Consider the following 57,671-nt stretch of genomic DNA (forward strand, 5'->3'; position numbering starts at 1 on the left):
AATTATTCATAACACCATAATTATTAATAACTTCCCTTAACTGTAGGCAGTGATTTATGCCCTGCGGGTACGCCGTAGCGTGGAAACGATAAAAGGGCTATCGCTGCCCCCCCTAATCATCATGAATATCCGACAAAACCCGCAAACACTTGGGAAGCCAGCAAAAATCTGTAAAATACCCGCTTTTTATTGGCAAACTGTAATCATCATGCACACAACCCAGTTCCCCCTCAACACCGTCAAAGAAACTCCTGCCGATGCCGAAATTATCAGCCACCAACTGATGATACGCGCCGGGCTCATCCGCAAACTCGCCGCCGGGCTGTATACCTGGCTGCCGCTGGGCCTGCGGGTGCTGCACAAGGTCGAAAAAATCACCCGCGAGGAAATGGAAAAAGCCGGGGCGTTGGAAGTGCTGATGCCGACTTTGCAACCGGCTGAATTGTGGCAGGAAACCGGACGCTGGGAACAATACGGCCCGGAATTGGCGCGTTTGAAAGACCGCCATGACCGTGATTTTTGTTTAGGCCCCACGCATGAGGAAATCATCACCGATTTGGCGCGTAACGAATTGAAAAGTTACAAACAATTGCCGATCACCTATTACCAGATCCAAACCAAAATCCGCGACGAAATCCGCCCCCGTTTCGGCGTAATGCGCTCGCGCGAATTCATCATGAAAGACGCCTATTCCTTCCATTTGGACCAGGCTTCCTTGCAAGAAACTTACGAGGTCATGTACCGCGCTTACACCAATATCTTCAACCAGTTTGGCCTGAAATTCCGCGCGGTGATCGCCGATTCCGGCTCGATAGGCGGGGCGGTGTCGCACGAGTTCCATGTCTTGGCGGATTCCGGCGAAGACGGGATTGCGTTCTCAACGATAAGTGAGTATGCAGCGAATGTCGAAAAAGCCGAAGCCCTTGCACCCACAGGCACACGCCCTGCCCCAACTTCGGAAATGGTGTTGGTTGATACGCCTGAGCAGCACAGCATTGACGAAGTCTGTGCGTTTTTGTCGATTCCGGCGACCCAATGCCTGAAGACCTTGATCGTCAAAGGCGAAGCAGAAAACACTTTGGTCGCCCTGCTACTGCGCGGCGACCATGAATTGAACACCATCAAAGCCGAAAAACTCGCGGGCGTATTTTCACCGTTGACATTCGCCAGCGAAGCAGAAATCATCGCCGCGTGTGGTTGCAAACCTGGCTCTATCGGCCCCATCGGCTTGGCTATGCCCATTATTGCCGACCGTAGCGTACCCTTGATGGCGGATTTTGTCTGCGGCGCGAACCAAGACGGCAAACATATTCAAGGTGTCAATTGGGAACGTGACCTGCCCGTACCCGAAACCGCCGATTTGCGCACCGTGGTGGAAGGCGACCTTAGCCCCGACGGCAAAGGCCACCTCACCTTGGCGCGTGGTATCGAAGTCGGGCACATCTTCCAGCTCGGCACCAAATACAGCGGTGCCATGAAAGCGGGCATCATCAACGAAGGCGGCAAACACCAAATCATGCTGATGGGCTGTTACGGCATCGGCATTTCCCGTGTCGTCGCGGCGGCAATCGAGCAAAACCATGACGGGCGCGGCATCATCTGGCCGAAAAATCTCGCCCCGTTCCAAGTCGCCATCTTGCCGATGAACATGCACAAATCCGAACGCCTGCGGGCTTTGGTGGAAACCTTGTATCAGGATTTGCAAACCGCAGGCCTGGAAGTGTTGCTGGACGACCGCAAAGTCCGCGCCGGCTTCATGTTCTCGGACATGGAATTGATCGGCATCCCGCATTGCATCGTCGTGGGTGACAGAAGCCTGGATGACGGGATTGTGGAATACAAAAGCCGGACTTCAAAAGAGAATGAAGAGTTTGCTTTGGTAGATGTGCTTGAGTTTATTAAGAGCAAATTAGCCTGAGTTGTTGACGGTTATACTTTAACCGGCCAGGTTTCGGTTTTTGGAGCGTGGTCATCTTGACCGCAACCAGCGGGCAGGATGCCCGCGCTCCTTGCAAGGTATTGGCTTGTCCTTTCCAAAATAAGATGTGCTGAACGCAAGTAAAGCACATCGGCGGACAATCCTTACCAGTCCGAAACAACTCGTATAAGGCAAACCGTCTATTATCCCATCAACAGCGCCTTAATTTCCGGCACACACGAACCGCAATTCGTGCCGGCCTTCAAGCACTTACCCACGTCCTGCGGAGTTTTCAAACTTTGCGTTTTTATCGCATCGCAAATCGCCTTCTCACCGATGTTAAAACACGCGCAAACGATGGCGCCGACATCGGCGACACCCGGCGGCGGCTTGCCCGTCAACAGCGCGAGCCGCTCTTGGCGGGTTAATTCCTCTTGTGCAAACAAGCCGGTCAGCCAGTTGCGTTCGGGCAGATTGGCGTGGGCGGCAATAAAGACTATGCTGTCCACGCGCTTATCAATAAATCGGGCGGCGCGGTACAACCCCAGGTTTGGGTCTTGATATTCCTGCCACTGCGCGTTTTCATCGTCGTCTAATTGGCTTTGCGCCCAATCTTGCCAATTCGTCGGCACAACTTTGCCGGCCAATTCGTAGCGGTAAAACTGCTCGCCTTTGATTTTTACCCAATAATCGCTGTTTAGACCTTTCAGGTTTGATAAACCTGAAAGGTCTGCTATTCCCAATTCCCGCCGCGACAACACAAAACCATACCAAGCGGCGGCATAAGGTTTGATGCGGACTGGCGTGTGTTTGCATTCCGGCTGTTTGGACACCGGATCAACAACGGGATTGACCAACGCACCTACACGCCCGTCGCTGGCGAGTTGCTGCGTCCAGTGCATGGGTACAAACACATTGCCGCGCTGGATGCTGTCGGTAATTTGCACACGCACCGTCATGCCGCCCCAGCGAGTTTCCAGGCTAGCCAAGCTGTTGTGCATGAGCTGGAAAACGTCCGCATCATCGGGATGCACTTCGACAAACGGTTCGGGTTTGTGTTGGTTGAGTTTGGGCGCAAGCCCGGTGCGGGTCATCGTGTGCCATTGGTCGCGCAACCGGCCCGTGTTTAAAATTAACGGATAATCGGCATCGGGCGGATTGACAGGCGGCCTCGGTACGATGGCGATAAACTGCGCTTTGCCGGACGGCGTGAAATAACGGGCATCCTCAAACAGCCTCGCCGTGCCATTGGGATGCTGTGCATTGACAGGCCATTGCACGGGTTGCAGCGCGTCATAAGCTTCGATGGAAATGTCGGCGAACGCGGAAATGTCAAAATCGCGGCTGCCATTGTTCTCAAAACCGGACAAGGCGGCATGTTCGCGGAAAATCTCCGCCGGATGTTGGAACGCGAACGCCTCTTTAAAGCCCATGCGCCGGGCGACTTGGCAGATGATCCACCAATCGGGCTGGGCGTTGCCCGCGCCCCCCAGGGATGGGGGAAGTGCGGCGGCGGGTAGGGAACCCGCGCCGCCGACCCCCACGGACGGGGGAAGTGCGGCGGCGGGTAGGGAACCCGCGCCGCCGACCCCCACGGACGGGGGAAGTGCGGCGGCGGGTAGGGAACCCGCGCCACCGCCCCCCAGGGACGGGGGAAGTGCGGCGGCGGGTAGGGAACCCGCGCCACCGCCGTTGAACAAACTGCGTTGGCGGGAAATGCGCCGTTCGGAATTGGTCACCGTACCGTTTTTCTCGCTCCAGCCTTGCGCGGGTAGCAGGACGTGCGCGAAGGCAGCGGTGTCGGTGTCGGCGATGCAATCGGAAACGACGACAAACGGGCAGCGTTGCAGCGCGGTTTTCACTTTATCGGCGTCCGGCAAGCTGACCACCGGATTTGTCCCCATAATCCACACGGCTTTGACTTTGCCGTTGTAGATGGCATCGAACAAGGCCACGGCGGGTAGGCCGCCTTGCTGCGGGATATTGTCGGTCTGCCAAAACCGTGCGACTCGGTCAATGTCGCCCGGCGTGGCAAAATCCATGTGTGCGGCGAGCTGGTGCGCCAAACCGCCGACTTCGCGTCCGCCCATCGCGTTGGGTTGTCCGGTCAACGAGAACGGCCCCATGCCGGGTTTGCCTATGCGTCCGGTGGCGAGATGGCAGTTGATGATGCTGTTGACTTTGTCGGTGCCGCTGGTGGATTGGTTGACGCCTTGGCTGTACAGGCTCAGGACTTTTTCGGTGGCGGTGAACCAGTCGTAAAATTGTTGCACGGCTTCGGGGGTGAGTTGGCAAGTTGCCGCGACATGTTCGAGAGTCGCGCCGCTAGAGGCGGCTAGGGCGAGTTCAAATCCTTCGGTGTGGTTGTCGATGAAGTCGGAGTCAATGTAGGTTGGGTTGAGTGTGCGAACCCCGACAATAATACGTCCTCTGTTGGGGTTAGCACACTCACCCCAAGCTACCAAATAATTCAACAAACCATTAAACAAGGTCGTATCGCTACCCGCCGCCAACGGCAAATGCAAATCGGCAATATCACAAGTGGCGGTGCGGCGAGGGTCGATGACGACGATTTTCAGATTCGGATTGGCCTCCTTCGCGGCGCGGATGCGCTGGAAACTGACGGGGTGGCACCACGCGGTGTTCGAGCCGATCAGCACGATCAGATCCGCCAATTCCAGGTCTTCGTAACAGCACGGCACGGCATCCGCACCAAACGCCCGTTTATGGCCCGCCACCGACGACGACATGCACAAGCGGCTGTTGGTGTCGATATTAGCATTGCCGATAAAGCCTTTCATCAGCTTATTGGCGACGTAGTAATCCTCGGTCAACAACTGCCCCGAACCGTAAATGGCGACGCTGTCCTTGCCGTGTTTTGCCATCGTGTCCAGCAAAGTGTTGGCGACTAAATCCAGCGCGTCTTCCCAGCTAGTCGCTTGACCGTGGATGTGCGGTTCCAGCAAACGGCCTTGTAACTCAACCGTCTCGCCCAACGCCGAACCCTTGGAGCATAACCTGCCAAAATTGGCGGGATGGGTTTTGTCGCCTTTGATCTGGACTTGGCGGTTTCCAGCACCGACCGTGGCGGTGATGCCGCAGCCTACGCCGCAGTAGGGGCAGGTGGTTTGGATGGTTTGGGTCATGAAGATAAAGAAAGTGTCATAACAATTGGATGCTGGCATGTTTGCCGAGGCGTTTGTCGAAAGTGTGTAAAGGCGCGTTAGCGTCCAAGCTCTCAGCCAAAATCAGGCAATCGGCAAATCCCGCTTGGCTTTGTTTAAACAAATCTAGTGCAGTTTTAAAAATGGCTTGGCGTTGCAAAATAAAAGCGGGATTAAGTAGCAAATGCTCCAACACTCCCAATAAAGCTGCTTTGTCTATTTTGTAGGTTTTTGTCAGCACCCAAATTGTTTCTACTTGCACGATTTGCGGGACGTACACACTTTCGGCATTTTCGACCAACTCGCGGGCAATTTTAGTTTGTTCAGTTTGTCCGGTATCCTCGACAATGACGCGGACTAACACGTTGGTGTCAATCGTTATCACGCGTTGCTCCGGCGACGATGCCTTGCTCAATGTCTTCCAAGGTGGCAGTAAGCGTTGTTTTCACCAAACCAAATGCCGAAGCGGCAGTTAGCTGTGCAACATTATGTGACTTCGCCAAATCTTCCCCGGTCAAACCTTCAGTAAGATTTGTCAATAAAGTGTTAAGGCGGGTTTGATCGGGTGGTGTAACGGATTCATCCAGCAACACCAAAACCCGTAAATTCACGCCATCGGGGATAGAATTTGGAAGATGGATGATGTGGTTTTGGGCAGTGGCTTCAAATTCAATGGCTTGCATGGTTCTTCCTGTTGTTGATCAGTATTGTAGATACCGTCTTAAAACCCAAGAGTCAAGGCTGTTCATACGCCGATCCTAAATTAAAACCCCGCCAACAAAAAATCCACCGCACCGACAATCTCATTTCGATAGCTCGCAAGATTGGAAATGGTTTTACCTAATTCCTTTCTCGGTATGCTGGCAAGCTGTGGCGTTAGCAGCAAATAATTTTCCCCGTCAATTTCCACCTTAGGTGTCAGCCGCGTCATGCCGCGTGTCGGTGTTCCGGCTGGACATAGCGGAATAACCACAGTGCTTGCCAGATCGCCCAGCAAATCGCTTTGCACATCCAATAGGTAAGGAACCAAGCCCTTGGTTTTGGGGTTGCGGTTTTCGTACAAGTCGAATTGCGGCATCAGAAACTCCGCAAATCATCGGCGAAGGTGCCATGTTCCTCAACGTAACGGTTGTATTCAGTTATTGCGGCTTGGTTTTCGGCAAGCCACGCGGCACTTTGTTTTTGCCGGACCAGCTCGACCAGTTTCTGCTCCAGTGCGGCGGATAGGTTAATGTCCAGTTCTTTGGCTTGTTTCAACAAATCGCTGTTGACGGTGACGTTGGTTGGTTTTTTGGTGGCGGATACGTTATATAAAGCTTGCATGGCATAACTCCTGTGCATTGTTTGTGTTGGTTATTATGCGCATTATTATATCTGGTTTTGCCCAAAAATCATCCCTTCCCGCATCCAGGTAATATCCTCACCTTTTTCCAATAATTCCTGATACCAAGACCCATCCGCCGTATCGCCATACAACACTGCCCCGACCAACTTGCCCGCCTTAATCACCAGCTTTTTATAAATCCCCAGGGCCGCGTCGGTGAAATGGATGGTTTCGGTTTGTGCGTCGCCCCAAAAATCTCCTACCGAGAACAAATTAATGCCCGTCACTTTCAATTTGGTGGACGTGGGCAGGGTGATGTATTGCGCCACACCGTGTGCGCTCAAATGATTGGCGCAGACTTTCGCCTGTTCAAACAAGGGCGCGACCAAGCCAAACGTGTCGCCGCGATGCTGGATACATTCGCCGACCGCGTAGATGCTGGGGTCGAAACTTTGTAGCGTGTCGTTGACGACGATGCCGCGCTCGCAATACAGGCCAGATGCTTGCGCCAACGCGATATTGGGACGCACACCGACTGCGGTGACGAATAGGTCACAAGGCAGTCGGCCACCATCGGCAAAGGCCACGGCGCGGACATGCCCGTTATCATCCTCCAATAATGCCTGGGTCTTCGCCGCCATTTTGAATTTGATGCCGCGTTGTTCCAAGGCCACCTGCAAGAGTTTGGCGGCGGGCCTGTCAAGTTGGCGGTTTAGCAATATCTCGTTGTTGTGGATCACGGTCACGTCCATGCCGCGTTGCACTAGGCCGTTGGCGGCTTCCAAACCCAACAGGCCACCGCCCAGCACCACGGCATGGTTATGGCTTTGGCTGTAGGCGAGCATGGTTTCCACGTCAACCATATCGCGGAAACTGACCACGCCATCTAAATTGTTGCCGGGGATGTCCGGTCTGACCGCGTTGGAACCGGTGGCGATCAACAGGCGGTCATAGCTTGCCACCGTGCCGTCTTGGGCGTGGACTTGTTTCTTGGCGCGGTCTAGGCGCACCACGGTTTTGTTTTCCCCGGCATGTAGGCGGATGCCGTTATCGCTATACCATTGGCGGTCATTGATGACAATATCGCCAATATTCTTTTCTCCGCTCAATACCGATGACAGCAGGATACGGTTGTAATTGCCATGCGGTTCGGCACCGAACACGGTGATTTCATATTTATCCGGCGCGGCGGCGAGCAATTCCTCTACCGTGCGCATCCCCGCCATGCCGTTGCCGATGACGACTAATTTTTGTTTCACATCAATACCTGTAGGGTACGCTGTGCGTACCTTTGATTGTTGTTCAAATTAACAATGGTACGCACAGCGTACCCTACGCCTTGCTAGTTGCAACCAAGATGGCCACGATCCTTACCAACTGATCTGCACCCGTCCGTTCACTATCTGCGCGGTATAGGCCGGAATCTGCACGGCGGCATCTTCCAAACATTGGCCTGTTTCCAGATTGAAATGCTGCTTATATAACGGTGAGGCCACGACAGCTTGTCCGCTAATGTCGCCAATCAGTCCACGCGATAGCACGTTGGCTTGCCCGAATGGATCAAAATTGCTGATCGCGTAAACCTTTTGGCTGTTGGCAAAATAAAACACCGCAATTTGTTGGTCTTGCACTAGGGCGCAGATGCCGGAATCCGGTTGCAAATCTGCTGCGCCACAGACATCAAACCAAACCATCACGCCACCTCCAGGATTTTGAAATGTTTACGTTCATCTTCATTGGCGGGGCGGATTTGCCCGCGTTCTTCAACAAACACCACATTGTCGTCGGGCTGGTCGCTGTTGATGAAGTGGCGGAAGCGTTTCAGCTTGTCTTCGTTTTCTATCGTGGTCTTCCATTCACATTGGTAAGTGTCTATGACCCGCGCCATTTGCTGCTCCAGCTCACCGCACAAGCCCAGCTTGTCGGTTATCACCACCGATTTGAGATAATCCAGGCCGCCTTCCATGTTTTCCATCCAGACGGACGTGCGTTGCAGGCGGTCGGCGGTGCGGACGTAGAACATCAGGAAGCGGTCGATGTATTGGATCAATGTCGCTTTATCCAAACCCGTGGCGAACAAATCGGCGTGGCGCGGTTTCATGCCGCCATTGCCGCAGACGTAGAGGCTCCAGCCGTTTTCGGTGGCGATCACCCCGACATCTTTGCCTTGCGCTTCGGCGCATTCGCGGGTGCAGCCGGACACCGCGAACTTGATTTTGTGCGGGGAACGCAAGCCTTTGTAGCGGTTTTCCAATTCGATGGCGAGTCCGACCGAATCATCGACACCGTAGCGGCACCAGGTGCTGCCGACGCAAGATTTTACGGTGCGCAAGGATTTGCCATACGCGTGTCCGGTTTCAAATCCGGCATCTATCAGCTCCTTCCAAATCGCCGGCAATTGCTCCAAACGCGCACCGAACAAATCAATGCGCTGACCGCCGGTAATTTTGGTGTAAAGCTGGTATTTTTTGCCGACTCGGCCCAGCGCAATCAACATATCTGGGCTGATTTCGCCGCCCGCAATGCGTGGCACGACCGAGTAAGTGCCGTCTTTCTGCATGTTGGCCAAGAAGGTGTCGTTGGTGTCCTGCAAGCCCAGATGTTCTTGCTTGAGGATGTAATCGTTCCAGTGCGAGGCCAGTATCGACGCAACCGCTGGTTTGCAAATCTCGCAGCCGTGGCCTTTGCCGTGTTTGCCCAGCAATTCGGCAAAGCTTTTGATTTCGCCGATGCGGACTAGGTTGTACAGATCCTGGCGCGTGTAGGCGAAATGCTCGCAGAGGTCAGTGTTGACTTCATAACCGTGTTTGGCGAGTTCGCAATTTAAGACCGATTTCAACAACGGCACACAACCGCCGCAGCCTGTGCCGGCTTTGGTTGCGGCTTTCAAGGCGTTGAGCGTGGTGCAACCCGCCTCAATCGCCGAACAAACCGTGGCTTTGCTGACCTCGTAGCAAGAACAGATTTGCGCGGTGGCGGGCAGCGCATCGGGACCTAAGCCTGCGGGTTCGCCGGATAGACGCGGCAAGATCAGCGAATCGGGGTTCTCTGGTAATTCGATACCGTTTTGGCAATACTGCAACAGCGTGCCGTATTCGTTGGCATCACCGACCAACACCGCGCCTAGCAAGCGTTTGTTGTCGGGGCAAACCACCAAACGTTTGTAGACCTCGCTGGCACCGTTTTGGTAATGGTAGACCAACGCGCCTTGGGTGCGGGCGTGGGCGTCGCCGATGCTGGCGACATCCACGCCCATCAGTTTCAGCTTGGTGCTCATGTCCGCACCCGTGAAGCTGGCTTCACCGCCCGCCAATCCGGCGATGACGGTACGCGCCATCGCATAACCCGGCGCGACCAGCCCAAAAATCATGCCGTTCCATAACGCGCATTCGCCTATCGCGTAAATGTCCGGGTCAGAGGTTTGGCATTGGTTGTTGATGACGATGCCGCCACGCTGTCCAATCTCTAATCCACAGCTACGGGCAATATCGTCACGCGGGCGGATGCCTGCCGAGAACAGCACCACGTCCGTTTCCAGCTCTTCGCCATCGGCAAAACACATTTTGTTGACGCAGTTGTCGCCATCCACAATTTGGGTGGTATTTTTGTTGGTATGCACGGTCACGCCCAAGGCTTCGATTTTGCGCCGCAACACCGCGCCGCCGCCTTCGTCAATCTGCACCGCCATCAGGCGCGGGGCGAATTCGACGACGTGGGTTTCAAGACCTAAGTCTTTTAAGGCTTTCGCCGCTTCCAACCCCAACAAACCGCCGCCGACCACCACGCCGATTTTGCTGGTAAGTGCCGCTGCCGTCATCGCTTCCAAATCTTCGATGGTGCGGTAGACCAGGCAGTTTTTGCGCTCATGGCCTGGCACGGGCGGCACGAACGGGTAGGATCCGGTCGCCAGCACCAGTTTGTCATAGTGCACCGTCACGCCTTTTGCCGAGATGACGGTTTTCGCTTCGCGGTCTATGGTCGCGGCACGGTCGCCCAAATGGAGGGTGATGCCGTGGTTTTCAAAAAAACCTGCTTCAACTAACGACAAGTCCTCAGCGGTTTTGCCCGCGAAAAATTCCGACAAATGCACACGGTCATAAGCCGGGCGCGGCTCTTCGCAGAAGGTGATGATGTTGTAAGCGGACACGGCGGGACTCGCCACCCATCCAGCCAAGAAATTTTGGCCGACCATGCCGTTACCGATGACCACTAATGTCTGTTTCATAACAACCTCTTAAGGTTTTTCTGGATTGCCTTTTGAATAGGAAAATCGAGCATTAGACCTTTCAGGTTTTTGAAACCTGAAAGGTCTGAATACGCCTTGTCTAAAAAGCAGCCCGTTTTTCAGGCAAAAAAAAAGGTGTCTTCGTGCATAAGCTTAGGCTTACGCGCAAAAGACACCTTTGTCTGATTGGTTCCACTTCGAACCGTAATTTATAACTCCTGCTTTGGAGTTTGATTTAATTAAAGCAAATTGTATGCCTAAATTTATTGGACATTGGGGAAGCCAGTGTTAATGGCTTCTGACGGCTTGCATAACCTTATTCAATCTGCAAAAAAGACAGAATACCCGATTATTTTGTGCTGTTTTGGTGCGTAAAAAATCTATTTGAGTGCAAATGACAAGTATTGGTTTGGTTTGGTTTTGTTTTCGGTTTATCCCTTACGCAAAACCGTCAATGGAGCCTTGTCCAAGACTCCGCGCAAACCCCGGCATCCTGCCAAACCCACGCACACTGCGCCCAACAGCGGAATCACCAGCCAAACCCTGTAATTCGGCTGGTAGCCCATGCCCATGACCCGCGTGTATAGCGCGTACAAAACCGCTTCTGACATCAGCACGGCAACCACGCCGGCAATAAACCCTAAGCCTGCAAATTCAACGACTTGGTTATTGCGCAAGAGTTTACGATTTGCCCCCAAGGTACGCATCAACGCGCCTTCATAGATGCGCTGGTCCAGCGTCGCGTACACGGCGGCGAACAGCACGGTGAATCCTGCCAGCAAGGCAAAATACAGCAAATAATTAATCGCTTGCGTCAATTGCGTAATGATGGTTTTGATTTGCTGCAACACGGCATCGACTTCCATGACCGTCGTGTTCGGATATTTTTTCACTAGCGCGTTGAGCTTGTTTTTGTCGGCGCGGGGCAGGTAAAAGCTGGTCAAATAGGTGCTGGGGAATTTATCCAACGTGCCTTTGGAAAAAATCATGTAGAAATTCGGCTTCATCGTATCCCAGCGCAAGCTCCGCAGACTACTTACAGTGGCGGTGAATTGCCCGCTGCCGACGGTGAAGGCCAGCACATCGCCGACCTTGATTTTCAAGCTATCGGCGAGTTTTTGTTCCACCGACACCAATCCCTTCGTCTCTGGCCGCCACGCTCCGGCGGTGATGTTGTTTTCGTCCGGCAAAGTGTCCGTCCACGTCAGGCTCAATTCGCGGTGCGTGGCGGCATCGCCTTGGCTGTCTTTGCTGACGCGTTTTTGCACCGGGATGTTGTTGATTGCCACCAAGCGTCCGCGCACCACCGGATAAAACTGGCTGCCGCTGATGTGTTGTCGCGTCAATTCCTCAGCGAATTCGGCTTGTTGTTGCGGGAAAATGTTTAGGGCAAAATGATTGGGCGCGTTGTCCGGCAATTGTTGTTGCCAGTTGTCCAGCAAATCATTGCGCACCGTGAAACTTAAGATCATCGCCACCAAGGTCAAGCTAAACGCCAGGATTTGGCTGACGCCGGCCTGACGGTTGCGCGCCAAATTTTGTAGGCCAAACCGCCAGTGCAAACCGGTCACGCGCAAGCGTTTGAGTCCACCCAACAATGCAAACACCAGCAAACCCAAAATCAGCACCGCCGCTGCTCCTACGCCCAGCAAAGTGGCGGTCATCGGCAAATCATCGGTGTATTGCCAGATCAGCCAGGCGATTAGGCCCAAGGCCAGGCCATAGACCAGCCACGCGCTGGCGGGCATCGGTTCCAGGTCGCGGCGCAACACGCGCAAGGGCGAGACTTTTTTCAAGCGCAACAAAGGCGGCAAGGCAAAACCTAGCAACACCGCCAAACCGATGGCAAAACCAAACGCCAGGGCAGGCCAGCCTGGCGCGGCGAGCTGTTTCGGCAACAAATCCTTTAATAACGCGAACAAACCGTGTTGCGCAACCCAGCCCAACAAACAACCCACGCCACTCGCGCCCACACCCAGCACGACAAACTGGCTGGCGTACAGCCACAAAATCTCCTGTTGTTTACAGCCCAAACAGCGCAACAAGGCGGTGTTGTCGAAATGGCGTTCGGTGTAACGGCGGGTCGCCATCGCAATCGCCACGCCGGAAATGATGATGACTAAGGTGCTGGATAAACCCAAATACCGTTCGGCGCGGTCCAGTGCCGAACCCAGTTCGGGGCGGTCTTCGTGGATGTCCAGCAGCCGTTGCGACGGGTTCAATTGCGGTTTCACCCAGGCTTTAAACGCCTGTAAATCCGCAGTTGCGCCGATGAATTGGAAAAAATAATGCACATGGCTACCCGGTTGGATGCTGTGCGTGGCGGTTAAATCGGCGTCGTTCATCATCACGCGCGGCGAGAAGCTGTAAAAATCGCCTTGTTTGTCCGGTTCGTAAGTGATGATGCGGCTGATTTTTAGGGGTGACTCGCCCACGGTCAGCCTATCGCCCAACTGCAATTTCAAGGCAGGTAAGACGCGCTTTTCCACCCAGACTTCGCCTGCTGGCGGGCCTTGCGGCGTGGCGGTTTCTTGTGCGTAATCGGCGGCGGTGGTTTTCAGTTGCCCGCGCAAGGGATAATTGCCGGTCACGGCTTTGATGCTGGCTAGCAGCATTTCGTCGTGTTCGATCAGGACACTGGAAAACTCGACGGTCTGCGCCCGCGTCAAATGCAGTTGTTTCGATTTTTCTGTCCAGCTTTCCGGCATCGTGCCGGAACTGGTCACCACCAAATCCGCCGCCAGAAATTCGGCGGTTTGGTTTGCCATCGTGCGTTGCAAACGGTCAGAAAACAGCGCAATCGCCGTGGAGCTGGTCACGGCGATGATCAACGCCAGCAATAAAATTGTCAGCTCACCGGAACGGCTATCGCGCCAGAGCATACGCAAGGCAAGAGCGATGCGGTTCATACCAGTTCTCCGGCTGACAAACGGATGGTGCGCTGGCAACGGGCGGCAAGGGCGAGGTCGTGCGTCACTAAAATCAACGTCGTATGGTTTTCTTGGTTTAATTCAAACAGCAAATCAATGATGGTCGCGCCGGTTTTGCTATCGAGATTGCCCGTGGGTTCGTCGGCAAACAGCACCGCCGGACGGCTGGCAAACGCCCGCGCCAAGGCCACGCGCTGTTGTTCACCGCCGGACAGTTGCTTGGGCGTGTGCGTCAAACGCTGCGCCAGGCCAACCCGTTCCAGCAAGTGGGTCGCCAAGGCCTTCGCTTGCGGGTTGCCGTTCAACTCCAGCGGCAGCATGACGTTTTCCAGCGCGGTCAAGCCCTGCAACAATTGGAAAGATTGGAAGACAAAGCCCACCGATTGGCTACGCACCGTAGCGCGTCCGTCTTCATCCATCGCCGTCAACTCTTGTCCGTTGAACAAAATCGTGCCGGTGCTGGGCGTGTCCAAACCCGCCAACAGGCTGATTAAAGTCGATTTTCCTGAACCGGATTCGCCGACGATGGCAATGGTTTCGCCCGATTTGATTATCAGGTTTATTGCTGACAAGATATGCAGGGTTTTATCGCCCGCAGTGACGGCTTTAGCTAAGCCTTTCGCGACGATAATGTTGTTTAACAAGTCTGATTGAAGGTGCATAATGTTCCGATTTTTAGGGATTGTGTTGATGGTGGCGATGCCGATGTCCGCGATGGCAAAGTCGATTCTGGTCTTGGGCGACAGCATCAGCGCCGCCTACGGCATCCAAGTTGACCAGGGCTGGGTGGCTTTGTTACAGGATAAACTGAAAATGTCAAAAAACCACAGCGATGCCATCATCCACAACGAAAGCATCAGCGGCGACACCAGCGGCGGCGGTTTGGCACGGATAGACCGCGCCCTGGCCTTGCATAAACCCAGCATCGTGTTGCTGGAACTGGGTGCGAACGACGGTTTGCGCGGACTCTCGCCCGTGACGATGAAAAGCAACTTGATAGAAATCACCCGCCGCGTCCAAAAAACAGGTGCGAAAGTCCTATTGTTAGGCATGAAAATCCCGCCAAATTATGGCAAACGTTATATCGACTTGTTTTATAACGTTTATCCGCAATTGGCGGAAGAGCTGAAAATCCCCTTTGTCCCGTTCATCCTCGAAGAAGTCGCGCTAGACCCTGCCCTGATGCAAGCCGACGGCTTGCATCCCAACGCCAAGGCACAACCGCTTATCGCTGACAAAATAGCCCCCTATCTTTTCCCTTTACTGTAAACATGAGCAATAACCATGAATAACCTGACCCTGCTAAACGCTAACCAAATCATCAACCACGTCATAGAAGTCGCCCGCGAACTCAATCTCGCGCCCTTGACCGTCGTCGTCCTGGACGCCTCTGGACACCTCAAAGCCATGCAGCGCGAAGACGGCGCCAGCATGATCCGCCAACAAATCGCCACCGCCAAAGCCTGGGGGGCGGTCAATATGGGCGTGTCTTCACGCAACCTGGCGGTGGTCGCCGAACAACGCCCCGACTTCATGAACGCGCTCATCACCATCGCCGACGGCAAAATCATGCCGGTTCCTGGCGGTGTGTTGATCCGCGATGCCGACAATAATTTACTGGGCGCGGTGGGGATTAGCGGTGATAAATCGGATCAGGACGAACGGTGCGCGATTGCGGGGATTGAGGCGGTGGGGTTTTTTGCGAGTATTTGATTAGGATGGATAGTTAGGATGATTCGTTAGGATGCACTGACGACAGGAATTGTCTGGTGGCCGCTGACCGGAAAATGGCGGCAGGCGTTGACGGTCAAGGCCAAGGCCAGCGCGGGACGGCTGAATTTTGACCTGCATAAAACGGCGGGGTTTTACACCACGGTGGTGCTGGTTCCGGTGTTGTTTTCTGGCGTGTACATGAACATACCGGAGCGTGTTGTTCCCGTGTTGGAATTGTTCTCGCCCGTCACTTACCGCTATTGGTTCAAATCGGCGCCGCCAGCCGATAACCAGCGCATCACGATGTCCGAAGCCGTGGCGATAACCGGACAACGCTATCCCACAGGCCGCCCGGATTGGATTTATGGCGCAACCCAGCCGACCAGCACTTACACGGTCTGTAACGATGGAGTGGCTGAGCAGGGCAGTTTGCTGCATCGCCGCTGCGTGGTGATTGACCAATACAGCGGCAAAATTTTGGATGTGGACGACCCCGCCATCGGCACGGCGGGCGAAGCGTTCACGCATTGGCAATGGCCTTTGCATTCGGGGCAGGCGTTCGGTTGGACGGAGTCGTAGTGTCCGAAAAATGATATTGACTAACTTGTTTCATGCTCATTTCTAAGTGTACTTCAAACGATCAAGTTTTCGGTTTTTATTGAGAGGAGCGTGCACCTCCACTTGACCACGATGCCCATCAGTCTTTGAAATGAGTTGAGCCACTTTTTCAAAACCCTCAAACCGTCAAATACTGCTTCACCATGCCTTCGCTCAATTCCCCCATCGCGCCTGTGGCGACGCTGCGCCCCCTGTCCATAATGCAAAAGCGGTCTGCGACTTTTTTGGCGAACGGCAGTTTTTGCTCGACCAGCAACACGGTCACGCCCAGTTCTTGGTTGATTTTGTTGATGGCCTCATGCACTTCGCCTAAGGCGTTGGGATTCGGTTTGGGCATCGGTAATGGCGTGCCGCGTGAACGGTTGAGGCGGATGATGACATCGCCGATTTCGCTGACGATGTTCGGCTGGATGCCTTCGGTGGGTTCGTCGAGGATCAGCAGGCGCGGGTTTAAGACCAAAGCGCGGCCTATCGCCAATTGCTGTTGCTGGCCGCCGGACAAATCACCGCCGCGCCGACGTAGCATTTGTTTCAGCACGGGGAAGATGTCGTAAATAGAGTCTGGGACTTTTTTGATGCCTATTTTGCTGGCGGCGCGTAAACCGGTTTTGAGGTTTTCTTCCACGGTCAACAGCGGAAAAATCTCCCGCCCTTGCGGCACATAGCCAATGCCCAAAGCGGCACGTTGTTCGGCTTTGCCATCGGCTAGCGGTGCGCCGTCCATCGTGATGCTGCCATCCCTGACCGGAATCAGGCCCATAATGGCTTTCAGTAAAGTCGTTTTACCCACGCCATTACGGCCCATTAGGCACACACAAGCACCTTTGGGCACGTCCAAATCCAAATCCCAGAGCGTGTGGCTTTCGCCGTAGTATTGTTGCAGTTGGTTGATTTTTAACATCTTTATTATCCAGATTTTATCCTTCCCACACCCTAGTGTTAGAAGAATACCCAATGGGAGTTCTTAGTACGTGAAAGCTTTCAACTTTATTGCATTATTTTTTTGATACACGAACGTTCTTACCGTCTTCGATAAACCAACCTTCTTGTTTATTCGATCCCATCACAAGCCAAGCTCGAAAGTCCTTGCCATATCCCATGCGGAGTACCTTTACAGTCTCTCCTGGGAGAATCTGACCCATTGCAACATTGATTTCTGGATAATTCTGAGGAGGGTCCTTCAAAAGCGTAATCAATGCCAATGCTTCCAGTTTATAAGTTTTGTCTGATACAACGTCATGCCACCAAAGCCAAAATAGAAAACCCAGCACTATCAATACAGGAAGAGCTACTCGGATAAATCTATATATTTTCATCGTGTCTATATAGGATTGTCTTGGAATCTTATTAGAACAACCATGATAAGACTAACGAGTCCGTCCTGCCACAAAACATATCACCCTCCAAGATATACTTGTATTACACGCGGGTCATTCTGCACTTCATCCATCGTACCTTCGGTCAACACCGAACCTTCGTGCAAGACCGTGACTTTACGCGCGATGGAGCGGACGAATTCCATATCATGCTCGACTACGACTAACGAGCGTTCGCCTTGCAATGACAACAGCAATTCGGCGGTGCGTTCGATTTCCTGATGGGTCATTCCCGCAATCGGTTCGTCAACCAGCATCACTTTTGGCTCTTGCATCAATAACATGCCGATTTCCAGCCATTGTTTCTGCCCGTGCGACAGGATGCCCGCACGCGAATGCGCCAAAGCCGTTAAGCCCACGGTGTCCATCACGTCACCTATGCGGTCTCGTTGTTCGCCCGACAAACGGAAAAACAAGGTGTTCCACGCGCCTTTATCGGTTTGTAAGGCCAGCTCCAGATTTTCAAATACCGACAAAGCATCAAAAACGCTGGGTTTTTGGAATTTCCGGCAAATGCCCGCTTGGGCGATGGCGGGTTCGTCCATTTTCAATAAATCGATGGTTTGCCCGAAAAACACCGATCCGGCGTCGGGTTTGGTTTTACCTGTTATCACATCCATCATCGTGCTTTTGCCCGCGCCATTGGGTCCGATCATGCAGCGCAATTCGCCCGCATCAATAAATAAAGATAATTTATTCAATGCCTTAAAGCCGTCAAAACTAACGCTGACATCTTCCATGTACAAAATCGGCCCGTGGCGGGTATCGACTTCGCCTTCCACAAACAAGGTGCTGACGTTGCTGGCATCGACTTCATCAGAATAACTTTCTGCCCAGGTTTTCATGCTTGTTTCTCCTTTAACTTCCGCCGCATCAGGCCGACGATGCCATCCGGCAACAGCACGGTGATGACCACAAACAAGCCGCCCAGAATGAACAGCCACGCATCCGGCATCAAGCCGGTCAGCACCGTTTTACTGTAATTGACCACGACCGCGCCGATGATTGCGCCGTATAAGGTACCGCGCCCGCCCATCGCCACCCAAACGACAATTTCCAAGGAGTTCAGCGGCGTGAATTCGCTAGGGTTGATGATGCCGACTTGCGGCACATACAAAGCCCCGGCAACCCCGGCGAGCATGGCGGCGAACACGAATATCCACAGTTTGAACATTTCCACGCGATAGCCTAAAAAGCGGACGCGGGATTCCTGGTCGCGGATGGCGGTGACGACACGGCCTAATTTGGTGCCGGTTATCCAGCGGCACAGCAGGAAGGCGATGATTAACGAGAAACCTGAGAGGAAAAACAGCACAGAGCGCACGGCTTCGGATTGGATGTTAAAACCTAAAATGTCTTTGAAATCGGTCAGGCCATTGTTGCCGCCAAAGCCCATTTCATTGCGGAAAAAAGCCAGCAACAGCGCGTAAGTCAGGGCTTGGGTGATAATCGACAGATACACACCCGTGACGCGGGAACGGAACGCCAGCCAACCGAACACAAACGCCAACGCGCCAGGCGCGAGGACGACCATGAGCATGGCAAAACCAAAATTATCAAAGCCAAACCAGTACCACGGCAGTTCTTTCCAGTTCAGAAACACCATAAAGTCAGGTAACAGCGGGTCACCATAGACACCGCGTGTACCGATTTGGCGCATCAAATACATCCCCATTGCATAACCGCCCAAGGCGAAAAACGCGCCGTGTCCTAAAGCTAAAATGCCGCAATAACCCCAAACTAAATCCAACGACATGCCCAAGAGCGCGAAAGTCAGGTATTTGCCGATGAGCGACACGGTGTAGGCGGAAAAATGCAACGGCGAATCGGCGGGGGTGAGCAAGTTGCACAGCGGGATGATAAGCGTCACCGCCGCCAGCACCATCAGCACCGTGGTGCAGGTTTTGTCTTGGGTTGCGAGTGTCAGGAGTTTCATGTTCAAAACCTTGTTAATTTTTCTACTACAGAATGTCCACGAAAAGCACGAAAAGCACGAAAAAAGAGCGGTGACTGAGATGGACGGAGTTTTAGTTCTCGTTTCCAAGCTCTGGAGACTGTGAAAGTATTCAAGAATTTCCCGAATGTCGTACTGTAACGCATTGATTTTTATAATTCAGCGGAGTAAAAAAACATGTTTTTTTACTCCAAAACCGAATACTTTCACAATATTTCTGGCTTGGGAATGAGTCAAGACTCGACTTCTTTTTGCTTTTTTTTCGTGTTTTTCGTGTTTTTCGTGGACAAAAACCAATTAAGAATCCGCCGCCCTGCCCTTTTGCGGGAACAAGCCACGCGGGCGTTTTTGGATAAATAAAATGATGAACACCAGCACCAGGATCTTCGCCAACACCGCCCCGGCGAAGGGTTCTAAAAACTTGTTGGCAATGCCTAGCGAGAATCCGGCAACCAGTGTGCCTAGCAAATTACCGACACCGCCAAACACCACAACCATGAACGAATCGACGATATAGGCTTGCCCCAAATTCGGGCCGACATTGGTGATTTGGCTTAAGGCCACGCCTGCGACTCCGGCGATACCGGAACCTAAACCAAAGGTCATGGCATCAACGCGGGCGGTGGGTATGCCCATCGCTTTCGCCATTTTGCGGTTTTGCGCGACGGCGCGCACTTCGAGACCTAAGCGGGTGCGTTTGAGGATTTGCAAGAGCAGCACGAACACCAGCAGGCAAAACACCAGGATGTAAAAACGGTTCCAGGTTAAGGATAAAAAATCATTGATTTGCCAGGAGCCGCTCATCCATTCCGGCGTGGCGACACTGCGGTTGAGCGGGGAGAAAATCGAGCGGACGCTTTGTTGCAAGATCAGGCTCACGCCAAAGGTTGCCAGCAAGGTTTCCAAAGGCCGTCCGTACAGGAAGCGGATAATGCCGCGTTCGATGGCGATGCCAACCAGCGCGGAAATCACAAACGCGGCGGGGATGGCGATTATGACCGACATGCCCAAATAATTGGGCATCAGTTGTTGGATGACGTAAGTCGTGTACGCGCCCAGCATCATCAACTCACCGTGCGCCATGTTGATAACCCCCATCACGCCGAAGGTGATCGCCAAACCGATGGCGGACAACACCAGCACCGCACCTAAGCTCAGGCCAAAAAACACGGTTTCTATCGAGCTGTACAGTTGCAAACGCTGGTTGATGTTAGTCAATGACGCTTTGGCAAGGTTGCGGACATCGGCATCCGGCTCCAAAAACTCCCCGTTTTCGTCTTTTTCCACCATCGCATTCAAACGGTTGGCGGCTTCTTGGCTGTCGTAGGCTTTCAAGCCTTCTATCGCCATGATGCGCACGGCTTTGTCTTCACTATCCATATCTTGCAAGAGCAAAGCCACTTTAATCGCTTCGCGGACGGCTTCGTCCTGTTCCTTGTCGGCACGTCCGCGTAGCAAACTGATGGTTTTTTCATCAGCCTCCTTTGCCATCGCCTTGACAGCTTCTAGCCGTACTTTGGGGTCATCCGCGCCCAGTTCCAATTCGCCGATGATTTTCCTGAGCGTGCCGCGCATTTTGTTAGTGAGATTAATCTTGGTCAGGGCATCATGGTCAACCGCGCCTAGAGACGCGCCGCTGACGGCATCACTGATGTCAAAACCTTGATGGTTGTCTGTGCCGATGACGAGTTTGGCATCGGTTTTGGTGATAAAGAGCTTGCTATCGAGCAGGGCTTGCAAGATCGCCAGATTGTGCGCGTCCTTGATGTCGGCAAGCTGCATGATGGCTTTTTCACGCTCCGGCATCGAGCCTTGTTTGAGCGTGTTGAGCGCGTCCAGCCAGGGCTGGGGCGCGGGAGTCGGGCCACTGTACGCCACCAGCGAAAATACCAGCATCAGTAGCGCGAGCAAGGCTTGGCGGCGCGTGGGATTGAAGAGGGTCATCATATTTCCTTTTCAGGTTGCGGGCGATGTGAAGCCAGGAATGCAGGATGGGCTGTACCCAAAGGGCATAAAAGGCACGAAGCCCATCGCTGGTTTTACCCAATTTGATGGGCTTCCTTGCGTCAGCCCATCTACGATTAATCAAATCAATAGTTCTGCCCAGAACACTTTTTGGTTTTGGTGTTGTAGTTGCCGCAGTTGATAGGTGGTGTCCAATCGGCAATGATCGGCTTGCTTTCTGGCAGGTAATCTGACCAAGCATCGCCATCGACCAGTTTGTTGGTTTGCCAGACGGTGACGAATTGGCCGTCATCTTGGATTTCGCCGATCAACACCGGTTTGCTGATGTGATGGTTAGGCAACATCCTCGACATGCCGCCCGTCAAGTTGGGATATTCCACACCGATGATGGCTTTTTGCACGGCGGCGGGATCAGTGGACCCCGCTTTTTCCACCGCTTTCACCCACATATTGAAACCGATGTAATGCGCTTCCATCGGGTCGTTGGTGACGCGTTTGGGATTTTTGATGTAGTCTTTCCATTGCTTGATAAAGGCCGCGTTTTTGGTGGTGTCAACGCTCATGAAATAGTTCCATGCCGCCAAATGTCCCACCAGCGGTTTGGTGTCGATACCTGACAATTCCTCTTCACCCACTGAGAAGGCGATAACGGGGATGTTTTCCGCCGATATGCCTTGATTGCCCAGTTCTTTGTAGAACGGCACGTTAGCGTCGCCGTTGATGGTGGAGACCACGGCGGTTTTCTTGCCCGCAGAGCCGAATTTTTTGATGTCGGCAACGATGCTTTGCCAGTCGGAATGCCCGAACGGCGTGTAGTTGATCATAATGTCCTTCTTGGCGACCTTTTTGGATTTTAGGTAGGCTTCCAAGATTTTGTTGGTGGTGCGGGGATAGACATAGTCCGTCCCTGCCAATACCCAACGTTTCACGCCCAAATCGTTCATCAAATAATCAACCGCTGGAATGGCTTGCTGGTTAGGTGCCGCACCGGTGTAAAAAACGTTTTTCGAGGATTCTTCACCTTCGTATTGCACGGGGTAGAAGAGAATGCCGTTCAGCTCCTCAATGACAGGCAGTACCGATTTGCGCGAAACAGAAGTCCAGCAACCAAAAATCGCCGATACTTTGTCCTTGGTCAGCAACTCACGCGCCTTTTCTGCAAATAGCGGCCAGTTGGACGCCGGGTCAACGACGACCGCTTCCAACTTTTTACCCAGCAAACCGCCTTTTTTGTTCTGCTCGTCTATCAGCATCAGCATCGTGTCTTTCAGCGTGGTTTCACTGATCGCCATCGTGCCGGATAAAGAGTGCAACACGCCGACTTTGATGGTGTCTTCGCCGTAAGCACTGGAGAATAAAGCCATCATCGCGGCGGCGATGGGGGCTAACAGCAGTTTTTTTGCAGATTTTTTAGAAAAATTAAACATGGTTAGATTCCTTAGCGTTTATATTAGAGGATGGCCTAGATTTGTAGCTGCACGCCCAGCTTGATCGCGTTGACGAAATCGCCGTTAGCCGCAGGGTTCCAGATACCGCCACCACCAGACAGGTCGCCGCCTTGCCACAACAGGGAGACACGCGCGTTATGGCCGTCGATGATGTAGTTGACCCCCGCTTCATATTCGCTTTGATCTTGTGCACTGGTAAATCCTTGGCGGGTCATGACTTGGGTATACATCACATAAGGTTGGAATTGTCCGATCCACACTTTTTGCGGAATTAAATACAGCAAGTTGCTGATGATGGAGTCGCCTTGGAAGGGGTTCATCAAACCACCGCCACCGCCGCCCACCAAGAAATTATTGGTGCTGCTCCCTAAGCCAGGTGCACCGTTGTGATAGTCAATACCAAAGTTTTTATACTCCGTGTTGACTGTCAGCACCCCCTTATCCGGCATCACTTTTTCAAATTTCAAGTCGCCACCAGCCATCAAGACATCACCCGCTTTTTCATAGCTTCCGGCACCGTCTTCTTGGTATTGGGCAAAACCCGCTATCGTCAAGACATCGCCATCAGCACCATAAGCCGTACCGCCCGTGTAATAACCCGGCGCACTTTCGGTGTTCAGTATGTTGTAGGCGATACGGGTGGCGTACATCAGGTTACCGTCAGCATTGGCGGTTTTGCCTGGGCCTGAGTAGTTGCTACGTTTCAAGCCCTCGAAAATACCAAACACATATTTCAGGTGACCATCCAGCGCGGCCCCCCAAAAATTGACCCCCTCGTCACGACCGAAAGTACCTGCATCCGGCCCTGGCAACACATTCTGGATGGTCGAATCGGAGGCTTCAAAAGGCGTTTTAAAAGGCTCGTAAGTCGCGCTGTAAAACGGCCCGTTCATTTCAATACGGCCTTCAGGCACTAATTGGCGACCCAACCAAAGATTGGCATAAGGATTGACTTCAAATTGGGCGATACCATCCAAAATACGGATGTCTCCACCATCCCCGCAATTGGAACATTCGGTATTGAAGGTGAATTTAATGTATTTATGAAGCTGACCGTTCATGTATAGACGAAGGTTGTTCAAAGCAAAATCAGTGGACCATTTGGGCTCGCCCGGTCTGCCGTTGTGATCTTCCACCGATGAGAAACTCGTCCTCAAACCAGCCCCGACACTGACCCATTTGGTATCATCAATTTTAAACGTCGCCCCGGCTTCAGAAAGGGAAGAATGCCCAGCCACCAAAGCCGTTAAAGTCATCATCGGCAACCATCCGACCCGGCGGATTGTTGCTAAATGCTTGCTTGAATTGTTCATGTTAAGCCCCTTTGATCTTAAGCTTGCGTTGATTGATACATCAAGCCTCGCTTGATGTAGCCATGCGATACGGCTGGAGAAGATTATTTGGCTTGTGTGAATATTGCACAATGCGTCATCTGACTCATCAGTCAAATGACGTATATCGGAAAAACAGGGGGATTTTTAAAGTAGCACAAGGGCTTATCAAAAACCTTTCAGGTTTTGAAAACCTGGAAGGCTTGGCAAAACGGACATTTTAAGGCGATTGACATAAGCCGTATTGGCTGTAAAGATTCAGATTATGAAACACAAACAGCTAACATCCCTTCAAATGATGTTAGCTGTAACGATGGACAGCACAAACTTGACAAACACTTTCCCATTAGGAATTACATAAATGAAAACTCCAACTCCGATCATTTTCTTGCCGCTCATCTGTTTGCTATTGGGCATAAATATCAGCGTTGCACAACCGTTGGACAAATCCGCAATCAAAGCGATAGACCTGCAAATTGCCCCTGCCGCCAAATTGAGTTTGCCGGAAACTAAAACCCTACGTGCGGCGGTGATTGCCAACCTTAGCCAATGGCGGTTTCCGCTTCGTGCTGAAAACGGGCACGCTTACACCCATACGCTGACCGTCGAAGTTGGTGACAGCAAATATGACCAAACACCCGTAGGATTTTCTTTTTCTAGCGGCAACTCCGACCCACGCGCACCAGGCTTCCAAAAAGCCTATGTCATCCCCATCCAATGCCGTTTAACTGATAACGCCAACCCTAAACAGGAAGAACAATTGGACATGACTTTTTCCGCACCGTCTGCCTCGACCGGCAGCCAGAAATTACAAGAAACTTTGGTTGATAACATCAGCAGCGTGTGTTTTGACCTGCTCGATAGCTTGAAATTTTTACCGCCGCCAACTCCGGCAGAAACGGCGGCATCCGTCACCAAACCAAGGTGGATGCCCAGTGTGCAAGTCGAAACCGTGCCAGTTCCACAACCCCAACCAAGAGCAGAAAACGTACCTGCCGTCACTTTACCCGCGACAACCGCTCCTGTTTCCACTGCCCCGACCACTATTGCTTCCCCAGTTCCTGCCACCACCTCGCCAGCAACAGCAGGACCGCAAGAAATCCGCAAACAACTTATCATCCATAACCAAGGCACACCCGTGATTATAAAATTTGGCTATGATCGGAAATAAACGCGATGAGTTTTGGCGGCTTAAATTCTATGTGGATTATTGTTATGTTTGACTTACCCACGGATACGCCTCAAGCCCGCAAGCAATACACAAAATTCAGGGGATTTTTACTGGACGATGGCTTTACCATGATGCAATATTCGGTCTACATGCGCCACAGCAGCAGTGACGAAAACGCCAAAGTGCATATCAAAAGGGTAAAGGCAAAATTGCCGCCGGATGGCGAGGTGCGGATTATAAAAATAACCGACAAACAGTTTGGCAAAATCGAGGTATTTTATGGAAAAAGGCGTAAACCCATTGAAAAAACACCTGGGCAACTCTCGCTTTTTTAACCTAAAAACGCGAGTTACTCAAGGTTTATCAAAAACTTATTCATGGGATAAGTGTAACCGACTAAAGCCTACCCACAAATCACAACTTAAATTGCCAATGCGCTGATTAAATCCAGCTCAGGTTCTGGCGCTTCATTTTTCCCTTCCAGACATTCAGCTAATGGAACCATGACCAATTGACCATTATTGATCGCAGTGACATGCGCCTGGAGACCTTGGTGAAGCGCATGTGCCGCTGCATAACCCATTCTGGAAGCAATCAGGCGGTCTAATGCCGTTGGACTGCCGCCGCGCTGGATGTGCCCTAAAACACAAGCATGGACAGCAATAGCATATTGGTTCATCAGCACCTCTTTTATCTGGTAGGACAAACCGGATTTTTCCCCTTCGGCGACGATGATAATGGATGAGGTTTTGCCCCGTTCCGCGCCTTTCTTGATATCGCCTGCGATTTTGTCATAGTTGATGACTTGATTGGATAGGACGACATGTTCGGCGCCGGTGCAGACACCCACTTGCAACGCGATGCTCGATGACCTATGCCCCATGACTTCAATCAAAAAAGTCCGTGCATGGGCCGATGCGGTGTCCCTGATTTTATCGACCGCATCTACCGCCGTCTGCACGGCGGTGTTAAAGCCGATGGTGTATTCCGTGCCGGAAATATCATTGTCAATCGTCCCTGGAATCCCTATCACTGGAACACCATGCTCGATATGCAATTCCATTGCCCCCGCAAAAGAGCCATTCCCGCCGATAACGACCAAGCCGTCAATATGTTTTCTGGACAAGATATGTGCGGCTTCGAGCCTGATTTCCGGCGTATGGAATTCAAGGCATCGTGACGTGTCGAGGATAGTGCCGCCACGCTGGATAATATTGCTGACCGATGTCAAACCTAGCCTTTGGATATTGCCTTCCAACAAGCCGGAATAGCCTTTGTAAATACCAAAAACATCTATACCCAGACCGATAGCGGTCCTGACTACAGAACGCACCGCCGCATTCATGCCCGGGCTGTCGCCGCCGCTGCAAAGCACGCCTACTGATTTAATTGATTTAACGGTAGTATCCACAGTTGATTATCCCCTTGGTTTTGTTGGATTCATTGTAGCTGATTTTAAATAATCCTTCCCTGTACACGACAATAAAACCCCGATGACATGTTCAAGCTATGGGGGTTGCAGCAAACAGTCCAAGACGGGCAAGCAATTTAAGTAGACAGGCAATCAACACAATCCTGCACTATTGCTATTTTTACTTAGCATTTGTAAGTGTCAATGCGACAATTAGTCTATTGAAATTTTGTGGGAAAACATGATGACGACGCAAACGAATGCCCATGAGCCATCCGGCGGCCTGCTGGCCTTGATGTTGGGTGCTATCGGTGTGGTTTATGGCGATGTGGGGACTAGCCCGCTGTACACGATGAAAGAAATTTTTAACGGCCCCCATGCCGTTGCGGCAACACCGGAAAATGTGCTGGGCATACTGTCGCTGATTTTCTGGTCGTTGATACTGGTGATCTCGATCAAATATGTGTTGTTTGTCATGCGTGCCAACAACCGTGGTGAAGGTGGCATCATGGCCTTGATGGCCTTGGCGTTGCGCCACCGCAACCAGGAACGGCAACGCAATATCATTATCGCCCTGGGCTTGTTTGGCACGGCCTTGTTTTATGGTGATGGCATCATTACCCCGGCTATTTCGGTATTAAGTGCGGTCGAAGGTTTACAAGTTGCTACTCCGGCGTTGCAAGCGTATGTGTTGCCGGTGACGATAGTCGTGTTGATTATTTTATTTTTGTTCCAGAGCTATGGGACGGCTAAAGTCGGTTTGTTGTTCGGGCCGATCATGATGGCCTGGTTTGGGGCGTTGGCTTTGCTGGGATGGACGAGTGTCTACCAAACCCCTGATGTGCTGGAAGCCTTGAACCCGCTTTATGGGCTACATTTTTTTCTGGAACACGGCTGGCATGCGTTTGTCGCCTTAGGTGCGGTGGTGTTGGCATTGACTGGAGCCGAAGCCTTATATGCCGACATGGGGCATTTCGGCAAACGCCCGATTCAAATGGCATGGTTTTCGATGATTTTACCGGCACTGGCGTTAAATTATTTTGGTCAGGGGGCGTTGATCTTGCGGGATCCGGCGGCGATACTCAATCCGTTTTATCTGCTGGCACCTGATTGGGCCATGTATCCGATGATCGGTTTGGCGACCTGCGCCACCGTTATCGCCTCGCAAGCGGTAATTTCCGGGGCATTTTCGATTACCAGCCAAGCGATGCAAATGGACTATATCCCGCGTATGCAGCGGGTGCATACGTCGACGGAAGCCATCGGGCAAATTTATGTGCCGGCCATGAACCGGATGTTGCTGTTGCTGGTGATCTGCACCGTGCTGGGTTTTGGTTCTTCAGGAAATCTTGCCGCCGCTTATGGTTTGGCGGTGACGGGAACCATGATGATTACGACGCTGTTGACGCTGATTGTCGCCTTGGATAGTTGGCAATGGCGGCCCAAATGGGCGTATTCGCTGGTGTCTTTATTTCTGGTCATTGATGGCTCGTTCCTGGGGGCCAATTTATTAAAAATCCCCCAAGGCGGATGGTTCCCGTTGATAATGGGCGGCCTACTATTTTTGATGATGTCCACGTGGCGGCGCGGACGCGAAGTCATCACCTTTCATTTGCAAAAAGCCGCCATGTCCCTGACCGGATTTATTGCCAACCTCAACGCCCATCCGCCATTGGCGAGGGTGCCCGGCACAGCGGTTTACATGCACGCACGCAATCTCAGCATGCCCAATGCCTTGCAGGTCAATTATGCCCATAACCAAGTGCTGCACGAGAGGATTGTGCTGTTGACCATCGCCACCGAAGACATACCTGTCATAGCGGATAATGGGCGTATCAATATTGATGCGTTGGAACAAGGCTTTTACCGCGTCACCGCCCGTTATGGTTTTATGGAAACGCCGAACGTGCCGCAGATAATAAGCTTGTGCAATATCCAGGGTTTGGAAATTGATTCTGGTAGCGCGTCATTTTTTATCGGCAGGGAAACCCTGATTCCGTCCGACAAACCGGATTTGAACCCCTTGCAAGAGAAAGTTTTCCTGATGATGTTCCGCAACGCCTCTTCACCTATCCAGTTCTTTAAGATTCCGACGGAACGGGTGGTTGAATTGGGTGTGCAATTCGAGGTTTAAGTAGAAATAATGTGCAACTGGAAACCAACACAGAGAGGCTTATGAAAATACTGATTTTGGGTGCGGGCAGGACAGGTGCATCAGTTGCCGAAGCCTTGGCTAGTGAAGCCAATGAAATTGTCGTCATTGATGTCAACTCCGTATTGCTTGACACCTTAAAAGAACGCCTGAACATCACCACCATTTTCGGTAATGCCGCGCATCCGCATATTCTGGAACAAGCGGATGTCCGCAACACCGATCTGGTCATTGCCGTCACTGACCGCGATGAAACCAATATGTTGGCCTGTACCATCATCAACAAACTCTACAGCCGCCCAAAAACCATCGCCCGCATCCGTGCCATTGATTATCTGAAAAACCCGAAATTGTTCGGGCCAGAAGGCATCCCTATCGATATAGTCATCAGCCCCGAACAAAGCGTGATGGAATCCATCCGCAATCTCATCGAATTGCCTGGTGTGCTATATGTTTCAGATTTTGCAGGTGGCTTGGTGCGTTTATTTTCGGTGAAAGTGATGGCGGACGGCTTTTTAACCGGCAAACAAATTAAAACCCTGAAAGGCCGCTTGACCGAAGGCAAAATCCGCGTAGTGGCTATTTTCCGTGACGGTGTCGCACTACCCGTAAACGGCGAAGCGATGATGGCGGCCGATGACGAGGTGTTTTTCTTCGCCCCCCGACTGGAAGTGCGGCGTTTGCTGAAAGACTTAGGATGCCTAGAGAAGCCGCTTAAACGCATCATCATTGCCGGTGGCGGACATATCGGCAAACGTCTGGCGCAGGCACTGGAAAAAGACCATTATGTCAAAATCATCGAGCGTGATGGCAAACGCGCCAAAAAAATCGCCAATGATCTGGAACGCACGATTGTGATACACGGTGATTGCGGCGATGAAACCCTGCTGCTGGAAGAGTCGATAGATAAAACGGATTTATTTTGTGCGATTACCGAAAGTGACGGTGAAAACATCATCTCCGCCTCGTTGGCAAAAGCCCACGGCGCCCGTAAAGCGATCTGCATACTCAACCATTTATGTTACAACAAATTATTGCCCGGCACCGGCATTGACCTAGCGGTACTCCCTAACGTCGAAACTTTAGGCAGCATCCTCAAGCATGTTCGGTCTTGCGACATTGCACAAATCAGCCTGCTATGCAACGGCACCGCCGAAGCCATTGAAGCCGTTGCCCATAAAGGCAATGGGGAAAACTCAGTGGTCGGGCGCAAAGTGGATACCGTCAAACTGCCGGAAGGCGTGGTCTTAGGTGCGTTAATCCGCGATAACGAAGTCATTTCGATACACCATGACAGGGTTTTTGAAGAAGGCGACCATGTCGTGATGTTTACCCTGGATAAAAAACTGGTGCCCAGTATTGAAGAAAAATTCCGGTCACTGTCTTATCTCCATGACCGGAATCTCAATTGAGCACCCCGCCATACCCATTGCGGATGCAAGTGCTTTTTTAGCAGATGCCAAACAAACTTATTCCTGCTTAAGGGCCAACGCTAAAAAAGTTTTCAGGTGTTTTAACTACCTAACAAGAGTACAAAAGCCACTGCATTCACAGCCATGTGCCCCCGAAAATCCTGGCGCACCTGTGAAAATCATCAAACTGCTAACCGACTTTGCCAAACAATCCACCCCCAAGGAGCCTTGATGATGCAAGAGTCCTCAACCCGATATGGCGCTATCCCCACTTTGGATAGCCATCCCCCAGCCCCGGCAGCATCGGTTGCCCACTCGCCACCGTTAGACGAAAATGCCGTGCGCGGGACCTTGGACACCCTCTACCGCACCGAATCACGCCACGTCCTTGCTACGCTAATCAGGCTGCTCGGCGACTTCGATGTTGCCGAAGAGGCGTTGCACGATGCTTTCCGCGCGGCACTGGAACAATGGCCTAGTGCCGGCCTGCCTGCCAACCCACGCGCCTGGCTGGTTTCGGCCGGGCGTTTCAAAGCTATCGACGGTATGCGCCGCCGTGCCCGCTTCGATATGCTGGAAGATGCCGATGCGCTGGCCGATCCCGTCAGTGAGCTTGCCGAACCTTGGGACGATGAGGGTGTCGAGGACGACCGCCTGCGCTTGATCTTCACCTGTTGCCATCCGGCACTGTCGCCGGACGCGCAAGTGGCGTTGACCTTGCGCGAGGTTTGCGGCCTGGCGACCGAAGAGATTGCACGCGCCTTCCTGACTCCCTCGCCGACGCTGGCCCAGCGTATCGTCCGCGCCAAAGCCAAGATCCGCGCTGCCAGTATCCCTTATCAAGTGCCCACCCACGCCGACTTGCCGGATCGCTTGGAATCGGTGTTGCGCGTGGTTTATCTGGTGTTCAACGAAGGCTACTCCACCTCATCCGGTGCGTCGCTAACCCGGCACGAGCTGTCGGAAGAGGCAATCCGTTTGGGGCGGCTGCTGGTTGAATTGTTGCCTGAGCCGGAAGCGCAAGGCTTGTTGGCGTTGATGCTGTTGCACGAATCGCGCCGTGCCGCGCGGTGCTCAGCAACCGGCGAACTGGTCTTGCTGGACGCCCAGGACCGCTCGCTCTGGAACCGCGGGCAGATTGCCGAAGGTTCGGCGTTGGTGGAACAATCGTTAAAATCACGTCGGTTCGGCCCCTACACCTTGCAGGCCGCCATTGCCGCCGTGCATGCCAATGCCAGCACTGCCGCCGCCACGGACTGGGCGCAAATCGCCGCTCTTTATGATTTATTGATGCAATCAGAGCCATCGCCGGTGATTGAACTGAACCGCGCCGTAGCCGTGGCGATGCGCGACGGCCCAACCGCCGGGCTTGCCCTCGTCGATGCTATTTTGGGGCGCGGCGACCTCACCGGTTACCACCTGTCGCACTCGGTGCGGGCGGACTTGTGCCGACGGCTGGGTAAAACGGCGGAGGCCCAAGCCGCTTACCGACAGGCGCTCAGCCTCGTGCGGCAAGAACCCGAGCGGCGTTTTCTTGAGCGTCGGCTGCGTGAACTCACGGCCTAGAGGGGCTATCGGCAATTTGCAAAGTGCGTTGTACGGGCGGCAAACAAGCCGCTCGGCTGATGGGCGCTGATTGCTTGTGCCAGAATGTATAAACCCTTGTTCAAGGCATTGGCTGAATAGCCTGATACACGGTCTTCCAAACGCAATTTGCATCGCCTAACTATCCTGTCATGACCGTCTTGAGCTTGATTAATCATAACCATTTGGTTGTTCGCCAGGCAATTTCGAAAAAATTTATCGCGTGTGGCACTTCATGTCGAATTAACCATTCTCCAATCGACTATAAGGCGTAAATCCTTTTTCCTCACCCAACCGGAGATAAACCATGAAATACCTATGCCTGATTTGCGCCGAAACTGTCATGGAACAGATGGGCGACGACGTTGCCGCACAACATTTTGAAGAATACGCGGAATTCACCAAAAACATCAGGGAAAACGGCCATTATCTGGGCTGTAACCGCTTGCTGCCGCCCAGCACCGCCGTTACGGTGCGGGTGCGGGGCGGCAAGGTCTCGACCACCGACGGGCCCTTCGCGGAAACCAAGGAACAGTTTGGCGGCTACTACCTGATCGAAGCCAGGGATTTGAACGAGGCGATCCAGATCGCCTCGCGCATACCCGGGGCAAAGCACGGCTGCGTCGAAGTGCGTCCAGTTGCCGATGACGAACAGACGTTGCGGGCGCTCGGCTTTGTCGAAGCCTGATATCCGGTGTTGGCAAGAGGTGACGTTAAAAATCCACCCGCCCAAACACTACTGACAACACGTTGTCAGGAAGACTGCCTTACCATAGCAACTAACCAACATTTGCCGCCCGCAAATAAAAAATCCGGCGGCATGTCGATTCAGGCAGCCGCCATTCGACCAAGAGTGCAAGCACCGTTTTACATCCACTTAACTTTAAACAGGAGCACCATCATGACCACAACCATCAACCCCATCCCAGACGGTTTCCACACCTTAACCCCTTACCTGGTCGTCCAAGGCGCTGCTGATGCGCTGGAATTCTATAAAAAAGCCTTCGATGCCGCCGAACTGTTCCGTCTTGACGCGCCCGGCGGAAAAATAGCCCACGCCGAATTCAAGATGGGTGACTCGATCTTCATGCTTGCGGACGAAAATCCGCAGTGCGCCGAAATTTCGCCGAAAACCCTGGGCGGCACCCCGGTCAAACTGCATCTCTATGTCACCGATACCGACGCCGTTTTTGCCGCCGCCATCAAAGCCGGGGCCACGGAAACCATGCCGCCCACCGATCAATTCTGGGGCGACCGCATGGGTGCGGTGAGCGACCCGTTCGGCCATCATTGGTTGATCGCCACGCATATCGAAGACATCGATCCAAACGAGCTTCAAGGCCGGATGGAAGCTTTCTTCGCGGCGCAGGCAAGTTGCGCCGAATAACCAAATTTGAGCGCATCCCGCCCAATCACGGACGGCGGGCGTTTTTGCACAGGCTGGACTATCGCCAACATTTTTTGTTAGTTTTATATCAACCAAACTATTAGGAGAAATTATGGATAAGCAATGCCAAGTTCACGGTGCGTTTAGCTGGTGCGAACTGCTGACCACCGACACCGAATCCGCCAAGCACTTTTATGGCAAGCTCTTCAACTGGACGCTGGAACCCGCGCCCATCACCGGCCTGGACTATACCTTGGTGAAATCCGGCGGCGAAAAAATGGGCGGCATGATGGCGATACCACCCGCAGTTGAGGGGGAGCCGCCCTGTTGGGGCGTGTATGTCACCGTGGACGATGTGGAAGCCACCGCCAAACTGGCCGTGGAGATGGGCGGCAAGGTGCTGATGCCCCCGCATGACATCCCCGAAGTCGGGCGTTTCAGCGTGTTGCAAGACCCACAAGGTGCGGTGATCAGCGTCATCACTTATTTGCCCAAAACCGCTTGAGGAACCGCCATGCCTAAACAAATTTTCGTGAATCTGCCGGTAAAAGACCTTAACCAAGCCAAGGAGTTTTTTAGCCAACTCGGTTTTGCCTTCAACCCGCAATTTACCAACGAGACCGCCGCCTGCATGGTCGTCAGCGATGACATTTTCGTCATGCTGTTGACCGAGGAGTTTTTCCAAACGTTCACGCCCAAAACCCTTTGCGATGCGACGACCAGCACGGAAGTGCTGATGTGCTTATCTTCGGAAAGCCGGGAACAAGTCGATGACATGGTGCGTAAGGCTGTTGCCGCTGGCGGCAGTATTTATAACGAACCGCAAGACCACGGATTTATGTATGGGCATGGCTTTCAGGATTTGGACAGCCATATCTGGGAATTTTTCCACATGGGGCCAGATGCGGCCTGCCAAGGCTGACAACGCAAGCGCGGAGCTACCGATGAAATACCTATTGCTGATTTATTTTGATGAAAAAACCTTAAGCGAAACCGACCGGGAGAGCTGTTATGCGGAATCCACCCAACTTACGAATCAACTCAAAGCGAAGGGTCAGTTTCTGGCAGCCAGCCCGTTACAATCCACTGCGATGGCGACCAGCGTCCGGGTACGCGAAGGCAAACGCTTCGTCACCGACGGCCCGTTTGCGGAGACCCGCGAACAACTGGGCGGTTATTACCTGATTGACGCCAAGGATCTTGATGAAGCCATCGGTATCGCCGCGAAGATTCCGATGGCGTGCAAGGGCGTGGTTGAAGTCAGGCCAGTGATTGAGTTGCCGGGCTTGCCGGTTGATTGACCATGAATATATACTTCAAACGGTCAAGTTTTCGGTTTTTAGTGGGATATTGCAAGTTGGGGGCGCGCGTACCCTGGGGCATAGAGGCATCCTGCCCGCCAGTTGCGGTCAAGAGACCTGCGCTCCAAAAACCGCAAACCTGACCGTTCAGAGTATAGACTGAAATGGATGATGAAAACCGAACCGCAGAAAGAACACGCATGTCAACTTGCCGAGTTGGTTGCGGGCTTGTGGCCTAGACACGCGACAACCCAGCCGGATCAGGCATTACCTTTAACATTATGCAGGAGTAAACCACCATGCAAAAAATCACGCCATTTTTGTGGTTCAATGATCAAGCCGAAGAGGCGATGAACTTTTACCTGTCTATTTTTAAGAACTCGAAAGTCTTGAGTGTCAACCGTTATGGTGATGGCGGGCCGGGATCGAAGGGCACGGTGATGACGGCCAATTTCGAGCTGGACGGGCAAGTGTTCACCGCGCTCAACGGTGGCCCGCTGTACCAGTTCTCGCCCGCCATTTCGTTTGTCGTGCACTGCGAAACGCAAGCGGAGGTGGACGGATATTGGGCAAAACTTTCTGAAGGTGGGAAGGAAAACCAATGCGCCTGGCTGGACGACAAATTTGGCGTGTCCTGGCAGATTGTGCCTAATGTCCTGATTGAATTATTGGGCGACCCCGATCCGGTAAAAGCGGGAAGAGTCATGCAGGCCATGCTGCAAATGACCAAAATCGACATCGAAAAGTTGAAGCAAGCCTATGAACAATGATAAAAAGTTGCAGGATTGTTTTAATCAGGAGGAAACCATGAAATATCTGTTCCACGCCCGAAAAGAAATCTGATATGGGCACTTTACAGATTGGCTGGACTTGAACAGAAATCGCTAAAAATCGTCAGCGTTATAAACATTACTGACACCACGCTGTCAGGAGGGCTGTCATACCATAGCCGCTCGTCAACACTTAATGCACGGAGATAAAAAATGAACAATGTAGCAAGCTGGTTTGAAATTCCGGTAACCGATATGCAGCGGGCCAAAAACTTTTACCAAAACCTGTTGGAAACAACTTTTAAAGATGAGGAAATGGATGCTTATCAACTGGCGATTTTCGCGGGCGAGGAAGGGGCGGTCAGCGGTATGCTGGTGCTGGGCGAACATTACCAGCCCAGCCAAACCGGTGCTGTCGTTTACTTTAACGGCGGCGAAGACTTAAGCGCACCGCTGGATCGGGCCGTCCAGAACGGCGGTAGCGTCCTCCTGCCCAAAACGCCGATCCATGACGGCGACTGCGGTTACTTCGCGCTGTTTTTGGATAGCGAAGGCAACCGCGTTGGTTTATATTCACCGTCTTAACCCTCCTTGAGTTTTAGGCGGCCAATACCTTGGCCGCCTTTCCAAAACGATGCGCCGCGCTGACCGTCTTTTTCAAATTGTCCAAATATTGCGCAACAAACGCTTGGTCACCGCCAAAGCGCTTGCCGAGCGTCTGGAAGTGTCCGAACGGACTATTTATCGGGATATTCAGGATCTTAGCCTGTCCGGCGTTCCGGTTGAAGGTGAAGCCGGAGTCGGTTATCGGTTGCTGCATACCATCGACATTCCCCCGATCATGTTTACCTCGGACGAAATCGAGGCATTGGTCGTCGGCGCGCGGATGGTCAAAACCTGGGCAGGGACCGAGCTGGGTTACTCGGCGCAATCGGCGCTGGACAAAATTACCGCAGTGGTTCCGGCCGGGTTGCGGCATAAGACCGAAGACAGCAAACTGTTTTCATTACGCTTCAACCAGCGCCAGGATATTGATATTCATCTGGATATTTGCCGCAAAGCCATCGACAGCAAACGCCTGTTACAGATGGGCTATTGCCGTGCTGACGGCGAACAAAGCCTGCGTCGTATCCGCCCGTTGGGCCTTTATTTTTGGGGAAACGTCTGGACTTTGGTCGGCTGGTGCGAACTGCGTGACGATTTCCGTAATTTCCGACTTGATCGGATTCAAAGCATCCAGCTGGAAAATGGGACATTTACAGACAGTGAAGGCCAAAGCTTGCAGGATTTTATCAAGCGGATGACCTGTATGTGATGCGGATCACACACGATTTTATTTTCCGAGCTGCCAGTTCAAAATTGGGTAATGGCGGAACAAGAGTACAAACCTAAATTTGTACTCTTGTTCCGCCATTACCTGCTGAAAATTTATTCTAAACTACGAAAGATCTTATTTAAGTTGCTGATAAAAACTAGCCAGCTCCTTGATTTCCGCCTCGCTTAATTGTTGTGCAATCAAGCGCATACGGCTGTAGACATCATTGTGGCGTTCGCCGTTTTTATAAGCCAGCAAGGTGCTGGCGAAGTAATCGGCCTGTTGTCCAGCCAATGCCGGAATATCCATTTTCTCGCCCTGACCACGGCTACCGTGGCAAACCGAACACGGTGGCAAAATGCGTTTGCCGTCGCCTTGGCTGACCATTTTTTCCGCCCTGGCGGAACTTTGGCCAGCCGCCTTGTGTTGCGGCATAGGCAACGACGCAAACCATGCCGCCAAATCCGCCGCATCCTGTTCACCCAAGCCTTTGGCAATGGCGGTCATGGAATCATGGCTGCGGCTGCCGTCAAAATAATCACGCAACTGTTTGTAGGTATAAGTGGCGATTTGGCCCGCCAAAGCCGGTATGGCGGGGATAGTCTCACCATCGCGGTTTTCTGCCGCTATGCCTTCGCCTTTTGCCCCATGACAGCTTTGGCAGGATTCAGCCAGGGATTTGCCTTTGTTCAGGTCGCCTTTTTTCACCAGACTTAAGGTTTCTGGTGTCCAGGCAATGTTAGAGGCCGGCCCGGCATGGCTGGCAAGTGGCGCAAGCAATGCGACAGCTAATAATAAGTGTTTCATGATTAATATCCCCACGCGCTTGAACCAAAGGTTTTCATAAAAAAGAATTGTAAGATCGGATATCCAAAGCTGACCGCCATCAACACGGCAATCACTTTATTCCAAAGTCTTAAGCCATTCAGATACTCAGGCAGTGTCGTGACGGCATGGATAGGTTCGGCAAACTCAATCTCTTCGGCAACAACGGTTTCCGACGTAGGATTTAACTGGGTCTTGACCAGATTGTAGATGAACAAACAGGCGGAACCGAGCAGGATCAGGCCACCAAAAATCATCATAAACTCATAAGGTTTCCACGCCAAAGTCAGCAAGTTATTGTAAACCACGCTGGATATACGGCGCGGTTGGCCCAACAAACCCAGGACATGCCAAGGCGTAGTCAAAATTGCCATGCCGATGAACCACAGCCATAATTGGGTCACCGCCATGATGTTGGAAAACAAGGCTTTTCCGGTCAGCAGCGGCCACAGGTAATAGGCGATGGCGAAATACATGATGATGGTCGTGCCGCCAAAAATCAGATGGAAATGCCCGGGCACCCAAGCGGTGTTGTGGATCATCGCGTTCATCGCATAACTGGCGTTGACGATGCCGCCGAAGCCGCCAAAAATCAGCATCAGCAAGGCTAAAATCACCGACAGCACCATCGTGTTCGTCCACGGCAGCGTCAAAATCCAGCCAAACAAGCCCTTACCGCCACGCAAGCGTCCGGCGATTTCCAACGAGGCGATCACGGTGAAACCCGTCACCAAGGTCGGCAAGGCGACCACAAAGGTGCCGATGCCATGCAGCAATTTCCAGCCGCTGGCTTGTTCAGGGTCCATGTACAAATGATGGAAACCAATGGGTAAAGCAAATACCGCAAGGACGATAAACGCAATCCGCGCCATTTCGTCACTGAACAAATAGCCGCCCGCTTGTTTCGGCACAAACACATAAAATGCGGTGTAAGCCGGAATCAGCCAGAAATACACGATAGGATGCAAGGTCCAGGCGAACAAAGTCCGCGCAAGGCCCGGGTCTACGGTATCTATCCAACCCAAAGATAAAGGGATCAACTGGAACAGCACTTCCAAAGCCACACCCGCGCTAGTCCATAACCACAACATGGCATTGGCGGCGGTGGCGAACATAGGAAGCGGCACGGCTTGTCCAGGATTGGCTGTTTTCCATTGGCTGAACATCACCAGCATGATGGCGCACCACACCCAAGATCCCACCACCAACAAGGTCGCGCCGATATAAAACGCGGCATGGGCGACAATCGGCGGATAAAACGTATACAGCACCGAAGCTTTGCCCGTCAGTAGCGGGATCGCGGCTAGCACCACACCGACCAACGCCAGCCAAAATCCCCCCCAAGCCAGCGGCTTGTTCCAAACGGGTTGCTTCAGGCTAGTGGTGGCGATGGTGTAACCAAAACCCATGATAAAAAAAGTCGTCAAGACAAACGCCATGAGTACGCCGTGGGTGCTGACCGAGGCGAAATAAACAGGGGCGGAATCTAACACGGGGAAAAAGCCGCTACGTTCCAACACCTGATATTCGCCCATGAAACAGGCCACAATAAAAGCGGCAAACGCCACCCATAAATGGCTTAACGCAAGTTTTCTTGTCGTAGCATCAATCATTATTGCTCTCCATTGGCTGGCGATTTAACCGGAGCTTTCCAGTCTTCTTTGGCGATAACAGAAATATTGCTCCACATGTGGTTATGGCCTAAGCCGCAATATTCATTACACAGTAAGGGATATTCACCCGGTTTTGGAAAAGTGGTGGACACTTGTGCAACATAACCTGGCACAATCATCGTGCTCATATTGGTCATCGGGATATGGACACCGTGCAAGACATCCATACTGACCCAACGGAACGTCAATGGGGTCTCGGCTGGCACATCGATGTGCTTAGGGAAAAATGAATAACGTCCGGCGACCATGCGGATGGTGACGGCACCTTTTCCATCGACTTGTACACCGAGGTTGTCTTCGGCAAACTCTTTACTGAGATGCAGGCTGGCGGAATCAATCGTTTCAACCTTGCTGGGCGGATTAACGCCATGAAAGAAAGCATCCAGGGTAATAATGCCAACTAACAGGCCAACAACCATCAAGGAAATGGTAATCCATCTTTTTTCCAGATGGTCGATATGGATTGCGTTAAACTGTGCGCATAAACTTTGTATGAGATTCGCGCTTTTTGAGGGTTCTGTTTGCATAATAAAATCCTATCCCCGTGGCAAAAATACGCCGTAATACAGAAACAGCCAGGCGACGACCATACCGCCAATCACCGCTGACATCAGGGCAAAAGTGCCGACTGGCGAACTTTCAAGAATATGTTGACGGTCTTCTTCACTCATTTGATCCATACTATCCTCACTCTTTCGTAGTTATGACCCTGTTGGGCGATTGTGGATAAACGGCACAAAGAACAATGACAACGATTCTTAGGGCAGATTTTCAGATTCGCACAACATCGTCCGTTTAGTTCAATACCATTATTATGGTGGGGTGATTATAGAGACAAAGCTAAATTTTGTCTGTTTTAATAAACAAAACCCCCTGTTATTGATGGACTTATCCAATTGCACCAGACAATCCGCCATCACCAACCCTAAGCTGTAAGCAAACACCGCCACAACACCACAACTAAAAGCATGGACATTATTTTAAGAGAATACAGCCGCGTTATCTGGCAGAAAAAAGGCTATTTTCTACTGGCGTTAATTGCCTTGACGGTGGAAGTCCTGCTGGATTTATCTGCTCCTATCTACTACAAAAACATCGCCAACGGTCTCGCCGCGCCTTATTCAGATGCCACACTGACTGTGTTGCTGGATAGCCTGAAAACCATCGCCTTGTTGTATGGCGGCATCTGGCTGGCTTGGCGGTTCCTGGAAACCGCCATTATTCCGCTGGACGGTGGCGGTGTTAATTTGCTGGAAAAACGCTGTTTTGACGTGCTTAAAAAACAAAAATATGGCTTTTTCGAAAACCAGTTTTCCGGCAGCCTGATCAAACAAGCCAACCGCTTCTCGCGTTCGTTTGAAATTATCATGGACTGGTTTTTGTTCCAGTTTTTTATGAACTGCATTGCGGTCAGCATTTCATTCGCCATTTTTTACCAGCAACAACCGGAGTTTGCCTATTATTTTTTGGTCTGGGTGGTGCTGTTTGTCGGCTGGAATATTGGGTTTTCGATCTGGAAACTGCGTTTTGATGAAGCCGTCGCGGAAGGCGATTCCAAAGTAGGCGGTTTGTACTCGGATGCCATCAGCAATATTTTTATTGTCAAAAGCTTTGCCTTGGAAAACCGCGAGCAGCAACGCATCAACCAAGCTTCGGATGTAGTGTACCGCAAGAAAAAAATCGCCTGGGCTTTGCTGTTTGTTTCCTTTGCGATCCAAGGCATGATGACTTTTGGCATTGAACTCTGGCTGGTGTATTTGATGATAGAAAAATGGCGGGCGGGCAATTTTCAGGTCGGGCAATTCGTGCTGTTCCAGTCCATCATGATTATGCTGATCCAACGCCTGTGGGAATTTGGCCGCAACTTCCGCAATTTTTTCACCGCCCTAGCCGATGCGCGGGAGATGACCGAGGTTTTCCGGCAGACAGACCTGGAAACCGATCCGCCCGACGCGCGTCCGCTAAGCATTGCACGGGGCGAAATCAGTTTTAACCGCATCAATTTCAGTTATAACCCGCATTCCCCGTTGTTTACGGATTTTTCCTTGCATATCAAAGCCGGTGAAAAAGTGGCGCTCGTCGGGCAATCCGGTTCCGGCAAATCGTCATTGACGAAATTGCTGTTCCGTTTTCTGGAGCCGCAATCTGGCGCGATCACGTTTGACGGCCAAAACGCAAAAGCCTTTACCTTAAGCGCGTTGCGCGGGCAAATATCCATGGTCCCCCAACAACCTGAGCTGTTCCACCGCTCGATACGCGAGAATATCACGCTAGGGGCGGACATCCCTGAAGTGCGTCTGCGGGATGTCGCACAAAAATCGCGAAGCCTGGATTTCATCGAAAAACTGCCGGATGGTTTTGCCACATTAGTGGGTGAGCGCGGAGTCAAATTATCGGGCGGCGAAAGGCAGCGCGTCGCCATCGCCCGTGCATTTCTCGAAGACGCGCCGATAATCGTGCTGGATGAGGCCACCAGCGCCTTGGATTCACTGACCGAACAACAAATCCAAACCGCCATTTTCGAATTGATCGAAACTAAAACCGCCATTGTCATCGCCCATCGCTTATCGACGATTTTATGTATGGACAGGATAGTCGTATTGGAGCACGGGCATATTATCGAGCAAGGCACCCATCAGGAATTACTTGATAAACAAGGAAAATATTACGCAATGTGGCAACATCAAAGCGGTGGGCCTTGGCTTGACCCTTAATTTCAACCTATCTTGTGATGATCGTTTCCTTGCCACACCTGCATATGAAGGCTAGGTCTCTTGACCGCAATAGGCGGAGGCGGGCAGGATGCCTTTATGCCCCAGAGGGTATGCGCTCACTCCCACTAAAAACCGAAAACGCGCCCATTTTGTGCCCATTTAAAGTATATCCGCAAAAAAAATTCCACTATTTGCAAAACTTGCATTTTTATTTTGACTGATAAATCAGGAAAGCACTTGTTTTTAGCATTATGTGTTTTCTGATTATCTTTCAACTTACCAACTGATGTTACGCATTGTCCACGACCCGTAGAGCGCGAAGCGAAAAGCACGAAAAAAACTCACTAACGCCTTCGAGGGCAAATAAGCGGCAACTTGACGTGCCCCCCCTAGCCTTTTTTCGCTTTGTAACACAAGCCGGAATGGGTTTGTTCCAACAGTAGACGCCACGGCGACCCGTTACGTAACGTTTTCAGTACCTATCGCGATTTTGGAACCCAGTCCCGTCCCGACCAATCAAAGCCAAATAAATGCTCAGTACCCTTTCGTGCTTTTTCATGTTTTTCGCTTCGCGCTCTACGGGTCGTGGACAAAAAGGAAGTCGTGCGTAACATCAGTTACCAATAAAAATTTACTGCGGACAAAGTTGTTTAAAATTATTTGTAAGGTTTTCATTTTCATCCCGACTGATGGGTCAGGAAAGCGGTTGGCCCTCCCAATCAGTTTTTCCTAACTTACTTTTAACTTAAAAAATGAGGATTGACCATGAACAAAACAACCTTGGCCTTGACTTTCGGCGGCATCATCGCAACTGCTTTAAGCGCATCCCCTATCGCTTTTGCCGACAACAACCCCTTTGGCATGAAAGAAATCTCCGGCCCCCTTGTGGTGGCCGAAGCGGATCAAGCAGGCACTGAAAAAGCCCAGGAAGGCAAATGTGGCGAAGGAAAATGCGGTGCAAAAAAAGCAAAAATGGCTGAAGCCGCAGGCAAGGACAAAACGGCGGAAGGCAAGTGCGGGGCAGGCAAAATGGCTGCTGACAAAATGAAAGAAGGCAGTTGTGGTGGCAATAAGAAATAAGACCTTGTAGGACAGTGGCCTTTGGAACCCCAGCGGTTTTAAAGGTCCGGCCACATCCATCTACTTTTTTAACGGGAAGCCATCATGACTTCAGAAGAAACCACTTATTGCCAGTGCCTGGCCCTGCAAACCAACAAGTTACTGGCTACAACAAACCATTGGCTCGAAAACAACACGTCCGGCTATGCCCCGATTTTCCTACGTCTGGTTTTGGCCTATGAATTTGCCGAAGCGGGATTAGAAAAATTCATGGGCGAAAATTGGTTCGGCGAATTGCCTTTTCCGTTTCCATTTAATTTGCTACCCGCTGAGGTCAGTTGGAATCTTTCGATGGGGCTTGAGTTGATAGGCCCCATCGCCTTGGTTCTCGGATTAGCCACGCGTTTTTTTAGTTTCGCTTTGATCATTTTGACCGTGGTCGCCATCGCCGCCGTGCACTGGCCTGCCGAATGGCATACTTTGGGGGAATTGTGGCAAGGTTATGCCATCACCGACAAAGGCTTTGGCAATTACAAATTGCCGCTATTGTATTTATTGATGCTGGCTTCGTTGTTTTTTAGCGGGGCGGGCTGGTTAAGCCTGGATTACTGGGTAACCCGCAAACTGTTTAAGCACTGATGGTAAGCGAGGGAAATATCCACGGAAAGCACAAAAATTACTTCAAACGGTCACGTTTTGGGCTTTTAGTGGGAGGGAGCGCGTACCTCTGGGGCATAAAGGCATCCTGCCCGCCTGTTGCGGTCAAGAGACCTAAGCTCCAAAAACCGAAAACTTGACCGTTCAGAGTATATCTTGGACTGTCCATTAAACCTTTTTCGTGCTTTTTCGTGCTTTTTCGTGGACAGTATCATTAGCCAATCATCTTAATCCCATCCCTTCGTTTTTCCTGCCAACTTTTCCTTAATCCGCAATCTAGCCGCTTCCGGCAAGGGCATCGCCTTACCACGCCCTCCAGCCAACATTTTTTGCATGAACAGCAAGTGCCGGCGATAACGGCGGCAAGTCACACAAACCATCAAATGCAGCTTCATCGCCCAACGTTTGGGCCAAGGCAACCGTGTTTCGAGGCTGTCAGAAAGCAAATCAGTCATTTTTTTACAGCTCAGCATCTTCTTATCCTTGATCAAACCATTGGATTTCCAGGCATTGCCTGAGTTTCAAGCGTGTGCGTGATAAGGCCACACAGAGTTGGTTGGTCGTTTCTATCGCCAATACCTTACAACATTCTTCACTCGACAAACCTTCCACTGTCCGCAAAATAAACAAATCCGCCATGTTTTGGGGCAAGCGGGCCAAACAGCGGTAAAACACTTGCCAGAATTGTTCATCGTTTATCGACTTATCCGGCGTCCCCCAATCAATCAGCTTGATTTTCCAATGCCCGTCGGCATCGAAAGAATGTGCCAGTAACTCATCAGTATCTTCAAAATCGTCCAACGATTCGGTTTCGTGGCTATATTTGCGGAAATGGTCGATGATTTTGTGTTTCATAATGCCGATCAACCAGGTTTTTACCGATGATTGCCCGTTGAATTGGGCAAACGATTGCCACGCCGCCAATAGCGTTTCCTGCACCATATCCTCGGCCAGCGGTTCCGAGCGTACACGCAACATCGCGTAACGATAAAGCGCGTCACCATAATCAGCGAGCCAAGCTGCGGGGTCACCCGTTAATTGCGTCATAAAAATCATCTACCCGTTTTGTGGTTTCTTTTCAGCCAACCGCTTACTGATGTTACGGATAACATCAGTAATGAGAAAAACTCCAGTGCCTAAGACCAGCCGTTTACCAATGCAAGGCCCGTAACCTGGAAAATTTTTTCCGTTGATGTTCCTGCATCCTGATCATCACATTCACCAAAGCTTCGATAGCATCCAAAATATAGGGGCCTTTGTTCAACATCACGCATTCCGCCCGCACCGCCATTGCGGCATCGGTAAATTCCGGCCTGGAGCGCACCCCTTTCTTGGCGATGGATTCCAGCACCTGCGTCGCCCAAATCACGGGTACATGCGCCGCTTCGCATAGCCACAGCAATTCTTCCTGAATTTCCGCCAGCCGCGCACTGCCTAGCTCAACCGCCAAATCTCCCCGCGCGATCATAATGCCCAGCGTGTGCCTGCCTATAGTGCCGAGAATAATATCGGGCAGGTTTTTTACCGCCAGATTGGTTTCGATTTTGGCGATGATCGGCAATTCGGTGGCATTGCGTTTCGCCAACTCATCCATCAAATAGTCCATGTCGGCTAAGGTTTCGACAAAGGAAAAGCCTATCAAATCGGCGTGTGTGCAGGCAAAATCCAAATCCTGCAAATCTTTTTCGCTTAACGGTGACAAGCCCAACTGGGTATCTGGGAAATTGATGCCTTTGTCGCTTTGGATGCCAACACCGCTGCTACGCACTTGATTCACCCGCAACAACGCGCCCTGTCCGGTGAGAGCTTCCACCACGGCACCCAGCTTGCCATCATCAATCCACACGGGCTGGCCTATCGCCAATTTGGAACTGAACGCCGACAAGGTGCAGCCGATTTGTGCAGGCTGTATCAAATCGCCATTGTCATCGTATTCGGCGGGTTTGCCGAGAACATCATTTTCGGTCAGCAATAACAAATCATTTTTGAAACAACGTATTTCCAGCGGCCCGCCGGCAAATTCGCCCAGATTAAACCGCTCATTGACGTTAGTGTCTTCGGTAGGTTCAGAAGCCAACACGTCCACCTCACAACCGGACTCCAGATAACTGCTTTGCCCGCAACTTGCCAACCACGCCTTGTCGGATACCGCTTGCTCGATTAGCAAATACCGCTGCTTTCCCCGTGCATCAATAAATCCTAGACGGCAACCAGGGCTTAGCCGCTGATGTAGGGCATCGGGGATGCTCACCCGGAACAACAACCCCCCTTCCATCAATCCAGATGCTTGGGTTGCATCACCGGCTATCAAGAGCAATTGCCCTTTGGCGATGACATTGCCGCGCACATCTTTTTTTACTTTGATATGGTGGACAGGCAAACCCAAGGCAATGGCGCCGGTGCGGATTTTATGCCCCGCCAAATCCATCAAGATACGGCAGATTTTGCCAGTTTCGGTTTCGGCGCGGCGGATATTGCGTATCATGTTGCGCCAGACAACTTCATCATCATGGGCGCAATTTATTCTGGCGCAAGTCATGCCTTTTTCCAGCAAGGCCAAAATCAATTCGTAATTCCATGCCGTTTCGCTAGCTAAAGTGACCATGACATGGACTTTGCTATGTTCGTGAAATGGTCCGAACAACTCGATGTTATGCTGTTCCAGCAATTGCAACCCCCGGTTAAACCCCGATTCGCTAGGATTTTTATCATCCAACGAATACGCTTTGTCAGTCGCCCGTTTGAGCACGTCGATCACCGCATCCAACGTCGATAACACCGAGGCTTCCGACCTGCCCAGTGATGACAATCCGGCTTGGGCGAGCCTATCTTGCAAATGGCGCAGGTCGAACTGCCTCAAAGCCAAATAATAGGCAAGGTTCAACGCACTTTTGTTAAACGCTCCGGCGCGGTAATAAGCTTGATATTTGTCCAAACGGCTAGCTGCATGGGCGGTAATTTTTTCGCGTAAATCTGCAACATCAACCAATAGTTGCTTTAGGGTGTCGTCGTAGATGTCGTGGTTGGTCAATTCAGTCATAAAAGTTCAACAAGTGTTTTAACAGTAAGGAGATTCCAGCTCCTTTTTAGCTTAGCTGAAAAAAAACGCTAAGGTCATAATTTAAATAGTTATGCTGGTATATTACTATCCCATCAGTTCTTGCTTTAGTATTATTAGATTGTAATATCCATTCAATTAAGTTATTGATTGTTTCATAAATGCCAAATAAAGCATAGGCGGTGAACTTATGAAACGATTAATAAACGGCGTTTTTGAAGAACGCTTTCTCAAAATTAAAAATAATGCCAAAATGTCAAAAAAAACACGAGAACATCCATGAAACAACAAACATTCAAAACAAAACCGTATTTACCAGGTTTCCCAGTTATCACAATGGTTGTCACAATAGCACTCAGTGGTTGTGCCTCTACGGGGAATGATCCGTGGCAAGGCTGGAATCATGGGGCACAGTCATTCAATGACAGTATCGACAGAAATGTGCTTAAGCCCTTGGCCCAAGGTTATCAGTGGGTGACGCCTAAGTTCGTTGACGATAGCGTGACCAACGTCTTCAGTAATATGAACGATATTGGTGTCACTATCAATGACTTGCTGCAATTCAAACTGCTCCAAAGCGGCATGGATTTCAGCCGTTTTCTGGTCAATACCACTATCGGCATGGGTGGACTCCTTGATGCCGGGGAAATGATGGGCTTGCATAAGCATATTGAAGACTTCGGGCAAACCTTGGCTGTTTGGGGTGTACCTTCCGGGCCTTATCTGGTGTTGCCGTTTTATGGCCCCAGTTCGCCTAGGGAGACACTGGGCTTGGTCGGCGACGCGTTCCTGAATCCGCTCACCTACCTATCCATATTTGGTACGACGGATGCCGCCGCTTCGACGGCGGGCGCGAAATTTGTCGAAATAGTCGACAACCGGGCGCAATTGCTTTCAACGGGGAAAATCGTCGATGAAGCGACTAATTCTGACCGCTATGAGTTTATTAAAAACGCTTACCAGCAACGCCGTGAATATCTGATCACCGACGGCAAAAGCCAAAAAGATGATGCTGACTTGGATAATGAGCTGGATGCCATTGAAAAAGAAGAGGTAAAGTCGGCAGAACCTGCTGTGACAAAACCTGAACCTTAGGGTGTAGAACAGCTATTTAAGGGGCAACGTTATTTTATGAAAAAACGCCAACTGAATTATGCCGTAGCATCCTATCTCCCGCTAAGCAGAAACACCCAGCATCAGTTTGCCCAAGCTTTTGCCCTACGTATTTACCGTAGCAACAGTGTTTATAGTTTCATCCCGAAAAATGCTTGTTCCACGATGCGGGTATCGTTGGCGATGGCGAATGGTTGCGTCGATAATCTGGCAGATTTTAACTGGATACATTGCAACAACGACACCTTTAAGGCGGATCTCGCCAGCCTGATCCAGGCCGAATACACCTTTGTTATTCTACGCTGCCCGTTTGCACGGCTGGCGAGTGCCTATCTGGACAAAATTGTCGATACGACCGGCGTTGCCTGGGAACTGTATGATGCCGTGCAAAGAAAAATGGAGATTGAAGACATGACGTTTAGAATCTTCGTCAATACCATCACTAAAGCCACTGTCTTACGCTCGAATATCCACTGGCAACCCCAAGTGGATTTTTTGGTGTACAAGGAATACGACGACTATTTCAACCTGGAAACTTTCGCCACCGCGCAAAGCACCATAGAAACAAAAGCCCGGATTGAAATTGTCGATGCCCGAAAACTCACCCGCCACGGTATTGACCGTTTTGAATTGGTCGGCAATGACAATTATGCCGATTATCTGCCGGATGCTATCCGCACCATGAAGAAAACCGGCAAAGCCCCAAAACCCGCCGCGTTATACGATGATGAACTGGTTGCCAAAGTCAGCAAAATTTACAAGAAAGACATTGCCTTATATAAATCCTTGTTCGGCGACAAAAACTTGATGTTTCCGTAGCAAAAACCTACAACCTCTCCTAGTGGCTAACAATCATGTCCGTATTCCTTCGCTGTATTCGGGCAGTCATATTTTTTCATCTTCAAGTGTTTTTATGAAACAGCGCCAACTTTTATACTCCGCTTCTTACCTGCCTTTAGCTGAAAACCATCAGCATCAGTTTGCCCAATCACAGGCGTTGCGTATTTACCGAAGCAACAGCATTTATAGTTTTATCCCTAAAAATGCTTGCACTACGATGCGCTTGTCTTTGGCGATAGCCAATGGTTGTATAAAAAGTGAAGCTGATTTCAAGTGGATACGTCATAACAGCAACACTTTTACGACTGACCTCCCCAGCCTGATCCAAGCCGACTATACCTTTGTCATTTTACGTTGCCCATTTGCACGGGTAGCCAGTGCTTATTTGGATAAAATTGTCCAGATGAAACCCTTGGCGTTGAAGTTGTATAACACCATCAATAAAGCCGTGGAAATTGAAAACATGTCGTTTAGATGCTTTGTCAATTCGATCACCCAAGCCAATGTATTACGATCAGATACCCACTGGCGCCCACAAACTGATTTTTTAGTTTATGAAGAATATGACGATTATTTCAACCTGGAAACATTTGCCACAGCCAAAAGCAAAATTGAAAGTAATGCCCTGATTAAAATTTTTGATGCGAGAAAGCCCTATAACCACAGTTTGAGCCATTATGCACTGGTCAATGACGGTCATTTTGCCGATACGCTTCCAGGGACTATTTTGGCCATGATGAAATCAGGGCAAGTCCCTACCCCATCGGCGTTATACGATGACGAACTGGCAACTAAAGTCTACGAAACCTATAAAGACGACATCGCTTTATATAAATCCTTGTTCGGCGACAAAAACTTGATGTTTTCGTAATTCACGTCCTAAACCACAACGCCCCCCGCACACACCGCAAAATCTCGTAAGAATATTGCCCTTCAAAGTGCTCAAAAACGGGTTTGAGGGCATTTTTCTGCTCTTCCGGCAAGGCCAATAGCACTGCTTCAATTTGACTTATTTCCGCTTCCGGCAATTCCACCACATCACCCAACATCAACAAACCCTGCTCCAAGGCTTGCGCCAAGTGGGTGTAAATTGTGCTGGCTTTCAAGCCGCGTTTTTCGGCAACTTGCGCGACGGTGAAACCTAAACGGAATAAATTCAGCGACTCGCTGGCCGTATCGGCAAGATCATCATCAACGCCAACAAATTGTTGGATCACCGCCAAAAACTGCTCGCCATATTGCTCCAGTTTGCGGGTGCCGATGCCGGAAATCATCGCCATTTGCTTGAGATTGGCAGGTTTGGCTTCCATCATCGCCATTAACGTCGCGTCATGGAAAATCACATACGGTGGCACGTCTTGGGCTTCGGCGATTTCCTTGCGTTTGGCGCGTAAGGCTTCCCACAACGAGCTTGAATCGCCCTGCGTTTTGCTGGTGCGGCTGGCTTTGATTTTTTCCGGTTTCACGTCTTTGCGTAACATCAGCTTTTGCTCGCCGCGCAAAATGGGGCGGCTGGCTTCCGTCAATTGCAACGCGCCGTAACGGTCAAAATCGACGCTGACCAAGCCCCTCGCCACCAATTGCCGGAACACCGAATGCCATTGCTGTTCGTCCAAGGCTTTGCCGATACCAAAGGTCGATAGCCCCTGATGCCCGAATTGGCTGATGCGCGTGGTTTGTTTGCCCAGCAACACATCAATCAGATAGCCGACTCCAAAGCGTTGTTGGCTACGGTAAATGCACGACAAAGCCTGTTGCGCCGCCAAGGTGCCATCCCAAGTTTGCACGGGTTCCATGCAGATGTCGCAATTGCCGCAAGGTTTTTCTAGCGTATCGCCAAAATAACTTAACAAATTCTGCCGCCGGCAATGCACTTGCTCGCACAAAGCCAACATGGCATCGAGTTTGTGGAATTCCACCCGCTTACGCGCCTCATCGGAAGGCGATTCGGCCAGCATTTTCCGTAGCGTGATCACATCCTGCAAACCATAAGCCATCCAGGCATTGGCGGGCAAGCCATCCCGCCCTGCCCTGCCCGTTTCCTGATAATACGCCTCGACACTTTTCGGCAAATCCAGATGCGCGACAAAACGCACGTTGGGCTTGTCTATGCCCATGCCAAAAGCAATCGTCGCCACAATGACCAAGCCTTCCTCCATCAAAAAGCGGTGCTGGTTCTGATAGCGCACGTCATTGCTGAGTCCGGCGTGATACGGCAAGGCCCGGATGCCTTTGCTGGTCAGCCAGATGGCGGTTTCTTCGACTTTTTTGCGCGACAAACAATAAACAATCCCCGCATCGCCCGCATGTTCGGCCTGGATAAAGCTCAGCAATTGTTGTTTGGCGTTTTGTTTTTGCACTATCCGGTAACATATATTCGGGCGGTCAAAACCACTGCGGAACAATTGCGCGTTTTCCAAACCCAAGCGCACCGTGATTTCCTGACGGGTACGGTCATCCGCCGTCGCCGTCAGGGCGATGCGCGGAATGCTCGGAAAACGCTCATGCAGCATCGACAACTGCAAATAATCGGCGCGAAAATCATGCCCCCATTGCGAAACGCAATGCGCTTCGTCTATCGCAAACAAGGCGATGTTGATCCGGGCGAACAAGGCGCGGGTGTATTCGGAAGCGAGCCGCTCCGGTGCGACATAAAGCAAATCCAGCTCGCCATCGAGCAATTGCTGTTCGATGCGGCGGGCTTCCGGCAAGGCCAGTGTGGAATTCAAAAACGCCGCTTTCACGCCCAATTGCAGCAAGGCGCTGACTTGATCCTGCATCAGCGCGATCAACGGCGAGATGACGATGCCGACACCGGATCTTAGCAAAGACGGAATCTGGTAACACAAGGATTTGCCGCCGCCCGTCGGCATCAGCACCAAGGCATCTTGACCTGCCAGCACTTGTTCTATCACCGCTTGCTGATGGCCCCGAAAATTCTCATAACCAAACACCGTTTTCAGGACTTGTAGCGGCGTGTTTTGTGTGTTGCTCGTCATAATCATTTTTGCAGGATTTGGTGGAAGCCTAAGCCACCACTGTGTTCATAAAAATAAAGGGGGGATTTTAACACAATGCAGTAAAGCTTAATTTGGCAGGCAAAAAACGATGGTGGCAAACTTGGTGTTTGGAACACTTGCCTTGGCTTGAACTGGAGCAAACAGGTTTGCACTCCACGTTTTTAAATGGAATTAAGATTTAACCCACTACCGCAAAAACCATTAAACTTACGGCGCAGTAGAAGAACTTATGGGAATATTAAAAAAACACATCAGGAAAACATCATGAACAACCCATCCCCATTACGCTTTGGAATTTTGGGCGGGGCACGCATCAACGAACGTATGCTGCCCGCCATAATCGAAGCCCACAATGCCGAACTCATCGCCATCGCCAGCCGCCGTGAAGGTGCGGCGGCAGAAACTTTGGCACGTTATGCACCGCAACAACAAGGTGTCAAAACTTACCACACGCTAGACGGCTTGCTCAACGACAGCGATGTGCAAGCCGTGTACATCCCGCTTGCCAACCACGAACACGCCGAATGGACACTACGCGCTATCGAGCACGGCAAACACGTCTTGTGCGAAAAACCGATGGCCTTGGCCGTCAACGACATCCTCGCCATCCAAACCGCCGCCCGCCGCCACCAGGTCACGGTCATGGAAGGTTTTATGTACCGCTTCCACCCGCAACATGCGCGGGTGCTGGAGCTGATCCAATCAGGGCTATTCGGCGACATCCGCTCCGTCCGTGCCACTTTTTCCTTCATGATGCGCCCCGAACGCATGTACCGCCTCGAAGAACCCATCAGCCGTGGCGGCGGGGCGATGTGGGATATTGGCTGCTATGCCATCCACACATTACGGATGTTTTTCCAACAAGAACCCATCGCCGTGACCGCCCTGTCCCAAACTGTAGCCAGCGGCGCCGACATAGCCGCCAGCGGTGTGCTGGATTTTGGCGACGGCAAATACGCGCAATTCGATTTCAGCTTCGCCCGCGCCCGCCGCTGTGAATATGAAATCATCGGCACCAAAGGCGGGCTGGTATGCCATGTTGTCTGGCAACTTCCCGGTGATGTGCCGATGTTGACGTGGTGGACAGATGACGGACGCCAAACGGAAGAACGCTTACCGGCGGCAAACCATTTCCGGCTGGAAGTGGAACATTTCAGCCAGTGTGTGCTGGCAGGCACCGAACCGAAATTATCCTTGGACGATGCCGAAAGCAACTGCCGCACAATAAATGCCGCGTTGCAATCGGCGCAAGAAGGCTGGGTGGTTAGATTGGCGGGGATGGGTGGTCAGGAATAAAACTAGGCACTAGACTGGGCAGTTTTTGCGCCGTAACGAAGTGCGGGGTGGATGTTGAATAACAGGCAATATCTAAACGGTTTCATAAAATATACTTCAAATTGCCACATTTTCGGTTTTTAGCTGGAAGGAGCGCGTACCCTTTGGGGGCATAAAGGCATCCTGCCCGCCAGTTGCGGTCAAAACGCCGACAGCCTCCCAGGGCTACCTCATTAAAATATTTTTATAAAATAATTGGTTATATATTTTCGTTTTATCGATTTAACGCCAGTGATTTTTTGCAATTTGTAACTTATTGTATTCACCAATGAATTGCTTATAGATTTAGAAACGGTTTAAAAAACCCATATTTGAACACAAACTGCAAATTTTTAAATAGCTGATTATATTTATATTTTTAATGAGGTGGCCCTGGACAGCCTCCCAAAAAACCTTACTGCTTCTTTTGGTATGTGCCGATTAATTCAGCTTTTGCCAGAATATGCCCTCGCATGGCTTGCTCCAATTGCACTTTAGTGGGCGTCCCTAAACCATCAGGCAGCTTCACATCCAACGCATATAGCTTATGAAAATAACGATGGCGTCCAATCGGCGGGCAAGGGCCGCCATAACCCGTTTTTTTCCAATCATTTAAACCCTCGCCTGTACCCGCAGGCAAATCCTTTACCGCTTCCGGCAATCCGGTGCTTTCCACGGGTAGGTTGTATAAAACCCAATGCACCCAGGTTAATTTAGGTGCGACGGGATCAGGTGCGTCCGGGTCATCAACAATCAACACCAGACTTTTGCTGGCGGCGGGTATTTGTGACCACATGATAGGCGGCGATAAATTAGTCCCTTCGCAGGTGAATTGACTGGGGATTTCTCCTTGATGTTGAAAAGCAGGGGATTGTATGTTCATGGCAGTATCCTTGGTTTCCGCTTGTACAAAAAGGGAGATGAATAAAGCAGTTAAAAAAATTATTAATTTTTTCATGATATTAGCGTCTGTCTAAGATTGGGGAGCTTGTATTCTACTCCCAAGATGTCTTCAAAACTAAACCGCCAATTTCAACAGGAATGTTATAAGAAAGCAGCCTTAATCTGTATGGGGGTTTAACTGTCCATTACTTATACAAGGTTTGTTTTATTTGGTAACATGGAATCTGGCATTCCCCATAACATTGAGGCGATATAACATGGAAAAGCAAACTGACAATACGCTGGATAGTGGTTCAATAAAAATAATTGCAGCAAAACATCACGACCCTTTTTCCGTGCTGGGCCGCCACCCCCACGAAACAGGGCTTAAGGTGAAAGTCTATTTACCTTATGCGGAATCTGTCAGCTTTGCTGACGGTGGTGCAAAAATCCCCCGCATAACGGGCACGGATTTTTTTGAATACACCGCACAGCAAAATGAATTGCCCGAGCATTATCAACTGGCTTGGATTGATAAAGATGGCGGTCAGCACCGCCATTACGACCCTTACGATTTTGGCGTGCAATTACCCGAATTTGACCGGCATTTATTTGCTGAGGGCAAGCACTGGCATGTCTACCAGAAAATGGGCGCACATCTGCATACCGTTGACGCTATCGCCGGGGTGCTGTTTACCGTGTGGGCGCCGAATGCTGGCAGGGTAAGCGTTGTTGGCGACTTCAACCGCTGGGACGGTCGTTGCAACCCTATGCGTAGCTTGGGTGGCAGCGGTATTTGGGAGCTGTTTATCCCAGGTCTGGAAGTGGGCTGTCTGTATAAATTTGAACTCTTGAACCGCCAAAGCAATGAGGTGTTAAGCAAAACCGACCCTTACGGACAACAATTTGAATTGCGCCCAAAAACAGCGTCAATTGTCGTGCAAGAAAATACTTACCAATGGCAAGATGGGGCATGGATGAACCATCGCGGCAGCCATGACTGGTTGCACGAACCCATGTCAATTTATGAAGTGCATTTGGGTTCATGGCGGCGTGGCGATTTTGCCCGGTTTCTGAATTACCGCGAGCTGGCTGACCAGCTCGTCGCCTATGTTAAAGGCATGGGCTTTACCCATATCGAATTGATGCCCGTCACCGAACATCCGCTGGATGCGTCCTGGGGCTACCAGACCAGCGGATATTTTGCGCCCACCAGCCGTTTCGGCACTCCCGATGATTTCCGCTATTTTATGGACACCTGCCACCAGAACAATATCGGTGTGATCCTGGATTGGGTGCCTGCACATTTTCCCAAAGATGCTTTCGCACTGGCCCGTTTTGATGGCAGCGCGCTTTACGAACATGAAGACCCGCGCAAAGGTGAACACCGGGACTGGGGCACACTGATTTATAACTACGGACGCAATGAAGTCAGGAATTTCTTGTTGTCCAGCGCCGTGTTCTGGATGCAAGAATTCCATATCGACGGCTTACGGGTGGATGCGGTCGCGTCGATGCTGTACCTGGATTACTCGCGCGAGGATGGCGACTGGGTCCCTAACATTCATGGCGGTAACGAAAACCTTGAAGCCATAGACTTTTTCAGGGAACTCAACACGATCACCCATCAGCAATTCCCCGGCTCCGTCATGATGGCGGAAGAATCCACCGCCTGGCCGCAAGTCACCCGACCAACTTGGGTCGGGGGCTTAGGTTTTTCAATGAAATGGAATATGGGTTGGATGAACGACATCCTGGCTTATATGCAAGAAAATCCCATCCATAGACGTTTTCATCATGACCAATTGACTTTCGGGATGCTGTACGCGTTTACCGAGAATTTCACCTTGCCTTTTTCGCATGATGAAGTGGTGCATGGCAAAGGTTCTATGGTCAATAAAATGCCTGGTGATGAATGGCAACGCTTCGCCAATTTACGCCTGCTTTATACGATGATGTTCACTTACCCAGGTAAAAAACTGCTGTTCATGGGCTGCGAGTTTGCCCAAGGCACCCAGTGGAATTTCAACCAAACCCTGGATTGGTATGTGCTGGACTACCCGCTGCATCAAGGCGTCCAAGCCCTGGTAAAAGACTTGAACAGCCTTTATCAGGCGCAACCGCCCTTGTTCAAGCTGGATTTTGTCCATGATGGTTTTGAATGGATAGACTGCCATGATGTCGCACAATCCGTCATCAGCTATCGCCGCAAAGATGGCGGCCAGGAATTAATTATCGCCCTCAACTTTACGCCCGTGGTCAGGGAAAATTACCGGATTGGTGTGCCTGAAGCAGGTAGTTATCAGGAGATTTTTAACTCCGATGCCAGCGAATATGCAGGTAGCAACGTCGTTAATGGCGAGCGGGTGTCCGAAGCCATCCCCTGGATGAATTTGCCGCACTCTATCAGCCTGACACTCCCGCCGCTTGCGGGGATTATTTTAAAATTGGCTTAATTCTTTGTGTGGACTGGGACGTCCGTACTGAGTCGATAGTCTGGTGTTAATAACTGATGTTACGCACGACTTAGGATTTGGCTAAAAATAACATCCCGAACTGCCATTGCCGAAACCATAGAGACCTGGCAGGTTTTTGAAACCTGCCAGGTCTTAAATCAGGAAGTTAATATTGGCCGAATTCTTACTTCTGTCTACGAACCGTAGAGCGCGAAGCGAAAAAAAGGCGTTAGTGCATTTTTTTCGTGCTTTTCGTGGACAATGCCTAACATCAGTTAATAATCAAAGTCAACTAGGATCTAGTGATGGCATCGAAAACAACAGAGGATTTCCTCTCGTTAATTACGGAAGATTTTAGTATCCAACGGGGCCATGCTTTACCTTTTGGGGCGACCATTGAACGTGGGGGCATAAATTTTTCGATATACGCCCGCCATGCCACGGGAGTCATTCTGGTGTTTTTTCTTCCTGGCGAAGAAGACGAAATAGTGGCTTTTCCTCTGGACAATAACATTAACCGGACAGGCGATGTCTGGCATGTGTTTATAGCCGGTTTGAACCCGGGGGTCGAATATGCCTATAAAATTGACGGCCCGCAAATCCTTCCGCATCGCTACGATGCCAATCTGCTCTTGGCCGACCCTTATGCGATTGCCTTAAACGGGCGGTGTGTTTGGGCGGATTCCAGACACAACCATACGCCATTTCGTCGGGCTATCTTAGTCACTAAGGCATACGACTGGGAATTCGACCAACCTCTCAATCGCCCGCTTGCCGATTCAATCATCTACGAGTTACATGTCCGCAGCTTTACCCAAGACACGTCTGCACAAGCCAATCATCCTGGCACTTTCCGTGGCCTGATCGAGAAAATCCCTTATTTGCTTGAACTGGGCGTCACCGCCGTGGAATTGATGCCAGTCACTGAATTCGACGAACTGGATAATGGGCGACTTAATCCCGATACGGGTTCAGGGCTGCACAATTTATGGGGTTACCATCCTTTATCTTTTTTTGCCATTAAATCAGCTTATGCGGCGGATAGTATTCCAGGCGGCGAAATCAATGAATTTAAAGACATGGTCAAAGCCCTACATGCCGCCGGTATTGAAGTCATTCTTGATGTGGTCTACAACCACAGCGGCGAAGGCGATCACAGAGGCCCGACTTATTCGTTAAAAGGCATTGATAACAGCAGCTATTACATGCTGGCTAAAGATGGCAGTTACATGAATTTTTCCGGTTGCGGCAATACCATCAACTGCAACCATCCCTATGTGCGGAACTGGATTATGGACAGTTTGCGTTATTGGGTGATGGAAATGCACGTCGATGGCTTCCGCTTTGATTTGGCTTCGATATTGGGACGGGACCAACAAGGTCGGGTATTGGACAGCCCGCCCTTGTTGGAACAAATCGCCGGAGACCCGGTGCTTGCCAAAACCAAATTAATCGCCGAAGCCTGGGATGCCGCCGGCTTATACCAAGTCGGCAGTTTCCCCAATTGGGGCAGATGGGCGGAATGGAACGGACATTTCCGCGATGATGTCAGGCGCTTTGTCAAAGGCGACCCGGGCATGGTGGGAAGCTT

The 57,671-nt window shown here is 51.2% G+C and carries 53 protein-coding genes and 1 pseudogene (1 of these 54 cut by a window edge); 26 read left to right on the forward strand and 28 right to left on the reverse strand.

The features are described 5' to 3' along the window. Positions 1–208: 208 nt before the first annotated feature. Positions 209–1,918 carry a proline--tRNA ligase gene (locus PHH59_RS03725; RefSeq protein ID WP_300011576.1) on the forward strand — a complete coding sequence of 570 codons (1,710 nt, stop codon included), beginning with the start codon at positions 209–211 and terminating at the stop codon, positions 1,916–1,918. Between the two features lie 203 nt (positions 1,919–2,121). Here the strand turns inward: PHH59_RS03725 and PHH59_RS03730 are convergent, their stop codons facing one another. The 10 genes from PHH59_RS03730 to PHH59_RS03775 all read right to left on the reverse strand — a co-directional run bounded on the left by PHH59_RS03730 (position 2,122) and on the right by PHH59_RS03775 (position 14,205). Next, a complete protein-coding gene (locus tag PHH59_RS03730; RefSeq protein WP_300011579.1) occupies positions 2,122–5,064 on the reverse strand; it encodes a nitrate reductase in 2,943 nt (980 codons plus the stop codon). Between the two features lie 16 nt (positions 5,065–5,080). Next, complete coding sequence (locus PHH59_RS03735; RefSeq protein WP_300011417.1) at positions 5,081–5,467, reverse strand: PIN domain-containing protein; 387 nt, start codon at positions 5,465–5,467, stop codon at positions 5,081–5,083. Next, positions 5,454–5,765 carry a hypothetical protein gene (locus PHH59_RS03740; protein WP_300011421.1) on the reverse strand — a complete coding sequence of 104 codons (312 nt, stop codon included), beginning with the start codon at positions 5,763–5,765 and terminating at the stop codon, positions 5,454–5,456. Before PHH59_RS03740 ends, PHH59_RS03735 begins: the two co-directional genes overlap by 14 nt. A gap of 80 nt (positions 5,766–5,845) precedes the next feature. Further along, positions 5,846–6,160, reverse strand: a complete 315-nt coding sequence (locus PHH59_RS03745) for a CcdB family protein (RefSeq protein WP_300011423.1) — start codon at positions 6,158–6,160, stop codon at positions 5,846–5,848. Continuing rightward, positions 6,160–6,405: a type II toxin-antitoxin system CcdA family antitoxin gene (locus tag PHH59_RS03750; RefSeq protein ID WP_300011426.1), complete on the reverse strand. Its 246-nt coding sequence runs from the start codon at positions 6,403–6,405 to the stop codon at positions 6,160–6,162. The genes PHH59_RS03745 and PHH59_RS03750 overlap by 1 nt, the downstream gene beginning before the upstream one ends. Before the next feature lie 45 nt (positions 6,406–6,450). Further along, on the reverse strand, positions 6,451–7,665 hold the full coding sequence (locus tag PHH59_RS03755) for an FAD-dependent oxidoreductase (RefSeq protein WP_300011429.1): 1,215 nt from the start codon (positions 7,663–7,665) through the stop codon (positions 6,451–6,453). A 111-nt stretch (positions 7,666–7,776) separates the two neighbouring features. Further along, positions 7,777–8,100 carry a nitrite reductase small subunit NirD gene (gene nirD, locus PHH59_RS03760; protein ID WP_300011432.1) on the reverse strand — a complete coding sequence of 108 codons (324 nt, stop codon included), beginning with the start codon at positions 8,098–8,100 and terminating at the stop codon, positions 7,777–7,779. Further along, positions 8,100–10,631 carry a nitrite reductase large subunit NirB gene (nirB, locus tag PHH59_RS03765; protein ID WP_300011435.1) on the reverse strand — a complete coding sequence of 844 codons (2,532 nt, stop codon included), beginning with the start codon at positions 10,629–10,631 and terminating at the stop codon, positions 8,100–8,102. The genes nirD and nirB overlap by 1 nt, the downstream gene beginning before the upstream one ends. 431 nt (positions 10,632–11,062) lie before the next feature. After that, entirely contained in the window at positions 11,063–13,540 is a 2,478-nt protein-coding gene (locus PHH59_RS03770) for an FtsX-like permease family protein (RefSeq protein ID WP_300011438.1), read from the reverse strand. Beyond that, on the reverse strand, positions 13,537–14,205 hold the full coding sequence (locus PHH59_RS03775) for an ABC transporter ATP-binding protein (RefSeq protein ID WP_300011582.1): 669 nt from the start codon (positions 14,203–14,205) through the stop codon (positions 13,537–13,539). Before PHH59_RS03775 ends, PHH59_RS03770 begins: the two co-directional genes overlap by 4 nt. A gap of 19 nt (positions 14,206–14,224) precedes the next feature. Here PHH59_RS03775 and PHH59_RS03780 point away from each other — a divergent pair, with 19 nt between their 5' ends. From PHH59_RS03780 to PHH59_RS03790, 3 genes and pseudogenes are all read left to right on the forward strand, one after another. Beyond that, positions 14,225–14,830, forward strand: coding sequence for an arylesterase (locus PHH59_RS03780; RefSeq protein ID WP_300011441.1), 606 nt, complete (start codon positions 14,225–14,227; stop codon positions 14,828–14,830). 15 nt (positions 14,831–14,845) lie between these two features. Beyond that, a complete protein-coding gene (locus PHH59_RS03785; protein WP_300011444.1) occupies positions 14,846–15,274 on the forward strand; it encodes a heme-binding protein in 429 nt (142 codons plus the stop codon). 36 nt (positions 15,275–15,310) lie between these two features. After that, a pseudogene (locus tag PHH59_RS03790) lies at positions 15,311–15,844 on the forward strand (PepSY-associated TM helix domain-containing protein); the annotation flags it as partial. A 166-nt stretch (positions 15,845–16,010) separates the two neighbouring features. Here the strand turns inward: PHH59_RS03790 and PHH59_RS03795 are convergent. From PHH59_RS03795 to PHH59_RS03825, 7 genes are all read right to left on the reverse strand, one after another. Continuing rightward, entirely contained in the window at positions 16,011–16,793 is a 783-nt protein-coding gene (locus tag PHH59_RS03795; protein WP_300011447.1) for an ABC transporter ATP-binding protein, read from the reverse strand. A 94-nt stretch (positions 16,794–16,887) separates the two neighbouring features. Beyond that, on the reverse strand, positions 16,888–17,208 hold the full coding sequence (locus PHH59_RS03800) for a hypothetical protein (protein WP_300011450.1): 321 nt from the start codon (positions 17,206–17,208) through the stop codon (positions 16,888–16,890). Positions 17,209–17,288: 80 nt separating this feature from the next. Next, the gene (gene urtD, locus PHH59_RS03805) at positions 17,289–18,113 is read right to left on the reverse strand and encodes an urea ABC transporter ATP-binding protein UrtD (protein WP_300011453.1); all 825 of its coding nucleotides are present in this window, start codon (positions 18,111–18,113) and stop codon (positions 17,289–17,291) included. Beyond that, a complete protein-coding gene (gene urtC, locus PHH59_RS03810) occupies positions 18,110–19,204 on the reverse strand; it encodes an urea ABC transporter permease subunit UrtC (protein WP_300011456.1) in 1,095 nt (364 codons plus the stop codon). The genes urtD and urtC overlap by 4 nt, the downstream gene beginning before the upstream one ends. Positions 19,205–19,519: 315 nt before the next feature. Then, entirely contained in the window at positions 19,520–21,166 is a 1,647-nt protein-coding gene (urtB, locus tag PHH59_RS03815; protein WP_300011459.1) for an urea ABC transporter permease subunit UrtB, read from the reverse strand. 146 nt (positions 21,167–21,312) lie between these two features. Beyond that, positions 21,313–22,554, reverse strand: coding sequence for an urea ABC transporter substrate-binding protein (gene urtA, locus PHH59_RS03820; protein ID WP_300011585.1), 1,242 nt, complete (start codon positions 22,552–22,554; stop codon positions 21,313–21,315). A gap of 95 nt (positions 22,555–22,649) precedes the next feature. After that, on the reverse strand, positions 22,650–23,948 hold the full coding sequence (locus PHH59_RS03825) for a hypothetical protein (RefSeq protein ID WP_300011462.1): 1,299 nt from the start codon (positions 23,946–23,948) through the stop codon (positions 22,650–22,652). Positions 23,949–24,327: 379 nt separating this feature from the next. On the opposite strand from PHH59_RS03825, the gene PHH59_RS03830 reads away from it, so the two are divergent. Further along, positions 24,328–25,137 carry a hypothetical protein gene (locus tag PHH59_RS03830; protein ID WP_300011465.1) on the forward strand — a complete coding sequence of 270 codons (810 nt, stop codon included), beginning with the start codon at positions 24,328–24,330 and terminating at the stop codon, positions 25,135–25,137. A 29-nt stretch (positions 25,138–25,166) separates the two neighbouring features. After that, a complete protein-coding gene (gene cas2, locus PHH59_RS03835) occupies positions 25,167–25,472 on the forward strand; it encodes a CRISPR-associated endonuclease Cas2 (protein ID WP_300011468.1) in 306 nt (101 codons plus the stop codon). A gap of 86 nt (positions 25,473–25,558) precedes the next feature. Here cas2 and pfkA read toward each other — a convergent pair whose 3' ends face one another. Next, complete coding sequence (pfkA, locus tag PHH59_RS03840; RefSeq protein WP_300011471.1) at positions 25,559–26,548, reverse strand: 6-phosphofructokinase; 990 nt, start codon at positions 26,546–26,548, stop codon at positions 25,559–25,561. A gap of 244 nt (positions 26,549–26,792) precedes the next feature. Between pfkA and PHH59_RS03845 the strand changes: the two genes are divergently transcribed. The 3 genes from PHH59_RS03845 to PHH59_RS03855 all read left to right on the forward strand — a co-directional run bounded on the left by PHH59_RS03845 (position 26,793) and on the right by PHH59_RS03855 (position 31,678). After that, entirely contained in the window at positions 26,793–28,682 is a 1,890-nt protein-coding gene (locus tag PHH59_RS03845) for a potassium transporter Kup (RefSeq protein ID WP_300011474.1), read from the forward strand. Positions 28,683–28,723: 41 nt separating this feature from the next. After that, positions 28,724–30,112 (forward strand): Trk system potassium transporter TrkA, encoded by a 1,389-nt coding sequence (gene trkA, locus PHH59_RS03850; protein ID WP_300011477.1) that lies wholly within the window; start codon positions 28,724–28,726, stop codon positions 30,110–30,112. A 231-nt stretch (positions 30,113–30,343) separates the two neighbouring features. Further along, on the forward strand, positions 30,344–31,678 hold the full coding sequence (locus PHH59_RS03855; RefSeq protein ID WP_300011480.1) for an RNA polymerase sigma factor: 1,335 nt from the start codon (positions 30,344–30,346) through the stop codon (positions 31,676–31,678). Positions 31,679–31,683: 5 nt separating this feature from the next. On the opposite strand, the gene PHH59_RS03860 is transcribed toward PHH59_RS03855, so the two are convergent. Further along, complete coding sequence (locus tag PHH59_RS03860; protein ID WP_300011483.1) at positions 31,684–31,875, reverse strand: hypothetical protein; 192 nt, start codon at positions 31,873–31,875, stop codon at positions 31,684–31,686. 128 nt (positions 31,876–32,003) lie between these two features. On the opposite strand from PHH59_RS03860, the gene PHH59_RS03865 reads away from it, so the two are divergent. From PHH59_RS03865 to PHH59_RS03900, 8 genes are all read left to right on the forward strand, one after another. Further along, a complete protein-coding gene (locus PHH59_RS03865) occupies positions 32,004–32,384 on the forward strand; it encodes a YciI family protein (protein WP_300011486.1) in 381 nt (126 codons plus the stop codon). A gap of 213 nt (positions 32,385–32,597) precedes the next feature. Beyond that, complete coding sequence (locus PHH59_RS03870; RefSeq protein ID WP_300011489.1) at positions 32,598–33,083, forward strand: VOC family protein; 486 nt, start codon at positions 32,598–32,600, stop codon at positions 33,081–33,083. Between the two features lie 112 nt (positions 33,084–33,195). Further along, positions 33,196–33,588: a VOC family protein gene (locus tag PHH59_RS03875; protein ID WP_300011492.1), complete on the forward strand. Its 393-nt coding sequence runs from the start codon at positions 33,196–33,198 to the stop codon at positions 33,586–33,588. A 9-nt stretch (positions 33,589–33,597) separates the two neighbouring features. Then, positions 33,598–34,005, forward strand: a complete 408-nt coding sequence (locus PHH59_RS03880; protein WP_300011495.1) for a VOC family protein — start codon at positions 33,598–33,600, stop codon at positions 34,003–34,005. 22 nt (positions 34,006–34,027) lie between these two features. After that, entirely contained in the window at positions 34,028–34,384 is a 357-nt protein-coding gene (locus tag PHH59_RS03885; protein ID WP_300011500.1) for a YciI family protein, read from the forward strand. A gap of 299 nt (positions 34,385–34,683) precedes the next feature. Further along, the gene (locus PHH59_RS03890; protein ID WP_300011503.1) at positions 34,684–35,154 is read left to right on the forward strand and encodes a VOC family protein; all 471 of its coding nucleotides are present in this window, start codon (positions 34,684–34,686) and stop codon (positions 35,152–35,154) included. Positions 35,155–35,367: 213 nt separating this feature from the next. Continuing rightward, on the forward strand, positions 35,368–35,739 hold the full coding sequence (locus tag PHH59_RS03895) for a VOC family protein (RefSeq protein WP_300011507.1): 372 nt from the start codon (positions 35,368–35,370) through the stop codon (positions 35,737–35,739). A 49-nt stretch (positions 35,740–35,788) separates the two neighbouring features. Continuing rightward, positions 35,789–36,469: a YafY family protein gene (locus PHH59_RS03900; protein ID WP_300011510.1), complete on the forward strand. Its 681-nt coding sequence runs from the start codon at positions 35,789–35,791 to the stop codon at positions 36,467–36,469. A 135-nt stretch (positions 36,470–36,604) separates the two neighbouring features. On the opposite strand, the gene PHH59_RS03905 is transcribed toward PHH59_RS03900, so the two are convergent. Genes PHH59_RS03905 through PHH59_RS03920 form a run of 4 tightly spaced genes read right to left on the reverse strand, consistent with a single transcriptional unit; the run spans position 36,605 to position 39,647 of the window. After that, complete coding sequence (locus PHH59_RS03905) at positions 36,605–37,276, reverse strand: c-type cytochrome (RefSeq protein WP_300011512.1); 672 nt, start codon at positions 37,274–37,276, stop codon at positions 36,605–36,607. 2 nt (positions 37,277–37,278) lie between these two features. Next, positions 37,279–38,907 carry a b(o/a)3-type cytochrome-c oxidase subunit 1 gene (locus PHH59_RS03910; protein ID WP_300011515.1) on the reverse strand — a complete coding sequence of 543 codons (1,629 nt, stop codon included), beginning with the start codon at positions 38,905–38,907 and terminating at the stop codon, positions 37,279–37,281. Next, complete coding sequence (locus PHH59_RS03915) at positions 38,907–39,494, reverse strand: cytochrome C oxidase subunit II (RefSeq protein ID WP_300011518.1); 588 nt, start codon at positions 39,492–39,494, stop codon at positions 38,907–38,909. The genes PHH59_RS03910 and PHH59_RS03915 overlap by 1 nt, the downstream gene beginning before the upstream one ends. 9 nt (positions 39,495–39,503) lie before the next feature. Continuing rightward, a complete protein-coding gene (locus PHH59_RS03920) occupies positions 39,504–39,647 on the reverse strand; it encodes a hypothetical protein (protein WP_300011521.1) in 144 nt (47 codons plus the stop codon). A gap of 288 nt (positions 39,648–39,935) precedes the next feature. Here PHH59_RS03920 and PHH59_RS03925 point away from each other — a divergent pair, with 288 nt between their 5' ends. From PHH59_RS03925 to PHH59_RS03935, 3 genes are all read left to right on the forward strand, one after another. Further along, the gene (locus tag PHH59_RS03925) at positions 39,936–41,681 is read left to right on the forward strand and encodes an ABC transporter ATP-binding protein (RefSeq protein ID WP_300011524.1); all 1,746 of its coding nucleotides are present in this window, start codon (positions 39,936–39,938) and stop codon (positions 41,679–41,681) included. Between the two features lie 765 nt (positions 41,682–42,446). Beyond that, on the forward strand, positions 42,447–42,761 hold the full coding sequence (locus PHH59_RS03930) for a hypothetical protein (protein ID WP_300011527.1): 315 nt from the start codon (positions 42,447–42,449) through the stop codon (positions 42,759–42,761). A gap of 84 nt (positions 42,762–42,845) precedes the next feature. Next, entirely contained in the window at positions 42,846–43,379 is a 534-nt protein-coding gene (locus PHH59_RS03935) for a DoxX family protein (RefSeq protein WP_300011529.1), read from the forward strand. Positions 43,380–43,624: 245 nt separating this feature from the next. On the opposite strand, the gene PHH59_RS03940 is transcribed toward PHH59_RS03935, so the two are convergent. From PHH59_RS03940 to PHH59_RS03950, 3 genes are all read right to left on the reverse strand, one after another. Beyond that, positions 43,625–43,870 carry a hypothetical protein gene (locus PHH59_RS03940; protein ID WP_300011532.1) on the reverse strand — a complete coding sequence of 82 codons (246 nt, stop codon included), beginning with the start codon at positions 43,868–43,870 and terminating at the stop codon, positions 43,625–43,627. 4 nt (positions 43,871–43,874) lie between these two features. Continuing rightward, positions 43,875–44,444 (reverse strand): sigma-70 family RNA polymerase sigma factor, encoded by a 570-nt coding sequence (locus tag PHH59_RS03945; protein WP_300011535.1) that lies wholly within the window; start codon positions 44,442–44,444, stop codon positions 43,875–43,877. Between the two features lie 103 nt (positions 44,445–44,547). Beyond that, the gene (locus PHH59_RS03950; RefSeq protein WP_300011538.1) at positions 44,548–46,437 is read right to left on the reverse strand and encodes a pyruvate kinase; all 1,890 of its coding nucleotides are present in this window, start codon (positions 46,435–46,437) and stop codon (positions 44,548–44,550) included. Positions 46,438–46,734: 297 nt separating this feature from the next. On the opposite strand from PHH59_RS03950, the gene PHH59_RS03955 reads away from it, so the two are divergent. The 3 genes from PHH59_RS03955 to PHH59_RS03965 all read left to right on the forward strand — a co-directional run bounded on the left by PHH59_RS03955 (position 46,735) and on the right by PHH59_RS03965 (position 49,279). After that, positions 46,735–47,550 carry a VacJ family lipoprotein gene (locus tag PHH59_RS03955; protein ID WP_300011540.1) on the forward strand — a complete coding sequence of 272 codons (816 nt, stop codon included), beginning with the start codon at positions 46,735–46,737 and terminating at the stop codon, positions 47,548–47,550. A 36-nt stretch (positions 47,551–47,586) separates the two neighbouring features. Continuing rightward, entirely contained in the window at positions 47,587–48,387 is an 801-nt protein-coding gene (locus tag PHH59_RS03960) for a sulfotransferase family 2 domain-containing protein (protein ID WP_300011543.1), read from the forward strand. Between the two features lie 94 nt (positions 48,388–48,481). Continuing rightward, positions 48,482–49,279, forward strand: a complete 798-nt coding sequence (locus PHH59_RS03965) for a sulfotransferase family 2 domain-containing protein (RefSeq protein ID WP_300011546.1) — start codon at positions 48,482–48,484, stop codon at positions 49,277–49,279. 1 nt (position 49,280) lies between these two features. Here PHH59_RS03965 and recQ read toward each other — a convergent pair whose 3' ends face one another. Continuing rightward, positions 49,281–51,407: a DNA helicase RecQ gene (recQ, locus tag PHH59_RS03970; protein ID WP_300011549.1), complete on the reverse strand. Its 2,127-nt coding sequence runs from the start codon at positions 51,405–51,407 to the stop codon at positions 49,281–49,283. Between the two features lie 285 nt (positions 51,408–51,692). Between recQ and PHH59_RS03975 the strand changes: the two genes are divergently transcribed. Beyond that, a complete protein-coding gene (locus tag PHH59_RS03975) occupies positions 51,693–52,724 on the forward strand; it encodes a Gfo/Idh/MocA family oxidoreductase (protein ID WP_300011552.1) in 1,032 nt (343 codons plus the stop codon). Between the two features lie 433 nt (positions 52,725–53,157). Here the strand turns inward: PHH59_RS03975 and PHH59_RS03980 are convergent, their stop codons facing one another. After that, entirely contained in the window at positions 53,158–53,625 is a 468-nt protein-coding gene (locus PHH59_RS03980; RefSeq protein WP_300011555.1) for a YbhB/YbcL family Raf kinase inhibitor-like protein, read from the reverse strand. Between the two features lie 277 nt (positions 53,626–53,902). Here PHH59_RS03980 and glgB point away from each other — a divergent pair, with 277 nt between their 5' ends. Together glgB and glgX are read left to right on the forward strand one after the other, a co-directional pair. Next, positions 53,903–56,080 carry a 1,4-alpha-glucan branching protein GlgB gene (gene glgB, locus PHH59_RS03985; RefSeq protein WP_300011558.1) on the forward strand — a complete coding sequence of 726 codons (2,178 nt, stop codon included), beginning with the start codon at positions 53,903–53,905 and terminating at the stop codon, positions 56,078–56,080. Between the two features lie 305 nt (positions 56,081–56,385). Continuing rightward, positions 56,386–57,671, forward strand: the 5' portion of a protein-coding gene (gene glgX / locus PHH59_RS03990) for a glycogen debranching protein GlgX (protein ID WP_300011561.1). The gene runs 802 nt beyond the window's last position; 1,286 of the gene's 2,088 nt are visible here — the first part of the coding sequence; the start codon lies at positions 56,386–56,388; the stop codon falls past the right edge of the window.

Origin of the sequence: Methylovulum sp. (assembly GCF_028687615.1) — a bacterium.
In the GTDB taxonomy this organism is placed as follows: domain Bacteria; phylum Pseudomonadota; class Gammaproteobacteria; order Methylococcales; family Methylomonadaceae; genus Methylovulum.

Bases quoted from the DNA above. Each gene is read 5' to 3' on its own strand.
- PHH59_RS03725 (WP_300011576.1), top strand. From the start codon at position 209: ATGCACACAACCCAGTTCCCCCTCAACACCGTCAAAGAAACTCCTGCC.
- PHH59_RS03730 (WP_300011579.1), bottom strand. From the start codon at position 5,064: ATGACCCAAACCATCCAAACCACCTGCCCCTACTGCGGCGTAGGCTGC.
- PHH59_RS03740 (WP_300011421.1), bottom strand. From the start codon at position 5,765: ATGCAAGCCATTGAATTTGAAGCCACTGCCCAAAACCACATCATCCAT.
- PHH59_RS03745 (WP_300011423.1), bottom strand. From the start codon at position 6,160: ATGCCGCAATTCGACTTGTACGAAAACCGCAACCCCAAAACCAAGGGC.
- PHH59_RS03750 (WP_300011426.1), bottom strand. From the start codon at position 6,405: ATGCAAGCTTTATATAACGTATCCGCCACCAAAAAACCAACCAACGTC.
- nirD (WP_300011432.1), bottom strand. From the start codon at position 8,100: ATGGTTTGGTTTGATGTCTGTGGCGCAGCAGATTTGCAACCGGATTCC.
- nirB (WP_300011435.1), bottom strand. From the start codon at position 10,631: ATGAAACAGACATTAGTGGTCATCGGTAACGGCATGGTCGGCCAAAAT.
- PHH59_RS03770 (WP_300011438.1), bottom strand. From the start codon at position 13,540: ATGAACCGCATCGCTCTTGCCTTGCGTATGCTCTGGCGCGATAGCCGT.
- PHH59_RS03780 (WP_300011441.1), top strand. From the start codon at position 14,225: ATGTTCCGATTTTTAGGGATTGTGTTGATGGTGGCGATGCCGATGTCC.
- PHH59_RS03785 (WP_300011444.1), top strand. From the start codon at position 14,846: ATGAATAACCTGACCCTGCTAAACGCTAACCAAATCATCAACCACGTC.
- PHH59_RS03795 (WP_300011447.1), bottom strand. From the start codon at position 16,793: ATGTTAAAAATCAACCAACTGCAACAATACTACGGCGAAAGCCACACG.
- PHH59_RS03800 (WP_300011450.1), bottom strand. From the start codon at position 17,208: ATGAAAATATATAGATTTATCCGAGTAGCTCTTCCTGTATTGATAGTG.
- urtD (WP_300011453.1), bottom strand. From the start codon at position 18,113: ATGAAAACCTGGGCAGAAAGTTATTCTGATGAAGTCGATGCCAGCAAC.
- urtC (WP_300011456.1), bottom strand. From the start codon at position 19,204: ATGAAACTCCTGACACTCGCAACCCAAGACAAAACCTGCACCACGGTG.
- urtB (WP_300011459.1), bottom strand. From the start codon at position 21,166: ATGACCCTCTTCAATCCCACGCGCCGCCAAGCCTTGCTCGCGCTACTG.
- urtA (WP_300011585.1), bottom strand. From the start codon at position 22,554: ATGATGGCTTTATTCTCCAGTGCTTACGGCGAAGACACCATCAAAGTC.
- PHH59_RS03825 (WP_300011462.1), bottom strand. From the start codon at position 23,948: ATGAACAATTCAAGCAAGCATTTAGCAACAATCCGCCGGGTCGGATGG.
- PHH59_RS03830 (WP_300011465.1), top strand. From the start codon at position 24,328: ATGAAAACTCCAACTCCGATCATTTTCTTGCCGCTCATCTGTTTGCTA.
- cas2 (WP_300011468.1), top strand. From the start codon at position 25,167: ATGTGGATTATTGTTATGTTTGACTTACCCACGGATACGCCTCAAGCC.
- PHH59_RS03845 (WP_300011474.1), top strand. From the start codon at position 26,793: ATGACGACGCAAACGAATGCCCATGAGCCATCCGGCGGCCTGCTGGCC.
- trkA (WP_300011477.1), top strand. From the start codon at position 28,724: ATGAAAATACTGATTTTGGGTGCGGGCAGGACAGGTGCATCAGTTGCC.
- PHH59_RS03855 (WP_300011480.1), top strand. From the start codon at position 30,344: ATGATGCAAGAGTCCTCAACCCGATATGGCGCTATCCCCACTTTGGAT.
- PHH59_RS03860 (WP_300011483.1), bottom strand. From the start codon at position 31,875: ATGATTAATCAAGCTCAAGACGGTCATGACAGGATAGTTAGGCGATGC.
- PHH59_RS03865 (WP_300011486.1), top strand. From the start codon at position 32,004: ATGAAATACCTATGCCTGATTTGCGCCGAAACTGTCATGGAACAGATG.
- PHH59_RS03870 (WP_300011489.1), top strand. From the start codon at position 32,598: ATGACCACAACCATCAACCCCATCCCAGACGGTTTCCACACCTTAACC.
- PHH59_RS03875 (WP_300011492.1), top strand. From the start codon at position 33,196: ATGGATAAGCAATGCCAAGTTCACGGTGCGTTTAGCTGGTGCGAACTG.
- PHH59_RS03880 (WP_300011495.1), top strand. From the start codon at position 33,598: ATGCCTAAACAAATTTTCGTGAATCTGCCGGTAAAAGACCTTAACCAA.
- PHH59_RS03885 (WP_300011500.1), top strand. From the start codon at position 34,028: ATGAAATACCTATTGCTGATTTATTTTGATGAAAAAACCTTAAGCGAA.
- PHH59_RS03890 (WP_300011503.1), top strand. From the start codon at position 34,684: ATGCAAAAAATCACGCCATTTTTGTGGTTCAATGATCAAGCCGAAGAG.
- PHH59_RS03895 (WP_300011507.1), top strand. From the start codon at position 35,368: ATGAACAATGTAGCAAGCTGGTTTGAAATTCCGGTAACCGATATGCAG.
- PHH59_RS03900 (WP_300011510.1), top strand. From the start codon at position 35,789: ATGCGCCGCGCTGACCGTCTTTTTCAAATTGTCCAAATATTGCGCAAC.
- PHH59_RS03905 (WP_300011512.1), bottom strand. From the start codon at position 37,276: ATGAAACACTTATTATTAGCTGTCGCATTGCTTGCGCCACTTGCCAGC.
- PHH59_RS03910 (WP_300011515.1), bottom strand. From the start codon at position 38,907: ATGATTGATGCTACGACAAGAAAACTTGCGTTAAGCCATTTATGGGTG.
- PHH59_RS03915 (WP_300011518.1), bottom strand. From the start codon at position 39,494: ATGCAAACAGAACCCTCAAAAAGCGCGAATCTCATACAAAGTTTATGC.
- PHH59_RS03920 (WP_300011521.1), bottom strand. From the start codon at position 39,647: ATGGATCAAATGAGTGAAGAAGACCGTCAACATATTCTTGAAAGTTCG.
- PHH59_RS03925 (WP_300011524.1), top strand. From the start codon at position 39,936: ATGGACATTATTTTAAGAGAATACAGCCGCGTTATCTGGCAGAAAAAA.
- PHH59_RS03930 (WP_300011527.1), top strand. From the start codon at position 42,447: ATGAACAAAACAACCTTGGCCTTGACTTTCGGCGGCATCATCGCAACT.
- PHH59_RS03935 (WP_300011529.1), top strand. From the start codon at position 42,846: ATGACTTCAGAAGAAACCACTTATTGCCAGTGCCTGGCCCTGCAAACC.
- PHH59_RS03940 (WP_300011532.1), bottom strand. From the start codon at position 43,870: ATGCTGAGCTGTAAAAAAATGACTGATTTGCTTTCTGACAGCCTCGAA.
- PHH59_RS03945 (WP_300011535.1), bottom strand. From the start codon at position 44,444: ATGACGCAATTAACGGGTGACCCCGCAGCTTGGCTCGCTGATTATGGT.
- PHH59_RS03950 (WP_300011538.1), bottom strand. From the start codon at position 46,437: ATGACTGAATTGACCAACCACGACATCTACGACGACACCCTAAAGCAA.
- PHH59_RS03955 (WP_300011540.1), top strand. From the start codon at position 46,735: ATGAAACAACAAACATTCAAAACAAAACCGTATTTACCAGGTTTCCCA.
- PHH59_RS03960 (WP_300011543.1), top strand. From the start codon at position 47,587: ATGAAAAAACGCCAACTGAATTATGCCGTAGCATCCTATCTCCCGCTA.
- PHH59_RS03965 (WP_300011546.1), top strand. From the start codon at position 48,482: ATGAAACAGCGCCAACTTTTATACTCCGCTTCTTACCTGCCTTTAGCT.
- recQ (WP_300011549.1), bottom strand. From the start codon at position 51,407: ATGACGAGCAACACACAAAACACGCCGCTACAAGTCCTGAAAACGGTG.
- PHH59_RS03975 (WP_300011552.1), top strand. From the start codon at position 51,693: ATGAACAACCCATCCCCATTACGCTTTGGAATTTTGGGCGGGGCACGC.
- PHH59_RS03980 (WP_300011555.1), bottom strand. From the start codon at position 53,625: ATGAACATACAATCCCCTGCTTTTCAACATCAAGGAGAAATCCCCAGT.
- glgB (WP_300011558.1), top strand. From the start codon at position 53,903: ATGGAAAAGCAAACTGACAATACGCTGGATAGTGGTTCAATAAAAATA.